Here is a 57671-nt window from a genome sequence, read left to right as displayed (position 1 = left end):
AGCGCGACCAGGTTCAGGCACGCGGTGAACGACAGGGCCGACTCCGGTTCGTCCAGCACATAGAAGCCCGGTTCGGCCAACATCGCACCGAACATGGTGAGAAAGCCCTCACCGTGGCTCATTTCGGCGGTGTTCTCGTCCCAGAAGCCCGGCATGCCGCCGAGGTTCTCGGCCATCTCGAATGCAGTCTCGGCGCGCAGGAAGAATCCCCGCTTCTGCTCGCGCGGACCCCGCAGCATGCGCGCGCCTCGTGGCGTGGTCTCGAGTTCGAGCACCTCGCCGAGGACGCTCGTCACCTCGTCCAGTCGACGAGACTTCTGCGCTGCTCGACCCCCGCGGGCGTCGATGCCGAAACGCTCTGCGATCGCCTCTACGAGAGTCGACTTACCGGAACCGTTGTCGCCCACCAGAATTGTGACCGGTGCGAGAAACTCGAGTCCCTCGCGCGCGAGGTCGGCGACAGCGGGAACGGTGAAGGGCCACTCCGATCCCACATCGTCGGCGTGGACAAAGGCGCGCTCTACGAACATGATTCAGGCGGTGACCAGGCGGTCGACGTAACCGGTCTCGTGGGCGGAGTCGGCGCTGCAGGTGTAGTAGACCCACTGAGCGGACTGGTCCGCGGAATCTCCGAAACGGTGGTCGACCTTCTGCGCGCACAATTTCCCCGCGCTGGTGTCATGGCAACGAAGACTGCTGGGTATGTACATCACCCCACTGTAGGCGTGATCGGGAGTGGACCCGACCGCTGTCGCGGCCGGTCGATCGTGCTGTGGTGCCCTCGGTGAGACTCGAACTCACACTGGACGGGTTTTGAATCCGTTTCCTCTGCCAATTGGGATACGAGGGCTGGCGTCTTTCAAGCAACGATTGACGAGTGTAGAAGATGCGCTTTCGGCCCCGTGCACCGGTACCCTTCAGTTGCTCGATGCCCCTGAGGGGCGACGACTGTCGAAGGAGACCGGTACAGATGAATGCTCCTGATACGCACGGTACTGGCAAGCCTGCGCTGCGGGTGGTGGTCGCGGAAGACGAATCCCTGATTCGTCTCGACCTGGTGGAGATGCTCCGCGAAGAGGGATACGACGTGGTCGGTGAGGCCGCGGACGGTCAGCAGGCTGTGGAACTGGCTGTCGAACTTCGACCGGATCTGGTGATCATGGACGTGAAGATGCCGCGTCGTGACGGCATCGACGCGGCCTCCGAGATCGCGGAGAAGCGGATCGCGCCGGTGGTGATTCTCACAGCGTTCAGTCAGCGAGAGCTCGTGGAGAAGGCGCGCGATGCGGGTGCCATGGCCTATCTGGTCAAACCGTTCACCAAGGCCGATCTGATGCCTGCAGTCGAGTTGGCCGCGAGCCGATTCGGCGAGATCTCTGCGCTCGAATCGGAGATCGCCGATCTTCAGGACCGACTCGAGACCCGCAAGCTGATCGAGAAGGCCAAGGGCGTCCTGATGGAGTCGCAATCGCTGACGGAACCGCAGGCGTTCAAGTGGATTCAGCGTGCCGCGATGGACCGACGCACGACGATGAAGGCGGTAGCCGAGGTCGTGATCGAAACACTCGGTACTCCGGCGAACAACCCTGTGGCAGAGAGCTGATCGGCCCGCGGAAAGCTACGGCCACGTAAAACTTCGACCTCTTAGGTCACAGTCAGGTCACGAGCGTCGTTCTAGGCCTTGCGAACCGGTTTCGAGCATTAGCGTCTGGTTCACACATGAGCCACATGTAACTCAGGTGAGCTTCAACGACGAGCAATTTCAAGGAGAACCTAGATGGCAATTCGGACCTATGTCCGCACGGCTGCAGTGCTGAGCGTCACCTCGCTCGCACTGTTCGGCTGTTCGTCGAGCGACGACTCGGGCTCGACCGACTCCACCAGTGCCAGCGGCGGCACGTCGGCCGCGGAAACGACCGTCTCCACCGACTGCACTCCTGAGCAGGCCACCGCCGGATCCACTCCCGACACGTCGCCGCTGGTGGTAGGAACCCTCCTTCCCGAGACCGGCACCCTGGCCTTCCTCGGACCACCCGAGGTCGCCGGTGTCCAGCTGGCCGTCAACGATGTCAACGGTGCGGGCGGCGTCCTCGACCAGCCCGTCACGCTCATCCCCGGTGACTCGGGCGACACCACCACCGACACCGCCAACACCACGGTCGACCGTCTGCTCGCCGGCGGCTCGAACGTCATCGTCGGTGCGGCGTCGTCCTCGGTGTCGCTCAAGGTCATCGACAAGATCGCCAGCGCGGGTGTCGTGCAGTTCTCGCCTGCCAACACCTCCGACCAGTTCGTCTGCTACCCGGACAAGGGCCAGTACTTCCGTACCGCGCCCACCGATGTGCTGCAGGCACAGGCACTCTCGCAGCTGATCGCCGAGGACGGCGCGCAGCGCGTGGCCATCCTGGCTCTCAACGACCCCTATGGAACGGGCCTGGCCAAGAACACCGCCGACAACCTCGAAGAGGCCGGCATCGCGGCAGACCAGATCCAGACCACGATCTACGACCCGAACGCACAGTCGTTCAACGCCGAGGTCGACGGCGTGAAGAACTTCAACCCGGATGCCGTCGCCATCATCGGCTTCGAGGAGTCCGCGAAGATCATCACCCGTATGCACGAGATCGGCATCGGACCGTCCGACGGCACGTTGGTCTACGGCGTCGACGGCAACATGGGCAACGCACTCGGTGAGTCGGTCGCTGCAGGCCTGCTCGACAAGATGCGCGGCACCACCCCGCTGACCGACGTCGGCACCGCGTTCCAGGACCGACTCAAGGGCGTGGATCCGGCATTGGTCGACTTCAACTACGCCGGTGAGTCCTACGACGCGGTCGTCATCTCGGCGCTGGCAGCCGAGCAGGCGAAGTCGACGGCAGGCACCGACATCGCTGCCAACATCAACAGCATCACCAAGGACGGCACGAAGTGCACGACCTTCGCCGAGTGCCTCCCACTCGTCAAGGCCGGCACCGATATCGACTACGACGGAGTCACCGGCGCGCTGAACTTCAGTGACGCAGGCGAGCCCGCCACCGGTTCCTACGGCAACCTGGTCTTCGGACCGGACAACAAGCTGACGACGGACGGATACATCGTCGTCGGTGAGTGATCTGTAGCTGCTGCACAGCCTCCGGGCCCGAGTCCTGACATCAGGACTCGGGCCCGGAGTCGTTCGAATACACCACGTTGGGTACCTATGGCGCAGGTACGAGAAAGCCCCGACTCGAACTATGTCGAGTCGGGGCTTCCTGCCGAGAAGGTCAGGCCTTCTTTTCTTTGCTTCCCGCGAGAGTGCCGAGGTAGAGCTCGATCACCTTGGGATCGTTCATCAACGCCGGCCCGGTATCGGTGTAGGCGTTGCGACCTTGATCGAGAACATAGCCGCGGTCGCAGATCTGCAGGCAGCGGCGGGCATTCTGCTCGACCATGATGATCGAGACGCCCGCCGCGTTGATCTTCTTGCAGCGGATGAAGACCTCGTCCTGGAACATCGGCGACAAGCCTGCCGACGGTTCGTCGAGCAGCAGCACCGACGGTTCCATCATCAGGGCCCGCCCCATCGCCACCATCTGGCGCTCACCGCCCGACAGTGCACCTGCCTTGACCTTCTTGCGTTCGCCGAGCAGTGGGAACAACTCGCTGACGAAGTCGAACCGCTCACCGAACTTCTTGGGCCGCAGATAGATTCCCATCTCGAGGTTTTCCTCGATCGTGAGCGATGGGAACACGTTCTGCGTCTGGGGCACGTATCCGACGCCCTTGGTCACCAGAACGTGCGCCTCGGCGGAGGTGATGTTGTCACCGCGCAGCTTCACACTGCCCTCGCGGACCGCCACGAGGCCGAACAACGTCTTGAGCAGAGTCGACTTACCGGCACCGTTGGGTCCGATGATGCCAACGATCTCACCGTCGTTCAGAAAGAAGTTGCACTCACTGAGGATGTTCACACCGGGGATGTACCCGGCAACCAGACCGTCGGCGCGCAGCAACGCTCCTTCGGCCAGACGCGCATGCTCGCCCGGCGTGGCCGCGAACTCGGCCGGCGTCAGAGTTTGTTCGCTCATCAGTTGTCCTCCTTGGCTCGGTGCGAGCCGCCCGCAGCAGTGTCGGTGGCTGCGGGGCTGACGAACTCCGGTTCCGAAAGATCGCCTCCTGCTTGCAGTTCCTCCACCTCGGCTTGCTTCAATGCCTCGGCCAGTTCGGCGGTCGCTCCGACGGGATTGCCGTCGGCATCGAATTCGAGTGCTTGATCGTGATGGCTACCGAGATAGGCATCGACGACGGCACCGTTGTTGGAGAGCTCTTCCGGGGTGGACTCGGCGATGATGCTGCCCTGAGCCATCACCACCACCCAGTCGCTGATGTCGCGGATGACATCCATGTCGTGTTCGACGAACACCACCGTCATGCCGTCGTCGCGCAGCGATTTGATGTGGCCCAGAAGCGATTGCGTCAGAGCGGGATTGACTCCGGCCATCGGCTCGTCGAGCATGACAACCGACGGATCGGTCATCAACGCTCGCGCCATCTCCAAGAGTTTGCGCTGACCACCGGACAACGAGCCGGCCAGATCGTCGGCTTTGGCGTCGAGTTTGAATCGCCCCAGCAGTTCGTAGGCGCGTTCGGTGATCTGACGCTCCTGTGCCTTCCACGTCCACGGCATGAACGTGTTGATCATGCGCTCGCCGCGTTGGCCCGTCGCGCCCAGTCGAACGTTGTCCAGCACAGTCAGTTTCGACAGTGCTTTCGTCAACTGGAAGGTGCGGACGACGCCTTTGCGTGCCACCTGATGAGGGTGCATCCGGCCGAGTTCCTGACCGTCCATCGACCACGTTCCGGTGTCGGGTCGGTCGAATCCGGTGAGCAGGTTGAACAGTGTGGTCTTACCCGCACCGTTCGGTCCGATCAGACCGGTGATGCATCCGCGCTGGATCTCGAGGTGCGCCACGTCGACGGCCTTGAGGCCGCCGAAGGTACGCGAGACCCCGTCGACCACCAATGTCGCGTCGGGCTTGGCTGCCCCGGGCTCGTTGGCGACGCCGGCGAACAGACTGGCACGCTGATCGCTCGACAGTGCTTTGGCCGCACGTGCTTCGAGTGTGCTGGCTTTCTTGCTCGGTGTCGCATCTGCGGCGGCACCGGTGCTCGGGTCAGGCATTGAGTTGAACCTCTCGCTTGTTGCCGAGAATGCCCTGGGGTCTGAACACCATCAGCACGGCGATCAGAATTCCCAGGAGTACGAATCGTGTGGCACCGACCTGGGCACCGGTGAGGTTGAGCACCGGATCGTCGCCCGAGATCAGTTGCCGCAGAATCGCGTCGGGAATGGACAGCAGGAACCAGAACAGCATTGCGCCGATCACGGGGCCGAACACCGTTGCGGCACCACCGAGAATGAGAGCGCCGAACGCGAAGAACGTCTGCGCGGTCGAATAGAAGTCTGGGTTGATCGACTGCGTCTGCAGTGCGTTGAACACCCCGCCCATACCGCCGATCACGCCGCCGAGAACGAGTGCCTGCATCTTGTAGACGAACACGTTCTTGCCCAGCGACCGGGCAGCGTCCTCGTCTTCACGAACCGCCTTGAGAACACGACCCCACGGGCTGTGTGTCAGCAGGTATACGACCCCGCACAGCAGCAGTACCAACGTCCAGCCGACGAGCATGGCCCACAGGTCGTTACCCAGGAACCGAACGCCGATGAAGCTGTACGTCTTTCCACCCTCGAACGGGCTGAGGTTGGTGAACGGAGCTGCGAATCCGGTGATGCCGTTGGTGGACTTGGTCACCGAATCGGTTGCCGTGGAGCGGAATACCAGTCGCAGGATTTCCGATGCGGCGATCGTCACGATGGCGAGATAATCCGCTCGCAATCGCAGGGTCGGAATGCCGAGCACCAGAGCCAGCAGGCCGGCCGCAGCGAGACCGACCAGAATGCCGAGCCACAGTGGCTGCTCGTAGGTGATCGTGGTGATGCCGACGCCGTAGCCGCCGAGCAGGGCGAAGCCGATCTGGCCGAAGTTGAGCAGACCGGCGTAGCCGAAGTGCAGGTTCAGGCCGATGGCGAGCAGTGCGTAGAAGATGGCCGACGGGCCGACCAGCTGAGCAAGAGAGATCTGAAGTGCGCCGATGATATCCATGTGCAGGTCACCCGATCCTTTGTCGCGAGCCGAGGATGCCCTGAGGACGGACGACGAGGATGAGAATCAAGACGAGCAACCCTCCGATGTATTTGAGGTCGGGATTGATGACCAACGTCGACCACTGCACGAGCAGACCCACGATGACGCAACCGAGGAATGCGCCGTAGGCCGTGCCGAGTCCTCCGAGCGTGATTCCGGCGAACATGAGCAGTAGGAGTTTGAAGCCCATCTCCCATTGCACGCGGCCGCCGAGTTCGGAGAGCCCGAACAGCACGCCGCCGAGGGCGGCCAGGCCGCCACCGAGGCACCAGACGAACGTCACGACGCGCTCGACGTTGATACCCGACGAGGCAGCCAGATCACGGTTGTCGGCCACCGCACGCATGGCTTTACCGATCTTGGTGCGCTGCAGCATCAGTGCGACGCCGATGAGGACGACGACGCTGATGACGATGCAGGCGAGGTTGACGTTGGTGATCGACAGTGGGCCCCAGTCGTTCTCGGTCTGAGCCTGGTAGTCGTCGAATGGCTCCGAGCGGTCGGAGAAGAAGATCAGGATGAGGTAGCGCAGCGCAATGGCGAGTCCGATCGTCACCACCAGCTGAGCGATCAGGCCGGTTCGACGTTTACGCAACGGCCGCCAGATCAGGGCGTTGTTGAGCCAGCCGATCGCGACTCCGACAATGATCGCCAGCACGGTGGCCGGAATCAGTTGTATCCCGAGGCTCACATTGAAGAACCATGCCGCGACGGCTCCGAGCGTCACGAGTTCGCCGTGTGCGAAGTTGGTCAAGCCCGTCGTTCCGAAGATCAAGCTCAGACCGACCGCCGCGAGCGCGATGACCAGACCGAAGCGGAAGCCGTCGACCGTGGTGCGCACGAACTTCTCGTAGAACGGGGTGCTGGTCGCGGTCCTGGCCTCACCGAAGGAGAAGATGACGGTGTTCGAGCGACCGGCCTGCACGTCGCGCTCGACCTCGCCCTGCACGCTCACCCCGTCGGGGAGCGTTTCCTGGACCACCTGGAATGTGTATGTGCCAGGCGACAATTCGAGAGTCCAGCGTCCGCCGGTCTCGCTGGTGGTGCGGGCCACTTCGCTGCCCGACGCGTCGAGCGCCGCAACATCGACCCCTTCGAGGCGTTCTCCACCGTTGTTGAGCGATCCCGCGACGCTGACGGCGTCTGCGGGCGGTGCCTGTTCGGCACTGGTTCCCGGCGCCGCCGGGGGAGAGGGGGTAGGTTCCTGCGCCAACGCAGGCGCACTGAACAGCAGCGCCGCAATGGAACTCAGGATGGCGAGTAGGAGTGTTCGCTGGAATACGCGAACTGCAGATCTTGCGCGCAACCTCGGTGGTTGCACCTTTCTGGTCCATCGAACATTTGGAGCCACGCACGTCCTCCGGACGGTTGTCGTTGAGTCACGGGATGGGGATTTACTGCAATTGTCGGACTCTATCCGTTGAAACGACGCAAAATCGGCAACTGAGATTTCCGGAAAGTATCGGTTGTGTTTCGCGCTGCGGGAGATCGGTGCCGCGGCGATTGCGTCGCGGTGCCCGCATCCGGCTACGTGATGTCGGACCCGCTACCTAGACTGGTCAACCGTGAGCCCAGTAACCGACAAAAGTGCAGCACCCGCAGCCCGGACCGATGCGAAGTCAGCCGAAGAGCGTCCGACGCTGCTCCTCATCGACGGTCACTCGATGGCCTTCCGTGCCTTCTTCGCGTTGCCGGCGGACAATTTCAAGACCACGAGCGGTCAGTCCACCAATGCCGTGTACGGGTTCACCTCGATGCTGATCAACCTGTTGCGAGACGAGAAGCCGACGCACATCGCCGCCGCCTTCGACGTGTCACGGCAAACGTTCCGAGCCGAGCGGTTCCCCGAATACAAGGCGAATCGGAGCAAGACGCCGGACGAGTTCGCGGGCCAGGTGGACATCACCAAGGACGTGCTCGGTGCCATGGGCATTCCCGTGATGGCCGAGGCAGGATTCGAAGCCGACGACATCATCGCCACTCTGGTCACACAGGCCGAGGCACTGGGCTATCGCGTCCTCGTGGTCACCGGCGATCGTGACGCACTGCAGCTGGTCACCGACAACGTCACAGTGCTCTATCCCCGCAAGGGTGTCTCGGACCTGACGCGATTCACTCCGGACGAGGTCGCCAACAAATACGGTCTGACGCCCTCTCAGTACCCGGACTTCGCAGCTCTGCGCGGAGATCCGAGCGACAACCTTCCCGGCATCCCCGGCGTCGGAGAGAAGACGGCGACCAAGTGGATCATCGAATACGGGTCGCTCACCGCACTCGTCGACAACGTCGACAAGGTGAAGGGCAAGGTGGGCGACGCATTGCGGGCCAACTTGTCGAGTGTGGTGCTCAACCGCGAGCTCACCGAGATGGTGCGCGACGTGCCGTTGCCCTTCACACCTGATCAACTCGAGCTGGCCCCGTGGGATCGCGAGAAGATCCACGCCCTGTTCGACGATCTGGAGTTTCGCATCCTGCGGGATCGACTGTTCGAGACACTCGCCTCGGTCGAGCCCGAGGCAGAAGAAGGGTTCGACGTTCGGGGCGGCGTCGTCGCGCCCGGGGAGTTGGCGGCGTGGCTGGACGAGCATGCGTCCGACGGTCGGCGTAGCGGGGTATCCATCCTCGGACCACGCAGGCCGTACGACAGCGACGCGACCTCGGTGGCCATCGCGGCAGCAGACGGCGAAGGTGCCTTCGTCACCACGACGGCTCTCGACGAATCCGACGAACGCGCTCTGGCCGCGTGGTTCGCCGATGCGGATCGACCCAAAGCTCTGCACGAGGCGAAGTGGGCACTGCACGCTGTTCGTGGTCGAGGATGGACGCTCGGTGGGTTGACGACCGATACCGCGCTCGCGGCGTATCTCGTCCGGCCCGGTCAGCGGTCGTTCAACCTCGACGACTTGTCGCTGCGCTACCTCAAGCGCGAACTACGCGTCGAAGACGCGGGCGAGGGGCAGATGTCACTTCTCGACGCCGAGGACACCGCTGACGCGGCATTCGCCGAGGGCGAAATTCTCAAGGCGCGGGCGGTCATCGATTTGGCCGACGCCCTGGACGCGGAACTCGCGGCAATCGAGTCGACCACTCTGCTCTCGGAGATGGAACTGCCGCTGCTGACAGTGCTTGCCGATATCGAAGCCACGGGCATCGCAGTGGACGGCGATCACCTGCGCTCGCTGCAATCGGGTTTTGCTGCGCAGGTCGACGAGGCCGCGAATTCTGCGTACGGCGTGATCGACAAGCAGATTAATCTCGGATCGCCCAAACAGCTGCAGGTGGTGCTGTTCGAGGAACTCGACATGCCCAAGACCAAGAAGACCAAGACCGGGTACACCACCGACGCCGATGCTCTTCAGGGGCTGTTCGAGAAGACCGAGCATCCGTTCCTGAAGTTCCTGCTCGACCACCGTGATGCCACACGAATGAAGGTGACGGTGGACGGCCTGCTCAAGTCCGTCGCCGAGGACGGCCGCATTCACACCACGTTCAATCAGACCGTCGCGGCCACCGGACGACTGTCGTCGACGGAACCGAATCTGCAGAACATTCCGGTGCGGAACGAGGCGGGTCGCCACATCCGCGACGGCTTTGTGGTCGGTGCGGGCTACGACACTCTGCTCACCGCCGATTACAGCCAGATCGAGATGCGCATCATGGCGCACGTATCCGGTGACGAGGGGCTGATCGAAGCGTTCAACACCGGTGAGGACTTGCACAGCTTCGTCGGTTCGCGCGCGTTCGGCGTACCGATCGACGAGGTCACCCCGGAACTACGCCGTCGAGTCAAGGCCATGTCGTACGGCCTCGCCTACGGACTCAGCGCGTTCGGCCTCGCCGCGCAGTTGAAGATCTCCACCGACGAAGCCAAGCAGCAGATGGAGGCGTACTTCGCTCGCTTCGGCGGCGTGCGCGACTACCTGCGCAACGCGGTCGAGGAAGCCCGAAAGGTGGGCTACACCTCGACGCTGTACGGCCGTCGTCGTTACCTGCCAGATCTCAACAGCGACAATCGTCAGCGTCGCGAGGTCGCCGAGCGTGCGGCACTCAACGCTCCGATCCAGGGCACTGCCGCAGACATCATCAAGGTAGCGATGATCGACGTGCACAAGTCTCTGGCGGAGTCGACCTTGAAGTCGCGCATGCTGTTGCAGGTGCACGACGAACTGGTACTCGAGGTCGTCGACTCCGAGCGCGAGGAAGTCGAGGCGTTGGTGCGTAACAAGATGTCGTCGGCCATCGAATTGTCGGTGCCCCTCGAGGTGTCGGTCGGTACCGGTCGCAGCTGGGATGCCGCAGCTCACTGAGTCGGGGCCGGCTCATGCATGACGAAGGGCCGCTCACCGGATTCGGTGAGCGGCCCTTCGTTTTGTGCTGTGAGGGAACTACTCCGCTGCGGGTGCCTGCTCGGCGATCTGCTGACGGACGACGTCCATGTCGAGTGCCTTGATCTGGCCGACGAGGTCTTCGAGCGCCGGAGCGGGCAATGCGCCGGGCTGGGCGTAGACCAGGATGCCCTCGCGGAAGGCCATGATCGTCGGGATCGACTGGATCTGCGCGGCAGCGGCCAAGCCCTGTTCGGCTTCGGTGTCGACCTTGGCGTGCACGATGTCCGGGTGCGCGTCGGAAGACTTCTCGAACGTCGGCGCGAACTGGCGGCACGGACCGCACCAGGAGGCCCAGAAGTCGACCAATACCACGTCGTTGCTGGTGACGATCTCGTCGAAATTCTGCTGAGTCAAAGTCTGAGTGGCCACGCGTACCCTTTCGATTGATTGCGCTTCTTGTTCGTCTCAACGCAGAGGTTCTCCGGAATCTTCCCGGACCCATTCCTCTCCGTGGTCTGTCACACGGGTTGCGGCGCGGCCCGGAACGTTCGGCGGTACGAGTTGGGCGTCGTGCAGCGAAGTCTGACGAAATGCTGGCGCAGGGCTGCGGCATTGCCGAAACCGACGACTTCGGCGATCGAATCCATGGGCAGGTCGGAGTTCTCGAGGAGCTGCTGCGCAGCCAGTACGCGTTGGTCGTTGAGCCACCGCGCGGGCGTCGTGCCGGTCTCGGCGGCGAACTTGCGGGCGAATGTACGAGCCGACATGTTCACCCGCGCAGCCAGTCGGCCGATCGTGAGTTCCGAATCGAGGTTCTCGGTCATCCAATCGAGCAACGGTGCCAACGTTTCGGTTCGGATCGCCGGTAGTGGACTGGTGACGAACTGCGCCTGGCCGCCGTCACGGTGTGGCGGAACGACCATTCTGCGCGCGATTCCGTTGGCCACGACACTGCCTTGGTATTTGCGGACGATGTGCAGGCACAGGTCGATACCGGCCGCGGTGCCCGCACTGGTCAGTACATTCCCGTCGTCCACGTAGAGAACGTTCGGATCGACCTGCGCCAACGGGTATTTCGCGGCCAGGGAGGCCGAGTGTCGCCAGTGGGTCGTACACCGCCTGCCGTCGAGCAGGCCCGCCGCGCCGAGTACGAACGCGCCGTTGCACAGGCTGGCGACCAGCGCGCCTCGGTCCACCGCCGCACGGAGTTTGTCGAGTAGTGGCTCGATCGAGGGGCTGTACTTACTGCCGCACACGTAGCTTCCGTCGTCGGCCGATTCGGTGCCGCCGGCCGGAACGATGATCAGATCGGCGCTGTCGAGCCGGTCGAGATCGTGGGGCACATCGATCGTGTAACCCACCCGGGTGCGAATCGTGTCGGGGACCCCGGCGATCAACGAGAAGTCGTAGGTGGGCAGTCCCTCGTCGGAGCGGTCGAATCCGAACACCTCGCAGGCCACGCCGAGCTCGAACTGCTCGGTCAACGGCAGCAGTACTGCGACCACCTTCTTCAGCATGACAGCAGTATGGCAGAAAATCGACGATACATGTCGTTACTGCCACTCGTGTTGAGTCGGCGCAGGTAGGACGCTGGTGGCATGACAATTGTACTGGTGGTTGTGTTGATGTTTCTCGCCCTCGATGCGTGGGTCGCTGTCGGCCGCACGCCGGATACACATGCGGAGGTGACCCAGTTCGGAGACTTCCGGTTCTGACAGGCCTGGCTGTCAGCCGATGCGCCATTCGCACTTGTTGTCGCCGTCCCACCGACGCAAGGCAACGGCAGAGCCGATCAGGTCGTCCAGGTGCGGGCACAGCAGGCGCGTCGCGGCACCGGCTTCGTCGGGTGTCAACCGCCGGGCCAGCGTCACGTGCGGCGTCCAATGCCCGATGGCGACATTGTCGAACGAGCCCGGGCCTACGGCGGCATGCATCCGAGCATGCAGGTCGAGCAGTTCGACGCTCGGCACGACCAGACGGGCCAGGGTGGCGGTCCGGCCACCGAATACGACGAGGCCGCCGAGACGAACATCGAACGGGTCGAAACGCACGGCCGTACCGGAATCGACGGACGCGGGCATGGACGACGCCACCGAGACGGTGATGTGCGGACGATTCGACTCGCCCCGATGACGGTTCTGGCTCGGCAGGCCGGCATCGGAGAGTGCCGCCCACTCGCGGCGAACCGTAGTATCGAGCCCCGAGTCGAGGAGGAGTTCGGCGGACTGCACCATGTAGTCATGATGGCGCAGACGGACGGACGAGATGCACCGACTCTACGAATTGGGGCCATGACCGGCGACGGTATCGGTCACGAGATCGTCCCTGCGACGATCCGGGTGGTGGACGCAGCTCTGGCCGCTGTGCACGGTCCCGTCGTCGACTGGCAGCACTTGCCGCTGGGGTTGGGTGCTCTCGACGAGCACGGAACGCCGATGCCCGAGCACACGTTGAACGAGCTCGGCAGGCTCGAGGCGTGGATTCTCGGGCCTCACGACAGCGCGTCGTACCCCGAGCCGTTCCGATCTCAGCTGACTCCGGGCGGACGAATTCGCAAGCATTTCGATCTGTTCGCCAACATCCGTCCGGCCAAGGCACTCCCTGGAGTGCGCGCGATGTCGCCGCAGATGGACCTGGTGGTGGTGCGGGAGAACACCGAGGGCTTCTACGCCGACCGCAACATGTTCGTCGGCAGTGGCGAGTTCATGCCCACGCCCGATGTAGCGCTCGCGGTGGGAGTGTTCACCCGTTCGGCGTGCGAACGCATCGCTCGTGAGGCCTTCTCGCTCGCAGACCGGCGGCGGAGGAAAGTGACGATCGTGCACAAGACCAACGTGCTGTCGATGACGACGGGATTGTTTCGCGATGCCTGCCGGTCCGTCGGCGAGGAGTTTCCGCAGGTAGACGTCACCGAAGAGCACGTGGACGCCCTCGCGGCGCATCTGGTTCGACGCGGTGAGGACTACGACGTCATCGTGGCCGAGAACATGTTCGGGGACATCCTCTCCGACCTGACCGGAGAGCTGTCCGGGTCACTCGGCACGGCACCGTCGATCAACTCTTCACGTACCCAGGCCATGGCGCAGGCCTCCCATGGATCCGCCCCGGATATCGCAGGCAAGAATCGCGCCAACCCGACGGCGCTGTTCCTGTCGGCCGCGATGCTGCTCGAGTGGCTCGCCGATCGGCACGGGGACGAACGGCTCGCCGCCGCAGCCGGCCGGATTCGGCACGCCGTAGACGACACCGTCGAATCCGGGGTCGCGACAGCAGACCTCGGCGGTCAGGCGTCGACCAGCGCCTTCACCGAGACCGTCGAAGCCAGGGTGCACCGGCGCTGATCGACTACGGACTCACCGCGGTTTTCGACTACTGAAGATCGCGGTGCCGGGAAACAGCTGGCCGCGCAGTGGGCTCCACTGACCCCACTCGCGGTCGAGCCACTCCGGCCAATCCGGCTCGACGATGTCGCGAACCTCGAGACCTGCGGCGACCAGCTCGCGCACGCGATCACCGATCGTGCGGTGATGCTCGACGTAGTTGGGGGTCCCGTCGGCGTCGTACTCGACGTACGGGGTTCGATCGAAGTACGGAATCGTCGCGGTCAGGCCGCCCACCCCGGGATCGTCGGGGAACACCCAGCGCATCGGATGGTTGACCGCGAACACCCAGATGCCGCCCGGCCGCAGTACCCGCGCCACTTCCTTCATCACGTTGGCGGAGTCCGCGACGAACGGAACCGCACCGAAGGCCGAGCACACGATGTCGAACCCCTCGTCGGCGAACGGTAGGGACTCGGCACTGGCCTGCACCAGCGGAACCGTCGACCCGCCCGCGGTCATCGCGTCGACGCCGCGCTGCAACATGCCCATCGAGATGTCGAGGCCGATGGCGCGCGCCCCCTGAGTCCCGAGCCAGCGGGCGCAGGGTGCGCTGCCGCAGCCCACCTCGAGAATGTCCTTGCCCGCGACGTCACCCAGCAGATGCACGTCGCCCTCGTGCAGTCCCTCCGGGCACCAGACGAACTCTCCGGATTCGGTCGACGCGCCCAGAAACGCGCCGTGCGTACGGTGATAATTGTCGGCATCCGAATCCCACCAGGTTCGACTCGCGCGGTCGCTCGCGACCGAATCGATTCGGCCGCGGCCGGGGGTGGACGACGGTGCGCAAGGATCGGTCACACGCCGACTCTAACCGGGTTTGTGCTGGTACTGCGGCATCGCGTACCCTGATCAACGCGAGTGTGTTCATGCTGCGCCCAGGTCGGGTTCGCCCGGCGTCGACGCGTGCGGAGCCGGAAACGGATCCGCGGAAGATGCTCGTGCTGCACACGTTTCACAAGTCCGACCGAACATCCATCAACCGATACCCAACCCGTCCGGAGCAACTCAACACATGCCCTCAACCACAACCTCACCGCAGGTAGCCGTCAACGATATCGGCTCCGCAGAGGATTTTCTCGCCGCCATCGACGCCACGATCAAGTACTTCAACGATGGTGACATCGTCGAGGGCACCATCGTCAAGGTCGATCGTGACGAGGTTCTACTCGACATCGGTTACAAGACCGAAGGCGTCATCCCTTCCCGCGAGCTCTCCATCAAGCACGATGTCGACCCCAACGAGGTCGTCTCCGTGGGAGATGAGATCGAAGCACTCGTCCTCACCAAGGAGGACAAGGAAGGCCGTCTGATCCTGTCCAAGAAGCGAGCTCAGTACGAGCGCGCTTGGGGCACGATCGAGGAGCTCAAGGAGAAGGACGAGGCCGTCAAGGGCACCGTCATCGAGGTCGTCAAGGGTGGACTCATCCTCGACATCGGTCTCCGTGGCTTCCTCCCCGCCTCGCTCGTCGAGATGCGTCGCGTCCGCGACCTCCAGCCGTACGTCGGCAAGGAGATCGAGGCCAAGATCATCGAGCTCGACAAGAACCGCAACAACGTGGTCCTGTCGCGTCGCGCATGGCTCGAGCAGACCCAGTCCGAGGTCCGCAGCGAGTTCCTGCACCAGCTGCAGAAGGGCCAGGTCCGCAAGGGCGTCGTGTCCTCCATCGTCAACTTCGGTGCCTTCGTGGACCTGGGTGGCGTCGACGGCCTGGTGCACGTCTCCGAGCTGTCCTGGAAGCACATCGATCACCCGTCCGAGGTTGTCGAGGTCGGCACCGAGGTCACCGTCGAGGTTCTCGACGTCGACCTGGACCGCGAGCGTGTGTCGCTGTCGCTCAAGGCAACGCAGGAAGATCCGTGGCGCCAGTTCGCTCGCACCCACGCGATCGGCCAGATCGTGCCCGGCAAGGTCACCAAGCTCGTTCCGTTCGGTGCGTTCGTGCGCGTCGAAGAGGGCATCGAGGGCCTCGTGCACATCTCCGAGTTGGCCGAGCGCCACGTGGAGGTTCCGGACCAGGTCGTGGGTGTCGGCGACGACGCACTCGTCAAGGTCATCGACATCGATCTCGAGCGTCGCCGGATTTCGTTGAGCCTCAAGCAGGCCAACGAGGACTACGCAGAAGAGTTCGATCCGTCCAAGTACGGCATGGCCGACTCGTACGACGAGGGTGGCAACTACATCTTCCCCGAGGGCTTCGACTCCGAGACCAACGAATGGCTCGAAGGTTACGAGAAGCAGCGTGAAGAGTGGGAAGGTCGCTACGCCGAGGCCGAGCGTCGCCACAAGATGCACACCGCTCAGATGGAGAAGACGGCCAAGGACGAAGCTGCCGAAGCCGCCAACACCAACTACTCCTCCGAGTCGGGTCAGGCTCCCGCCGATGCAGAAGGCGATGCTCCCGCAGCGTCGGCTCCCGCCTCGACCGGTGGATCGCTGGCCAGCGATGCGCAGCTCGCTGCACTTCGCGAGAAGCTGTCGGGCAACGCCTGATAGAAGTAGTCCACCCGTGAGGGTGTGACCTCGGCCCCGGTTCTCCCTGTGAGAACCGGGGCTTTCTCGTTCGAATACGCAGGTGCAACAGGAACGACAATGGACCCGGTTCTGCTGAACCGGGTCCAAGGTTGAGGGGGAGTGCGAACTACGCGGCGGTGGCTGGACTCCACTGGCCGACGCTCGCCGTGCGCTTACGCATTGTGGCGAAGCTGTGGCGGGCAGGGGTCAGGAGGTTGGTGAACCAGTTACGCCGGTGGTCGGCCAGCGCCGAGGCAACTTCTGGAATGAGAATGCAGTGAACGCCTGCATCCATGCCGAGGCGGTGCCGACCCGGTTGGATCTGATTGCTTTGCATGGGTGTCCTTTTCGCTGGCGGTGGGTCGGCACATCGAGGTCGCGCTCGTCGAAGATAACCGACAGGCTCGCAATACCGGTGCATTTGGGGCTGGTGGGCTTCGGCGTGTTCGAGTGTCAGACTGGACGCATGCTGAGACTGGGACTGACCGGCGGAATTGGTGCCGGCAAATCGACCGTGGCGAAAGTGCTGACCGAACTCGGGGGAGTGCTCGTCGACTCGGACGTACTTGCCCGCGAAGTGGTGGAGCCGGGAACGCCTGGGCTGCAACAACTGACGGACGCCTTCGGTACCGAGATACTGGCGCCCGACGGGTCACTCGATCGGCCGGCTTTGGCCGCCAAGGCTTTCGGCGACGAGGAGTCGCGAAAGAAGCTCAATGCCATCGTGCATCCGTTGGTCGGACAGCGCACTACCGAGATCATCGAGGGTGCGGCTGCGGATGCCGTGGTGGTGCAAGATATTCCACTTCTCGTCGAAGGCTCGATGGCTCCGTTCTTCCATCTGGTCGTCGTCGTCTGGGTCGACGCCGAGGAACGAGTACGTCGGCTGACCGGCCAACGAAACATGCCCGAGGCCGATGCCCGCGCGCGCATCGCCGCGCAGGCGACCGACGATGCGCGCCGAGCTGCGGCAGATGTGTGGATAGACAACACGGGTGCGCCCGGCAGCGTCGACGATCAGGTACGAAACTTGTGGAACGAGCGCGTGATTCCCTTCGAGCGCAACCTCAGAGAGGGCATTGTCGCCCGGACGCATCCGGAACTCGTGACTGCAGACCCGGCCTGGGAATCCCAGGCGCGGCGAATGATCGCGCGCCTTGCTCTCGCGTGTGGGGACAAGGCTGTTCGGATCGACCACGTCGGATCGACGGCGGTACCCGGACTCGATGCCAAGGACGTGCTCGACATCCAGATCACGGTGCGCTCGCTGGCCGACGCAGATTCGGTCGGCGAACAGTTGCGCGTCGCCGGGTTCCCCGGCGTCGAGTCCAGTGACTTCGACGATCCGAAGCCCGCGTACGGAGTGGGTGGTGAGGCCGATCCGGCCGTGTGGGGCAAGCGTTTTCACGGCAACGCAGACCCCGGGCGACCGGCCAACGTCCATGTTCGAGTCGACGGTTGGCCGAACCAGACGTTCGCGTTGTTGTTCCGCGACTGGCTCCGGGCGGACGCGGCTGTCGCGACGGAATACGCCGCTATCAAGCGGCGTGCGTCAGAAGCCGCCGCCGGAATCGCCGAATATCAACCGGCGATCGATGCCTACGTAGACGCGAAGGCACCGTGGTTCGACGTGGCGTATCGGCGGGCGTGGCAGTGGGCGGAGGAGACGAACTGGACTGCCTGAGGCAGAGCTGCGCGGTTCAGGCCGGTTTGCCGTTCCATTCCGTCGGCATGCCGACGGACGCGAGCCAGGCGTTCAGGTCGTAATCGTGCCGCGTCAGTCCTTCGATGGCCGCGATCGATCGGGACAGCGCCCGCTCGGCCGTCGGGGTGTCCAGATGCTGCGCCACGCGCGCGTCGAACAGCTCGTCGACGTCCAGCAGGTCGTAGTCGCGGCCGGTGCGAACACTGAGGTCGAGATAGTGATCGACCGAGGTCCATCGGCTGGCCCCGGCCGTGTACTCGCCGATGTCGACGTAGTAGTCCTGGTCTCTGGCGTGCGCGGGCAGATAATGGAACACCGAGGCCCGGAGCCCGAGAGCAGGCAGTAGCCAGGACTCCAGGTAGTCGAAGTGGGCATGGTCGGATGGCCGGGCCATGTACAGCCCCCACGGCTCGACGCGGTATTCGTCGACCACGCGAACGAACCCTTTGGGGTCGACGTTGGTCTTCGCGACCAGGTCGAACGTTTCGTGTTTCGGGGCATGAACGACGGTGTGCGCACCGGCTGACGTGTGAGCGACCATGCCTGTAGAAGCTACCGGGAACAGACCTCCGAGGTCTCTCCGACGGAACTTGTCGGTGGTCGCGTCTACGCTTGTGTAATGGCGTTTGCATCCGAACATCCCGTTGTCGCGCACTCCGAACACCGTCCGGTGGGAGCGATCGAGCGCACCGGACCGGCGTTCGAGGTCGTCAGCGAACACGTTCCGGCCGGTGATCAGCCGACCGCCATCGCCGAACTCGAACGTCGGATCAAGGCGGACGAGAAGGACGTCGTGCTTCTCGGTGCCACCGGTACCGGTAAATCGGCCACCACCGCCTGGCTGATCGAGAAACTGCAGCGCCCCACCCTGGTGATGGCACCGAACAAGACTCTCGCAGCGCAGTTGGCGAACGAGCTACGAGACATGTTGCCCAACAACGCAGTCGAGTACTTCGTGTCGTACTACGACTACTACCAGCCCGAGGCGTACATCGCGCAGACCGATACTTATATCGAAAAGGACTCGTCCATCAACGACGACGTCGAGCGTCTGCGGCACTCGGCGACGGCATCCCTGCTCTCTCGCCGAGACGTGGTCGTGGTGGCGTCGGTGTCGTGCATCTACGGTCTCGGTACCCCGCAGTCGTACGTCGATCGGTCGATCGAGCTCGAGGTCAACGTCGAGGTCCAGCGTGATGCGCTGCTCCGGCTTCTGGTCGACGTGCAGTACACGCGCAACGACATGGCGTTCACCCGCGGATCGTTCCGAGTCCGCGGCGATACCGTGGAGATCATTCCGTCGTACGAGGAGCTCGCTATTCGCATCGAGTTCTTCGGAGACGAGATCGAGGCGCTGTACTACCTGCATCCGCTGACGGGCGACATCGTTCGCCAAGTCGATTCGGTACGCATCTTCCCGGCCACCCATTACGTCGCCGGACCGGAGCGCATGGAACGGGCGGTCAAGGACATCGAGGCCGAGCTCGAGGCGCGCCTGGCGGAGCTCGAAGGCAAGGGAAAGCTGCTCGAGGCGCAGCGGCTTCGGATGCGCACGCAATACGACCTGGAAATGATCAAGCAGGTCGGCTTCTGCTCCGGCATCGAGAACTACTCGCGGCACATAGACGGTCGCGGGGCCGGCACCGCACCCGCGACCCTGATCGACTACTTCCCCGAGGACTTCCTACTCGTCATCGACGAATCCCACGTCACCGTCCCACAGATCGGCGCGATGTACGAAGGCGACATGTCGCGCAAGCGGAACCTGGTCGATTTCGGGTTCCGGTTGCCGTCTGCGACGGACAACCGGCCGCTGACGTGGGAAGAGTTCACACAGAGGATCGGCCAGACCGTCTACCTGTCCGCTACTCCCGGCAAGTACGAACTGGGGCAGACCGGCGGCGAATTCGTCGAGCAGGTCATCCGTCCTACCGGCCTCGTCGATCCGAAGGTCGTCATAAAACCGACCAAGGGGCAGATCGACGACCTCGTCCACCAAATTCGCGAGCGTGCCGAGAAGGACGAACGAGTTCTCGTCACCACATTGACCAAGAAGATGTCGGAGGACCTGACCGACTATCTGCTCGAGCTGGGCATCCGCGTCCGGTACCTGCACTCCGACATCGATACGTTGCGCCGAGTCGAGCTGCTGCGGCAGCTTCGGCTGGGTGAGTACGACGTCCTGGTCGGCATCAACCTCCTCCGGGAGGGCCTCGACCTTCCCGAGGTGTCATTGGTCGCCATTCTCGACGCGGACAAGGAGGGATTCCTCCGCAGCGGCACCAGCCTCATTCAGACGATCGGCCGCGCCGCTCGAAACGTGTCCGGTGAAGTGCACATGTACGCCGACAAGATGACCGACTCCATGACGTACGCGATCGAGGAGACCGAACGTCGGCGCGAGAAGCAGATCGCCTACAACAAGGAGCGGGGAGTCGATCCGCAACCGCTGCGCAAGAAGATCGCCGACATTCTCGATCAGGTGTATCAGGAAGCAGAGGACACCGACACGGCCGTCGAAGTGGGTGGCTCGGGTCGGAACGCCAGCCGTGGTCGGCGAGCGCAGGGCGAAGCAGGCAGGTCGGTCAGCTCCGGCGTGTACGAGGGGCAGGATGTCTCGTCGATGCCGCGCGCCGAGTTGGCGGACCTGATCAAGAACATGACCGATCAGATGATGAACGCTGCCCGCGAGTTGAAGTTCGAGCTGGCCGGTCGACTGCGCGACGAGATCCAGGACCTGAAGAAGGAGCTCCGGGGCATGGACGCGGCCGGCCTCAAGTAGGTCGCGCGGGTGGTGCGAGTTGAGCCTGCGGAACGATCCGAAATGGTTCGGTTACGGTTCAGTGATGGACGCAACCACCGCCGGCCGCACCTCTCGTGCACTCGAACTGATCCACTCGATGACCTACTTCCTGCCGGAAACGCAGGACGCTCTCGTTGCTGCTGGGTTACCGCCACGGGCCTGCTATTTCGCCGGTCGTGCAGCACCTCTCGGGCCGGTCGGTGCAGGTGTCGTGACAGCCACGTTCTACAACTTCAACCGCGATCTGATCAGCCCGCTGATTCCGGCAGCCTGGGCCATCGCCTCTCCCGACGAGATCATGGCAATCCGTTACGCCACACTCGACACCGCATTCGAGCGTCTGTTGGGCTCCGAGACGTTGGCGTCCCCGGATATGGCCGAAGCTGCCGACCTCGCATCGATCGCTGCGCGTGGAATCCCAGGAGACGACGGTCGGCCGCTGTACGCCGCCTACGCCGAACTCGACTGGCCGCAAGCGCCGCACCTCGTGTTGTGGCACGCTCTCACCCTGATCCGCGAATACCGCGGTGACGGCCACATTGCCGCGCTGCAGACGGCGGGGTTGAACGGCCTGGACGCGCTGATCACCCACACCGCCACCGGGTACGGCTTCGAGAAGGAATTCGCGCGCAAGCGTCGTGGATGGTCGACCGAGCAGTGGAACGGAGCCGTGGCGTCCTTGGCCGATCGTGAATTGTTGACGGCCGACGGCGCTTTGACGCAGGACGGGAAAGATCTCCGCACGTTGGTCGAGGACATCACCAACGACCTCGCCGTCGCGCCGTGGGCCGCCCTCGGCGAGGACGGTGCAGCTCGGCTGGTTTCGCTCGCGACGCCGTGGCGTGAGTCGATCGTCGGCCAGGGCACCATTCCCGAGGGCGTCTTCGGGCCAGCGATCAAAAAGAAGTAGGCCGCCTCAGCTGGTGATGTCCTTGGTGGCGAATCGTCTCCACGCGATCAGCCCGAAGACCGCCGCGTAGGTGATGGCCGAGAACGATCCGACCACCATGTCGTTCCAGTCGATGTTCGTGCCGAAGGCGTCGATCCACGAGTTCGCGTAGTGCCCGGGCAGATAGTTGCGCAGCGACCCCAATGCCGTGATCTGATCGAGGATCTGCATCAGAATCGACGTCATCACCGCGCCGCCGACGGCCCCGAGAGGGGCGTCGGTGAGCACCGACAGCAACATCGCCAGACCTGCCACCCACAGCAGATTGACGCCGATGTAGGCGACCGCAATCAGTAGTCGCACCAGGGAAGTGCCGTACGACAGTCCCTCACCCAGCGGCGTGACCAATGATTCGGCACCGTACATCACCGTCCCGATCAGTAGGGACACTCCGACCAGCACCAGAATGGCGGCGCTGGACAGCGTGGCCGAGACGAGTGCCTTCTGGGTCAACAGTCGGCTTCGAGGAACTGGGATGGCGAGCAGGTAGCGCAGGCTCGACCACGAGGCCTCGCTCGCAACGGAGTCGCCGAAGAACAGCGCCACCACGACGATGAGCAGAAATCCGACGGACATGAACAGTGCGAAGACGGTGAAGTTCATGCCGCCTCGCGTGCCGAGCTCGATGAGCCCGCCGGCGTCGGAGTCGGCGTTGGAGCTGCCCACGGTGAAGGCGACGACAAGGATCACCGGTAGCAGGGCAAGGAAACCGATTGCGAGCTGAGTGCGTCGCCGGCCCAACTGTCGACGCAGTTCGGTACGAAACGGCAGGGTGCGGCCGCCGCTGTAGCCCGCTGCGCGGCCGTCTGCGTGCGTTGTACTCATGAGCGATCCTCGCTGGAGTCGGTCTCGTGAACGACTGTGCCTGGGGTATCTCGATGAACGAGGTCGAGGAACACGTCCTCGAGTCGGGTGGACTGGGAGAAGCCGCGGACCGACACCCCCGCCGTAACGAGTTCTCTGATGACGACGGCGGAATCGGCGTCGGTCAGGTCGACGGTCACGGTGCCGTCGTCGACGATCACCGCGCCGTCATGGCCGGCGGCGTCGAGTACCGACTGGGCGCGGTCGGCGTCGTCGACCCTGATCTCAGTCTGCCCACCGGCCGCTGTCAGCTCGCGGACGGTGCCCGAGCTGATCACGGAGCCACGGTTCATGACCACGACGTGCGTGCACGTCTGTTCCACTTCGGCGAGGAGGTGGCTCGAGACCAACACGGTGCGCCCTGTCTTCGCGTAGTTGATCAGCACGTCACGCATGGTTCGGATCTGTGGCGGGTCGAGGCCGTTGGTCGGTTCGTCCAACACCATGAGATCGGGTAGACCCAGCATGGCCTGTGCAATGGCGAGGCGCTGACGCATGCCTTGGCTGTAGGACTTGACCTTGCGTTCGATCGCTGCGCCGAGGTCTGCGATCTCGAGTGCCTCGTCGAGGTGAGCGTCTTCGATCGGTCGCCCTGTCGCCTCCCAGTACAGCCGCAGGTTCTGGGTGCCGGTCAGATGCGGAAGGAACCCGGAACCCTCGACGAAGGAGCCGAGCCGCGACAACACCGGGGCACCGGGTGTGACCTTGTGACCGAAGACTCGGATGTCGCCACCGGTGGGGGTGATCAGGCCCATCAGCATGCGCAACGTGGTGGTCTTTCCGGCACCGTTCGGTCCGAGCAGTCCGAGTACCTGCCCCTGTTTCACCTCGAAGCTGACGCCGTCCACGGCACGGAACCCGTTCGAGTACGTCTTGGCCAGGTCGGTGATCACCAGGGGAGTGTCGACCAAAGCCTCGTCGACCTCGGCCACCGTGCGGCGTCTGGTTCGCACGATCGTCGCCACCACGATGCATCCGACGACCAGGACGACCACGCCGATTCCGATCAGTGGAGCGACGGGTACCGTGCTGTTCGCGCTCGCCACCGCGGGAACCGTCGGCAACGCGACGGACGTGTTCGCCATGGTCACGCTGAACTGTGCGGGCTCCAGCGGGACGGCGTAGGCCTGATCGGTGGTGGAGACGCTCAGTTCGAGACGATGACCTTGCTGGACGGTATAGCTGATTCCCGGGAGGGCGACGGTGACGTCGACGGGATCGATGCTCCCGGTGTCGGGCAGTCGGATGGCCGACACTGCGCCGCCGGGAAGGGTCCGTGTGCCGTTCGGGGCGACGTCGTACAGTTTCGCGAACAGCACAGCCTGGCCGGGCCCGGCGAGGGACGCCACCCGGAGATCGACTCTCGGCGCGCCGGTGATGGTCAGTGACGAGTCGACGGGCTCGCTGGTGAAAATCGCGGACTGGCCCGGAAGGTCCGCAGTCAGCGCTGCACCGGCTCCGGTCGATCCGAGTGTCGACAACACCGAACCCAGACCGGGGACCGTCGAGATGGCGGACGGTGACGCGCCGGGCGGACGAATGATCGTCCCGTCGTCCGAGGCGGGGGTGAAGGTCACTGTATTCGTCTGTGTGGGTTCGGAGTTCGGGGTCAGGCCTGGGTAGTCGGGAGCCGTCATCCGACGATTGCGTTCTCCTCCTCGCTCATCGGCTGCGCGCTGCGTCGAATACACGAACGGCGCGCTCTCGGAGGTCGCGGGATCGGGGGTGCCGCGCAGAGTCCGGTCGAAGAAGTCCGCGACGGCTCGATCCGACGCACCGTTCGTTCCACCGGCATCGTGCCCACCGTCGAACCACCGAACGGTCACGTCACCGCCTGCGGCTGCGATCTGCCGAGCCGTCGCGTCGGCCTGGTCGAGACCGAACAGAGTGTCCTGGGTGCCCTGTAGGAGAAGCGTCGGAGCCGTGATGTTCGACGCCACCGCGACGGGCGAGTGGGCAGTCAACAGATCGAGTAGTGGCTGGCTGGGAATGCCGGTCACTGCGGATTGTGCGTAGGCGTCGCAGAATTCCTGGGCGAATCTGCCGCACGCGGATGCGCCACCGCCACCGCCACGGTTACCGTCCCCGGCACTACCGGGCGCAGCGCTGGAGGCACCCGCTCCGAAGAAGACCCCGGCCCATCCACGTTTGAGGACGCCGGGTCCGCCGTATTCGGCACCGGCCGGGGAGTCGATGTTTCCGAGCGCTTCTCGACCTGCGGACGAGGTGACGCCGAAGTTGGGGAACAGGGCCTGGCCCAGGTCGTTCCAGGTGATGGCAGCGGCCACCGAGTCCACGCGGGGGTCTGTTCCGCCTGCGCTGAGGGCCAGTGCCCCGCCGTACGATCCGCCTGCCACGCCGACGTGGGGATCACCAGGAGCGTCGAGCTGTACTTCGGGCTGTTCGGCCAGCCAGTCGATCAGGCCGCGGGCATCGGCGACCTCGCGATCGGGGTCGTTGATGGAGATCGAACCCGTGCTGTCACCGAAGCCGCGTGCGGTGTAGGCGAGAACCACGTATCCGCGCGCGGCGAGATCACGAGCTTCGCCGTCGACCGAGTCCTTGCTGCCGCCGAAGCCGTGCGCGAGCAACACAGCCGGAGCGGGGGTGGACTCGGGAATGTAGAGCCGGGTGTCGAGGTCGACGGTCTCCGTCGAACCGGGGCTGTCCGGTAGCGTGATGCGCGCGTCACGCGTAGCAGTGTCGGCTTCGCGTCCCTGGGGGAGGAATGCGAATGCGAGGGCGGCCACGATCACGATCGAGATCGCGACGGCACCGAGAGCGAGGGCCCGTCTCGACAACGGCGGGCGGGGGATCGGCATGCAAACCAATGTATGTGAGTGGCGCGGATCGTGTTGTTCCCCAAGTTCACGTGCCGATCGTCGACTTCCGGCTACTGTCAGCGCATCAGTCCCCGGACCACGTCTTTCGGTCCTGTGACTTGCACCAATCCAGTTCGACCAGAAGTGTCACATCTGTGTGTGACCGACCAATGGAGGAATGAATGAGCGCCTACCGCACCGTCGTCGTCGGAACCGATGGCTCCGAATCGTCACTGCGGGCAGTGGAGAAGGCCGCGGCTCTGGCGGGAGATGCCGATGCCACCCTGGTGATCGCGTGTGCTTACTACCCGGCCGATCCGAAAGATACCTCTGCCGCCGCCGACGCACTCCGCGAGGACGCCTACCAGATCACCGGTTCGGCACCGACGCGCGAAATCCTGCGCACCGCCCGAGAGCACGCCACCAAGGCCGGCGCGAAGAACATCGAGGAGAAGCCGATCGTCGGAGCGCCCGTCGAGTCCCTCCTGGCACTCGTGGACGAGGTCAAGGGCGATCTACTCGTCGTCGGCAACCGTGGGCTGAACTCGCTGACCGGTCGCTTGCTCGGTTCGGTTCCGTCCGACGCGGCCCGCAAGTCGACCTGTGACGTGCTGATCGTCCATACCGTCCGCTGATTTTTTCGTAGTACGACAATCGGCCCGCCCCGTCGACGATGACGGGGCGGGCCGATTGTTCTCGTCGGACCGTTCTCGTCAGACCTCGGCGTCGGAGGGCTGCAGGGCCCCGAGCTCCTGGGGCAGAGGATCCACATGGACGACGCCGAGTCGCTGGGTTGCTCGGGTCAGGGCCACGTAGAGGTCGTTCATACCCTTGACGGACTCCGCAACGATCGCGCTCGGCTCGACGATGAGCACCGAGTCGAACTCGAGCCCTTTTGCGTCCTTGACCGTCGACACGGTCACCACATCCGACGCCAGGTGCTGCAGTTGGGAGACGAGTTCGGAGGGAACGAGCACTGCGCTCAGGCCGGGACGAGGGTGGTCGGCCACTCGCTTCTCGACCGTCGTCACCAGATCTGCTGCGGCTACGCGTTGAGCCCACGGCTCGACGCCGGTGCTGCGAATGGATCGCGGTTCGGACTGCTCCGGATCGATCGCCGCGAGCACGTCGTGCGCCACCGTCATGATCTCCGACGGCGTTCGGTAGTTGACCGTCAGTTCGGTGAGCTTCCAGCGTTGAGCCACATAAGGTTCGAGCACCGATCCCCAGGACGAGGTTCCGGCCGGATCACCGGTCTGCGCGGTGTCACCCACCAGTGTCATCCACCGATTGGGGATGCGCCGCATCACCATTCGCCATGCCATCGCCGACAGCTCTTGTGCCTCGTCCACGATCACGTGCCCGTAGGTCCAGGTACGGTCGCCGGCGGCGCGTTCGGCGGTGGTGAGTCGCTGACCCGAATTCTGGCGTCGCGCAAGCTGATCGGCGTCGATCAGGTCGTACGCCATCAGAATCTCCGGGTCCAGTTCGTCCTCGAGGTCCTGTGGAGCAGACCCGGTCAGGATGTCCAGTGCGCCCTGGGCATCGGCGATCTGGCCACGCCATTGACGCTGAGCCTGTTCACGTTCGGCAGCATCGTCGACGCCGAGCAGCTCGGCGAGCTCGTCGAGCAGCGGGGCATCCGCGGACGAGAAGCCGTGGCCGCGGCGCAGCAGCGACTCGCGCTCCGACTCGTCGAGCGCAGGTGCGGCCGATGCGATTTTCTCCGGCGATGCGAACAGGTCTCGAAGAACCTGCTGGGGCGACAGATCCGGCCACAACTCGTCTATCGCAGCCATCACGTCGTGGTCCTCGCGCATCTCGTCCCGCATGTCCGCAATGTCGTCGGCGCTGAGCAAGCTCGATCCGTCCACCACGTTCTGGCCGAGTTTCGCGGCCAGCTGATTGGCCAACTGGTCGATGACCGAGGACACGAACAGAGGCCGAGCCAAGTTGTGTGGTCGCCGGGAGGACCGGGCGCGGCCGCGGGCACGCGTGACTATCTTTCGATCGAGGGTGATGTCGTAGGTGTCGAATTTCAGCCGGCGCGGCTGTGCGGGCACCTCCTGGCGATCACGCACCGCCTGCGTCAGTACGTCGACCATCGACAGTCTGCCCTTGACCTCGGTGGCCAGAGCCGAATCCTCGCGCTGCGCACGGACTCCGGGGTACAGATCGCCGATCGTCGACAGCAGTACCCCGGTTTCGCCCAGCGACGGCAGCACCTGGCCGATGTAGTCGAGGAACGTGGCGTTGGGCCCGATGATCAGGACACCGCTCTTGCCGAGCTGTTGACGGTACGTGTACAGCAGATACGCTGCTCGGTGCAGTGCCACGGCCGTCTTGCCGGTGCCCGGTCCGCCCTGCACCACCAGCACACTGCGATGCTGTGAGCGGATGATCGCGTCCTGCTCGCTCTGGATCGTTTCGACGATGTCGTTCATCTGACCGGTTCGCGCCGCATCGAGCGCGGACAGCAGCGCACCCTCACTGGCGACGCCACCCGCGACAGCCGCATCGTTCGACGACTGCGCGGACTCGAGGTCCAGGAATTCGTCGGCGATGGCGGTCACCTTGCGTCCGCGGGTACGAATATGCCTGCGGCGCAACACGTTTTCGGGGGCTGCCGGTGTCGCCAGATAGAACGGACGGGCCATGGGGGCTCGCCAGTCCAGCAGTAGTGTCTCGTAATCGTTCTTGTCGTCGAGGATGCCGACACGGCCGATGTAACGCTCGGGGCGGTCGTCGACTTTCGGATCGAGGGTGTCCGGGTCGAGGTCGATGCGTCCGAAGCAGAGCCCGTTCTCGGCTGCGTCGTACTTGGCGATGTCCTCGGTGTACATCTGGTTGAAGGATTCGCGCTCGCTTCGGGCCTGCGGTGTTCCGCCGGTCTCGAGCAGCACGGCGCGAAGTCGGTTTGCTGCATACTCGCGCAGCGAATCGAGCTGCGTGTACAACCGCGTCAGGTGCGCCTGTTCGAGGTCTTCCTCGATGGGTGCACCGGGATCGTTCGATGTGTGGCCGTCGTCCGGCAAAGGTTCTCCTCGGGAGTTCGGCCGAGGCGACGATATCGCCTCGAAATCAGCCAGAGCAGTCTACGCCGCAGAACGGCCCTGCCGCAGAACCGCGAGTTCTGGGACAGGGCCGTGCGCGCGAACGACGCCGAGCGTCGTGGGTAGACCTACTTCGCGTACTGCTGGAGCTTCTTGTCCAAGTTCTTCTGCGCCTTGGCAACTCGCTTCTCGAGCTTGGCCCGAGCCTGCTCGGTTGCCTTCTCGAGTTCCTTGTTCTGCTTCTCGGCCCGCTTACGAGCGCGCTTGCCGAGCGTGTCTACCCGATCCGACGCGATGTCGGCCCACGTGGCACCGCGCTTCTGAGCCTCTTCGGCCAGAACGGATCCCTTCTCGGCAGCGAGATCGGCGAGCTTCGCTCCGCGCTTCTGTGCCACCTCGGCCAGTTCACTGCGACGGTCGGCAGCGACGTCGACCAACTTCGAGCCCCGCTTCTGAGCGAGTTCGGCCCAATCCGAGCTGCGGTGCGCGGCCTTGTCGGCGAGCTTCGAGCCACGCTTCTGCGCTTCTTCGGCCAGATCGCTTCCGCGGTCGGCAGCAAGCTCGGCCAGCTTCGAGCCACGCTTCTGGGCTTCTTCGGCCAGCTCCGAACCCTTGTCGGCGGCGATGTGAGCCCACCGGTTCAGAGCGGGCTGCGCGACCTCTGCCAGCTCCGAGCCCTTCTCGCCGGCGATGTCGGCGAACTTGGCCAGCTTCGGCTGTGCGGCGTCGGCGAGCTTGGCCAGCTTCGGTTGTGCGGCGTCGGCCAGATCGGCACCGCGGCTCGCTGCGATAGAGGCAATTTCCTTGACGCGTTCCCCGGTGTCGTGAGTGGTGTGACCGGGCAGCGCAGAGACCACAGATTCCTGTGCGCGGCGTGCCGCCCGCTTGCTGCGCCACGCGACGGAGGGCTTGCCCTCGGTGTCGACGGCCGCGATCAGCAGTCCGCCGAGGAGGCTGAGGTTCTTGAAGAAGTGGATGCGTTGCGCAGCCTTGGTCTCCGGGTCGGTTTCGTTCCAGAACGCGTGTCCGGCCAGCGTCGTCGGAACGAGGCTTCCAGCCAGAGCGAGCGATGCGATACGCGGTGCCTTGCCGGTGGCCAACAGAATGCCGCCGGCGACCTGGATTCCGCCGTTGATCCGAACCAACGTCTCGGGATCGGTCGGCACGTTCGCGGTGACCTCGTTGGGCAGAGCATCCTTGCTCTGCTCGATCAACGGAGCGGCTGCCTTCGCCCTGCCGGCGGGATTACGAAGTGCATCGACGCCCCCGGAGATGAAAATCGTAGACATCAGCGGACGGGCGATACGGCGGACCAGCATTGACAGCCTCCTGCGTAGTTTCTCGTGTCATGGCGGTTGTACGTGCGGACTCGCACCGAAAGTAGTTCGAAATCACCGGTGCGTGCACTTTTGTCACACTCTTCATACCCCGTGTTTCACGGTCTCAAGCACGTGCGGCGTCACCAGCCGCGTTCGCGCCACTCCGCCAGGTGCGGCCGCTCGTCACCGAGGGTGGTGTCCTTGCCGTGCCCGGGGTAGACGACGGTGTCGTCGGCGAAACGGTCGAACAATTTGGCGCTCACGTCGTCGAGCAGGTGGGTGAAGTCCTCGGGGCCGTTGGTTTTGCCGACGCCGCCGGGGAACAGGGAATCACCGGTGAAGAGGTGCGTCGTCTTGCCCTCGGCGTCGGTCAGCGCGAGTGCTATCGAGCCCGGAGTGTGACCGGTCAGATGCACCACATCGAACGTGAGCTCGCCCACCGACACCGTGTCGTGGTCGGCAAGAAGACGGTCCGGAGCTACCGGCAGCGGTTCTGCGTCCAGCTCGTGGGCCGCGGTGGGGGAGTCGGTGCCACCGGCGATATCGGCCAGCGCCTGCCAGTGGTCGGCATGCTGATGCGTGGTCACGATCAGAGACAGCGTCGGTGCGTTCTCGTCGAGAAGCAGTGAGATGCGGTCGGCCTCGTTGGCGGCGTCTATCAGCAGAGAATGGCCCGTTGCGGAACAGACGACCAGGTAGGTGTTGTTGTCCATGGGGCCGACCGACATCTTGGTGATCGTGGCTCCGGGGATCGTCCGCCGCTGCGGGGGTGAACCCTGTGCAACGACGCCGGTGTAATTGTCGTCGATGACCATGAGGTGCTCGTCCATTTCGAGGACGCTACCGTCGGCAGCAACGACGGGAGCGCCGGGGTCACGCTCGTGGAAAAGTGTGTCGGTACCTGGACCTACCATTGCTATGAGGTGAGGTTCGTCCCTCACCTCGACAGGTTTTCGACGTGGAGTCCTCGGCTACACGGCGTGTGATCGGTGCATCGGCACCACGCGTCATCATCGACTCGACGTCGGACAATGCTGCGTCGAGCAGCAACACGGCTCGACGTGCTCGTGAGAAAAGAAGGGAACACAGTGGCGGATCGCCTGATAGTGCGAGGTGCACGGGAGCACAACTTGAGGGGGGTCGATATCGACCTGCCCCGGGACGCGCTGATCGTGTTCACCGGTTTGTCCGGTTCGGGCAAGTCGTCTCTCGCCTTCGACACGATCTTCGCCGAAGGCCAGCGTCGTTACGTGGAGTCGCTGTCCGCATACGCACGGCAGTTCCTCGGGCAGATGGACAAGCCCGATGTCGACTTCATCGAAGGCCTGTCGCCCGCGGTCTCGATCGACCAGAAGTCGACCAACCGCAACCCACGCTCCACCGTGGGCACCATCACCGAGGTCTACGACTACCTACGGTTGCTCTACGCCAGGGCGGGCACTGCGCACTGCCCGGTGTGCGGCGAGCAGATCGCCAAGCAGACCCCACAGCAGATCGTCGATCAGGTTCTCGACATGGAGGAGGGCCTCAAATTCCAGGTCCTCGCGCCGGTGGTCCGAACCCGTAAGGGCGAGTTCGTCGACCTGTTCGACTCGCTCAACACTCAGGGCTACTCACGTGTGCGCGTCGACGGTGTCGTCCACCAGCTCAGCAGCCCGCCGGTGTTGAAGAAGCAGGAAAAGCACGACATCGAGGTCGTCGTCGACCGACTCACGGTCAAGTCCAGCTCGAAGCAGCGGCTCACCGACTCGGTGGAGACCGCACTGCGGCTCGCGGACGGCATCGTGGTTCTCGACTTCGTCGACCGTGAGGAGAACGCCCCCGATCGGGAGCGTCGTTTCTCGGAGAAGCTCGCGTGCCCCAACGGCCACCCGCTGTCCATCGACGACCTCGAACCGCGATCGTTCTCGTTCAACTCGCCTTACGGCGCCTGCCCCGACTGTGTCGGGCTCGGCGTGCGCAAGGAGGTCGATCCCGAGCTGGTGGTGCCCGACGGTGATCTGAGTCTGGCCGACGGTGCCATCGCGCCCTGGTCGATGGGCCAGACGTCGGAGTACTTCGGTCGCTTGCTGTCCGGACTCGCCGACGCCATGGGCTTCGATCTGCACGCTCCGTGGAACAAGCTGCCGGCGAAGGTCAAGCGAGCTGTCCTGGAGGGCAGCGACCACCAGGTGCACGTGAAGTACAAGAACCGGTACGGCCGCACCCGGTCGTACTACGCCGAGTTCGAGGGCGTCATGCCCTTCCTGCACCGCCGCCTCGAGCAGACCGAATCCGAACAGATGAAGGAACGCTACGACGGCTACATGCGCGACGTTCCGTGTCCTACCTGCAACGGAGCCAGGCTGCGTCCGGAAATTCTGTCGGTCACCATCGCGGCGGGTGATTTCGGGCCGAAGTCGATCGCCGAGGTGTGTGAACTGTCCATCGCCGACACGGCCGACTTCCTCAACAGCCTCACTCTGGGGCGACGCGAGGAAGCGATCGCGGGCCAGGTCCTCAAGGAGGTGCAGGCTCGACTCGGCTTCCTGCTGGACGTGGGTCTCGAATACCTGTCGTTGGCGCGCACCGCGGGCTCGCTGTCCGGCGGCGAGGCCCAACGTATCCGGCTCGCCACGCAGATCGGCTCCGGCCTCGTCGGCGTGCTCTACGTACTGGACGAGCCGTCCATCGGACTGCATCAACGGGACAACCGCCGGCTCATCGACACGCTGACGCGACTGCGCGATCTCGGCAACACGTTGATCGTCGTCGAGCACGACGAGGACACCATCCGTACCTCGGACTGGGTCGTCGATATCGGACCGCTGGCCGGTGAGCACGGCGGACGCGTCGTGCACAGCGGTTCCTACGCGGACCTGCTGACCAACGACGAATCGCTCACGGGTGCGTATCTGTCGGGTCGCATGGAGATCCCGTTGCCGGACACCCGCCGGGTGGTCGACAAGAAGCGACAGGTCACCGTCGTGGGTGCCCGTGAACACAACCTCCAGGGAATCGACGTCAGCTTCCCCCTCGGTGTTCTGACGTCGGTCACCGGTGTCTCCGGCTCGGGCAAGTCGACTCTGGTCAACGACATCCTTGCGACCGTGATGGCCAACAAGCTCAACGGTGCCCGGCAGGTTCCCGGTCGGCACACCCGGATCAACGGTCTCGACCAACTGGACAAGCTGGTTCGCGTCGACCAGTCACCGATCGGCCGCACGCCCCGGTCCAACGCCGCGACGTACACCGGGGTGTTCGACAAGATCCGTACGTTGTTCGCGGCCACCACCGAGGCCAAGGTTCGTGGGTATCAGCCCGGGCGATTCTCGTTCAACGTCAAGGGCGGTCGGTGCGAGGCATGCTCGGGAGACGGCACGTTGAAGATCGAGATGAACTTCCTGCCCGACGTCTACGTCCCCTGCGAGGTGTGCGAAGGCGCTCGCTACAACCGCGAGACGCTCGAAGTGCACTACAAGGGCAAGACCATCGCCGAGGTCCTGGACATGCCGATCGAGGAGGCTGCCGACTTCTTCGAGGCCATCACGTCGATTCACCGGTACCTCAAGACACTCGTCGAGGTCGGCCTCGGTTACGTCCGCCTGGGGCAACCGGCGACGACACTGTCCGGCGGCGAAGCTCAGCGTGTGAAACTCGCAGCCGAGTTGCAGAAGCGATCGACCGGCCGCACCGTCTACATTCTCGACGAGCCGACCACGGGCCTGCATTTCGAGGACATCCGGAAGTTGCTCGGAGTCGTGAACGGACTCGTCGACAAGGGGAACACCGTGATTGTCATCGAGCACAATCTCGATGTCATCAAGGTCTCCGACTGGGTCATCGACATGGGGCCCGAAGGTGGTTCGGGCGGCGGAACGGTTGTGGCGCAGGGTAATCCGGAAGCCGTAGCAGCGGTGCCCGAAAGCTACACCGGAAAATTCCTGCAGGAGGCGCTCTCCCGCGAGGTAGTGGCGTCCACGCCGAAGGCGGCCCCGAAGAAGCGTCGGGCTCGTAAGGTCGCTGCGGTCTGACGCGAACACGTCGACGACGAAGCCGCATCCGGCAATCCGGATGCGGCTTCGTCGTCTGTGGGTGGGGTGGGGTGCGCTCGTTCAGTGCACCGGGCCGGTGTACTTCTCACCGGGGCCGAGTCCTGGCTCGTCCGGGTGTGCCGAGGCTTCCCGGAACGCGCGTTGCAGTGCCTGGAGGCCGTCGCGAATCGGTCCAGCGTGGGGACCGAGGTACTCGACCGACGCGGTGACCAAGCCGGCGAGTGCGGTGATGACGCGTCGGGCCTCGTCGAGATCGAGGTAGGGGCTCTCCGCGGGATCGGGCTCGGACAGACCCAGCTTCTCGGCCGCGGAACTCATCAGCATCACCGCTGCACGGCTGATGACCTCGACCGCGGGAACCTCGGCGAGTTCCCGGACTTCTTGCTCGATACCGGTGGGGTCGGTGCCTGCGGGATCGGCGGGCGTGGATGAACTGGTCATACCTACGAGAATCCCACGCCGCGGGTGCCGTCGGTCGGATCGGGTGTCGACTCGGCTTCATCGACCGGTGCGATTGTCGGTTTCGGCATTCTGCTGGTAGTCTGACTCGACGACCGTCTTCGGCGTGCGCTCCTCGATGGAGTTCACCGCATGGAGGCAGCAAGTGGAGCCCGACTCCCACCGGTATGTGATCCGAATGGATCGCTTCCGGTCCGGTCGCACGAAGGTCTCCCAATCGGGATTCCCCAGTGCTTCCTCCTCGTGAGGAGACTGTACGACGCGCTATGTCGTACGGATCGACCGGTCGACATCGGGCCCTGCTGTCGGTACAGACCGGCTGCAGGGTTTTTTCGTTTTCGGTGTTGGTTCGCCGAGCGTGATGTCGAGGTTCGAGGGCGACGGGCTGTGTAAGTGGCAGGCGGTCGGGTTACACACCACACCGCACTACCTAGGAGGCCCCATCAGCACTGAGACCCGCATCAACGATCGCATCCGAGTTCCCGAGGTCCGTCTTGTCGGACCAGGCGGTGAACAGGTGGGGATCGTGCGTGTTGAAGATGCACTCCGCTTGGCTCTCGAAGCCGACCTCGATCTTGTCGAAGTAGCTCCCGACGCACGTCCGCCGGTCTGCAAGATCATGGACTACGGGAAGTTCAAGTACGAGGCTGCGCAGAAGGCGCGCGAATCGCGCAAGAACCAGACGCTCACCGTCATCAAGGAGCAGAAGCTCCGCCCCAAGATCGACGCGCACGACTACGAGACCAAGAAGCGCAACGTGGTTCGCTTCCTCGAAGCCGGCTCGAAGGTCAAGGTCACCATCATGTTCCGTGGTCGCGAGCAGTCGCGCCCCGAGCTGGGTTTCCGTTTGTTGCAGCGCCTGGGTGCCGACGTCGCGGAACTCGGTTTCGTGGAAACGTCGGCCAAGCAGGACGGCCGCAACATGACCATGGTCCTGGCTCCGCACAAGGGTGCCAAGACTCGCGTGAAGGCTCAGGAAAGCGCTGCCGCGCCGCCTGCGCAACGCGCACCGGCCCCCGCGCCGGAACAGCCCGCCGCAGCAGCTCCGGCTGCCGAGGCACCGGCCGCAGCAGCTCCGGCTACTCCGGCTCAGACCAACTGAGCTTCGCGCTCTACCAGTAAGACAGTCCCGCACCCGCCTCGGTGCGCAGTCCGTTCCGAGGCGCTGCGTGGCTGTGCCATGCACCACCGAAGAGCTAATACAGAACAGAGGATTTCATGCCCAAGCAGAAGACGCACAGTGGTGCCAAGAAGCGATTCAAGGTGTCCGGCAGCGGCAAGATCCTGCGCCAGAAGGCCGGCCGTCGCCACCTGCTCGAGCACAAGCCCACCAAGGTGACTCGTCGCCTCGATGGTGTCGCCGTTGTCAAGAAGGCCGACGTGCCTCGGATCAAGCGCCTGCTCGGCATCTGATCCGGCTCGCCGCCGACTGATTTCGGTCGGCTTCATCCCATTACCATTCGGGGTTTCACACGCCCCCAGATCGACAGGATTCACCAGTGGCACGCGTAAAAAGGGCCGTCAACGCCCAGAAGAAGCGCCGTTCGATTCTCGAAGCGTCCAAGGGCTACCGCGGACAGCGCTCACGTCTGTACACCAAGGCCAAGGAGCAGCAGCTCCACTCGCTCACCTACGCGTACCGGGACCGCCGCGCGCGCAAGGGTGACTTCCGCAAGCTGTGGATCACGCGTATCAACGCTGCAGCGCGGGCCAACGACATCACCTACAACCGCTTCGTCCAGGGCCTGAAGGCCGCGGGCGTCGAGGTGGACCGCAAGATCCTCGCCGAGCTCGCTGTGTCCGATGCCGAGGCATTCGCCGGCTTGGTCGCCATCGCCAAGGCTGCATTGCCTGCCGATGTCAACGCTCCTGCTGGAGAAGCAGCCTGAGCGAGTCGCCGCACGACGATTCAACTCCGAAACGACCCGTGGATTCGCTGACCGAGCGAACTCCGCGGGTCGTTTCGGCCGTCAAGCTCGCTCGCGCTGCAGAGCGCAAGAAGACGGGACTGTTCCTTGCCGAGGGCTTCAACGCTGTGTCCGAGGCTGCTCGGTTCGGTTCGGTCCGCGAGCTGTTCTTCACCGCGGATGCCCTCGACCGACACGAGAGCCTCATCGCCTCCATCGAGGCCGGTGGCGCACGGGTGTTTCCGATCACCGATCGTGCCGCGAAGGCATTGTCGGACACCGTCACCCCGCAGGGTCTGATCGCAGTCACCGAGTTGGTCGACGTCCCGATCGACCGTGCGTTGGCAGGAACACCGCGGCTGGTGGCCGTTCCGGTGCAAATGGCCGAGCCGGGTAATGCCGGCACGATCATTCGTGTTGCCGATGCCGCCGGGGCCGATTCGGTGGTCCTGCTCGGCGACTCCGTCGACCCGCACAACGGCAAATGCGTGCGGGCCTCGGCCGGCAGCGTCTTCCATCTTCCCATTGCGCGGGAGCGCTCGATCGAAGACGGTATCGACGCACTGCGCCGTGCCGGCCTGACGGTCGTGGCGACTGCCGCCGACGGCGAAGTCGACTTGGACGACGCAGACGAGCTGCTCCAGCAGCCGACTGCGTGGTTGTTCGGCAACGAGGCCCACGGTTTGTCCCTCCCCGTTGCCCAAGCTGCCGATCACCGGATCAGAATTCCCATCCACGGTCGGGCGGAGAGTCTGAACCTGGCGACCGCCGCGGCACTGTGCCTCTACGCGAGCGCCCGTGTTCGACGACGGTCGGCGAACCCGTGAATACGGTCGCCTAGGATCGTTACCACTCTGCTTCGTGCAGACCGACCATTATTCGAGGAGTGCATCTGTCGTGGCGAAGAAAGAGTCCGGGCCCGAGCCGGTAGATCCGAGCGTTCTCGAAGAGTCCGCACTCGACGCTGCGGTGGACTCGGCCGAGCAGGCGTTCGCCGACGCGTCGGACCTCGATGCGCTCACGAAGGTCAAAATCGATCACGTCGGTGGAAAGGCACCACTGGCGTTGGCTCAGCGCGCCCTCGGCGCTCTACCCGGTGACCAGAAGGCGGACGCGGGCAAGCGCGTCAAGGTGGCACGAGACCGGGTGCAGAAGTCCTTCGACGAGCGCCGCGCAGTGCTGTCGGCGGAGCGCGATGCAGCGATTCTCGTGGCCGAGACGATCGACGTGACGCTGCCGACCGACAGGACGCCCGTCGGAGCGCGCCATCCCATCACGATCATCTCGGAGCAGGTCGCCGATGTCTTCGTCGGTATGGGCTGGGAGGTCGAAGAGGGCCCCGAGGTGGAAACCGAGCACTTCAACTTCGACGCGTTGAACTTCCTGCCCGATCACCCGGCTCGCACGATGCAGGACACGTTCCACATCGCGCCGGAGGGCTCGCGGCAGGTACTGCGTACACACACGTCGCCGGTGCAGGTGCGGTCCATGCTCTCCCGCGACGTACCGATCTACGTCGTCTGCCCTGGCCGAACGTTCCGTACCGACGAGCTCGATACGACGCACACTCCGGTCTTTCATCAGGTCGAGGGGCTCGCGATCGACAAGGGCCTGACGATGGCGCATCTGCGCGGAACGTTGGACGCGTTCGCGCAGGCTCTGTTCGGCAGCGATACGCGCACTCGGATGCGGCCCAACTACTTTCCGTTCACCGAGCCCTCCGCCGAGGTCGATGTGTGGTTCCCGAAGAAGAAGGGTGGAGCCGGTTGGGTCGAATGGGGTGGCTGCGGAATGGTCAACCCGAAGGTGTTGCAGGCCAGCGGCATCGACCCGGAGGTGTACACCGGTTTCGCGTTCGGCATGGGTCTCGAGCGAACTCTGCAGTTCCGCAACGACATCCCGGACATGCGGGACATCGTCGAGGGAGATATCAGGTTCACTCTGCCCTTCGGTGTTCAGGCCTGACGCGGCCACTCTCCAGCCCCACTTCATCTCGGATACAAGAAAGAGCTGAGCACACGTGCGAGTCCCACATTCCTGGTTGACCGAGGTCCTGCACGCGGGTACTCCCGACTGGTCCGTCTCGCCCGACGAGCTCGACGCGGGTTTCGTACGCGTCGGTTTCGAGGTCGAGGAGCTGGTCTCGTTGGACAACGTGACGGGGCCCCTCGTGGTGGGTCGGGTCGAGTCGATCGAGGAACTGACCGAATTCAAGAAGCCCATTCGGTTCTGCCTCGTGAACGTGGGGGCCGACGAGCCGCAGGAGATCGTCTGCGGTGCACGCAATTTCGCCGAGGGGGACCTCATCGTCGCGGCGCTGCCCGGCAGCGTTCTGCCGGGCGGGTTCGCCATCGCGTCGCGCAAGACGTACGGCCGCAACTCCAACGGGATGATCTGCTCGACGCTCGAGCTCGGTCTCGGCCGGGACCACTCCGGCATCCTGGTGCTACCGGAAGGGACTGCGCAGCCCGGCGACGATGCCAAAGTCGTTCTGGGCCTCGATGATTCGGTGATCGAGCTGAACGTGACACCGGACCGCGGGTACGCCTTCTCGGTACGCGGCCTGGCTCGTGAGTTGGCGTGCAGCTTCGATCTTCCGTATGTGGATCCGGCGCGCACGATGCCCACCGAGGTCACCGGTGACGCCTGGCCCGTGACGGTCGAGCCCGAGTCCGGTACTTCTCGGTTCGCTCTGCGCAAGGTCGTGGGTATCGATCCCGCTGCCGTCACTCCCTGGTGGATGCAGCGGAGACTGCTGCTGGCCGGGGTGCGACCGATCTCGGCGGCCGTGGACGTGACCAACTACGTGCTCCACGAACTCGGACAGCCGTTGCATGCTTTCGACGCAAGCAAGCTCGACGGTCATCTCGTCGTGCGGCGCGCGAATGCGGGGGAGACGCTCACGACGCTCGACGGCGTCGAGCGGTCGCTCGATGCGGAAGACGTGGTCATCGCCGACGGAACGGGAGCCATCTCGTTGGCCGGCGTCATGGGCGGGGCGTCCACCGAGGTCGACGACTCGACCAGCGATGTCGTTCTCGAAGCAGCATCGTTCGATCCGCTCGCGGTGTTCCGAACCGGCCGTCGCCACAAGCTGTCGAGCGAGGCGAGCAAGCGTTTTGAGCGGACTGTGGATTCGGCGCTCCCGGTTGCGGCGCTCGATCGGGCCGCACAGTTGCTCGTCGAGATCGCCGGTGGACGTATCGAACCGGTGCTGACCGACATCGGCGAGGCTGCCCGGTTCCCGTCGGTGACGATGGACTTCGACCTGCCCGATCGGATCGCGGGTGTGCAGTACCCCGACGGGACCGCTGCTCGACGGCTCACTCAGATCGGATGCACCGTCGAGGTGGATGTCGACGGTGGCGGCCACGGACAACTGGTCGTCGATCCTCCCTCGTGGCGACCCGACTTGGTGCAGCGCGCCGATCTGGTCGAAGAGGTGCTGCGGCTCGAAGGGCTCGAGAAGATCCCGTCGATTCTGCCGTCCGCTCCCGGTGGGCGCGGCCTCACCGCCGAGCAGAAGCGTCGGCGGGCAGTCGGCAAGGCCCTTGCGTTCGCCGGCTATGTCGAAGTTCTTCCGCCGGTGTTCCTGCCCAAGGGAATCTTCGACACGTGGGGCCTCGACGCGGACGACCCGCGCCGAGCGACGACGTCGGTGTTGAACCCGCTCGAGGCCGACCGCCCCGAGCTTGCGACGACCGTGCTTCCCGGTCTGCTCGAAATGCTGAGCAGGAACATCGCGCGCGGTCAGCGGGACGTGTCGTTGTTCGGAATCGCCCAGGTCGTTCTCCGGCACGACGCGACCGCTGCGGTGGACGCGTTGCCGGTCGATCGGCGACCGACCGACGATCAGATCGCGATGCTCCGTGGGTCCCTCCCCGCACAGCCGGTACACGTGGGCGTGGTGCTCGCCGGTCAGCGTGAGCCGTCCGGGCCCTGGGGACCGGGCCGAGCAGCCGAGGCCGCAGACGCGTTCGCCGCTGTGCGCACGGTTGCCGCGGCTTCCGGCGTGCACGTCGATCTTCGTGCAGCACACCACCTTCCCTGGCATCCGGGCCGGTGCGCCGAGGTTCTTCTCGACGGTGAGGTCGTCGGGCACGCAGGCGAACTGCATCCGGCTGTGCTCGAGCGAGCCGGTTTGCCGCCGCGTACGTGTGCGGTGGAGCTGAGTTTGAGTGCTCTGCCCGTCGTCGAATCGCTTCCGGCCCCCGAGGTATCCCCATACCCGGCCGTGTTGCAGGACGTCGCTGTCGTGGTCGACGCGTCCGTGCCCGCTGCGTCCGTCGAGGCTGCGCTGACGATCGGCGGTGGAGAACTGCTCGAGTCCATCCGACTGTTCGACGTCTACGAGGGTGAGCAGGTCGGCGAGGGGCGTAAGTCGTTGGCGTTCGCCCTCCGGTTCCGCGGTTCGGACGGAACCCTGACCGAGGATCAGGCGACGGCGGCTCGCGACGCAGCCGTGGCGGCGGCATCCACAGCGGTCGGTGCCCAGCTGCGTAGCTGAACCGTCGACGGCGCGGCCGGTGTTGTGCGTAGCGTGGTGTCATGACGGGCACGACGACGGGAGCAGCCGATGAGTGAATCCGACACGCAGGCCACGGCCTCGGATCTGCAGGTGTTGAACGAGGTTCTCGCGGCGGTGGCCGGCCGACCTCGGTTGGCTCCGGTGGCAGCGGCGGCATCCGCTCTGGCGGCCGAGTTGGGGGCGGCGGAACCCGAGCCCGCCGGTCCGGATCGCGGCGTCCCGCCGGGAATCGTTCCCGATGTGGATGTTCCGCAGGTGACGAAACCTCGTATCGACCAGCCGCTCGGCGATCCACCACCGGGAGCTCCGTTGGGCGGAACGGTGCCGGGCGTCATCGATGCGGAATTGGTAGACGACCTTCCCGTCGGCGGGGGTGGGGGTTATGTCGGCGGTGCGACTACGGGCGAGTTCACCGACTCCGGGGTGCCGACCTGGGATGGGGTGCGAGAGAAGGTGGAGCATCGCTCGGGTACGGCTGTCGGGGCGGAGGAGCTGGACCGGGAATCGAGAGCCGGTCAGGACCTGGACAAACAGTGGAACGATCGGCAGGAAGCCGGCCGAAAGAAGCTCGACGAAATTCGTAGATCGATGGGTAGCAGCTAGCGTTTCCGGCCCGCCGATGAATGAGCTTGCATGATGCTGCATAATAAACCGCATGACTATTTCGGAGGCAACGCCGAAGCGCATCGCGGTGGCGGGTGCCAGTGGCTACGCCGGTGGTGAGATCCTTCGCCTGCTGCTCGGCCACCCAGCTGTTCGCGACGGCTCGTTGGTCATCGGAGCGCTGACTGCGGGTGGCAATGCAGGCGCGACACTGGGTGAGTTCCATCCCCACCTGTTGCCGCTTGCCGACCGTGTGCTCGGCCCCACGACGGTCGACGAACTCGCCGGACACGACGTGATCTTCCTCGGGTTGCCGCACGGTAAATCCGCCGAACTCGCGCTCCAGTTGCCCGAATCCGTGGTGATCATCGACTGCGGTGCCGATTTCCGCCTCAACGACTCGGCAGCCTGGGAGAAGTACTACAAGTCCCCACATGCGGGGACTTGGCCGTACGGTCTCCCAGAGCTACCGGGGCGCCGCGAGCTCCTGGTCGGGGCAACGCGTATCGCCGTGCCCGGGTGCTACCCGACGGTGTCGAGTCTTGCCCTGGCCCCGGCAGTTGCCGCCGGAATCATCGAGCCACGGGTCAACATCGTTGCGGTCACCGGCACGTCCGGTGCGGGCCGGGCACCCAAGGCCGACCTGCTGGGCTCCGAGGTGATGGGCTCGGTTCGCGCATACGCGGTAGCAGGCGCGCACCGGCACACTCCCGAGATCGTGCAGAACCTGTCGGCTGTGGCCGGTACCGACGTGTCGGTGTCGTTCACTCCGGTACTCGCGCCGATGCCGCGTGGCATTCTGGCCACCTGTACGGCCGTGACCACCGCTACCGAGGCTCAGGCCGTCGAGGTGTACGAGAAGGCCTATGCCGCGGAGCCTTTCGTTCATGTTCTTCCGGCCGGGCGGCTGCCGCAGACCGGTTCGGTCATCGGATCGAACGCCGTGCAGATGAGTGTGTCCGTCGATGCAGACGCCGGCTTGCTGGTGGTCATCGCGGCCATCGACAACCTGGCCAAGGGAACAGCCGGTGCAGCAGTGCAATCGATGAATCTGGCGTTGGGAATCGACGAGACCGACGGTCTCTCTACCGTAGGAGTTGCTCCATGACCGGCCTGAAGAGCGAGACGGATACGGTCGCCTCGATCGCGGGGAAGCTCGTGCGTTCCCAGGGCGTGACGTCTCCCGCCGGATTCCGTGCGGCCGGGATTCCCGCGGGTATCAAGGCAAGTGGCAGGTCCGATCTGGCTCTGGTGTTCAACGAGGGCCCGGACTTCACGGCAGCGGGCGTCTTCACCCGCAACAAGGTCAAGGCCGCGCCGGTGCTGTGGTCGCAGCAGGTACTCACCACCGGTCGGCTTCGCGCGGTGGTGTTGAACTCGGGCGGTGCCAACGCCTGTACCGGTGCACCCGGTTTCCAGGACGCGCATCGGACGGCCGAGGAGGTCGCGTCCGTGTTGAGCAACTGGGGTTCGGAAACAGGGGCCATCGAGGTTGCCGTGTGCTCGACAGGTCTCATCGGCGATCGGTTGCCGATGGACAAGCTGTTGCCGGGGGTGACCGAGGTGGTGCACGAACTGGCCGGCGGTATCTCCGGTGGCACCGATGCCGCTTACGCGATCATGACCACCGATACCGTTCCGAAGCAGGCCGCGATTCATCACGCAGACAAGTGGAATGTCGGTGGCATGGCCAAGGGCGCGGGCATGCTCGCACCCTCGCTGGCCACGATGCTCAGTGTCATCACCACCGACGCCGTCGCGACCGCGGAGCAGCTCGACACCGCGCTTCGTGCGGCCACCCGGTTGTCCTACGACCGACTCGACGTCGACGGCGCATCCTCCACGAACGACACGGTACTGCTGCTCTCCTCCGGGGCGAGCGGTGTGAGCCCGTCGCAGGAGGACCTCGACGCTGCTGTTCTGGCGGTATGCGACGACCTCGCCGATCAGATGATGGCCGATGCCGAGGGCGTCACCAAGCGAGTGAAGATCACCGTCTCCGGTGCAGTATCCGAGGACGAGGCTCTCGTCGGTGCGAGGACGGTCGCCAGGGACAGTCTCACCAAGACGGCCCTATTCGGTTCGGACCCCAACTGGGGCCGTGTACTCGCGGCGATCGGTATTGCTCCGATCGAACTCGATCCGGATCGGATTGCTGTGTCGTTCAACGGCAATCCGGTGTGCATCGACGGCGTCGGCGCTCCGGGTGCGCGCGAGGTCGACCTGTCGGGAGTTGATATCGCCGTGACCATCGACCTCGGACTCGGGTCCGGTACGGCCACGATCAGAACGACGGATCTCTCCCACGCCTACGTCGAAGAGAACTCGGCGTACTCGTCATGACTGCTGCTGCAACGCAATTGACGGCAGCGCAGAAGGCGTTCACGCTCGCCGAGGCACTGCCCTGGCTCCAGCGCTTCTCGGGCAAGATCGTCGTGGTGAAGTACGGCGGGAACGCCATGATCGACGACGATCTCAAACTAGCGTTCGCCGCCGACATGGTGTTTCTACGCACCGTCGGAATTCACCCCGTCGTCGTGCACGGCGGAGGCCCGCAGATTTCGGCCATGCTCACCAGGCTGGGCCTGACGGGTGAGTTCCGCGGCGGATTTCGGGTCACCACACCGGAAGTCATGGACATCGTTCGGATGGTGCTGTTCGGGCAGGTCGGCCGTGAACTCGTCGGCTTGATAAACAGTCACGGGCCGTATGCCGTCGGAATCTCGGGGGAGGACGCGCACCTGTTCACCGCGACGCGTCGTTCGGTCCTGGTCGACGGCGTCGATACCGATATCGGTCTGGTGGGCGACGTCACCTCGGTAGATCCGAAGGCGATCTTCGATCTGATTGCCGCAGGCCGCATTCCGGTGGTCTCCACCATCGCACCCGACAGTGACGGCGTGGTGCACAACATCAACGCCGATACCGCTGCTGCTGCTCTCGCCAGTGCGATCGGGGCAGAGAAGTTGGTCGTGCTCACCGATGTCGAGGGTCTCTACACGGCGTGGCCCGATCGCAGTTCCCTGACCTCTCGAATCGACGCGTCGGAACTCGACGCATTGCTGCCCACGCTCGATGCGGGAATGGTTCCGAAGATGGAAGCGTGCCTGCGGGCCGTTCGTGCCGGTGTGCCGTCGGCGCACGTCATCGACGGTCGCGTCGAACATTCGGTTCTGGTGGAGCTGTTCACCGGAGAGGGGATCGGCACCATGGTCACCCCCGATCACTCGTCTACGTCAGGAGTCACGTCATGACCGGCACGCAGTCCACGGTCGATCTACAGCAGCGGTGGTCCACGTCGCTGATGGACAACTACGGTGTGCCGCGCGTAGCGCTCGTCCGAGGCGAAGGCGCTGTGGTGACCGACGCCGACGGCAAGCAGTACCTCGACCTGCTGGCCGGTATCGCCGTCAATATCCTGGGCCACGCTCATCCTGCGGTGATCGAGGCGGTCACTGCTCAGCTCTCCACTCTGGGTCATACGTCGAATCTGTATGCGACGGAACCGGGTATCGAACTGGCCGAGCAATTGCTCGCACATCTGGGTGCGGGTGCGACGGGACGAGTGTTCTTCTGCAACTCGGGTACCGAGGCCAACGAGGCGGCGTTCAAGATCGCGCGTCTGACCGGTCGTCCCCACATCATTGCCGCCGAGAAGGCCTTTCACGGACGGACGATGGGTGCACTGGCGCTCACCGGACAAGCCGACAAGCGAATTCCGTTCGAACCCATGCCTGCCGGTGTCCAGCACGTGCCCTACGGAGACATCGCCGCGCTCGAGGCAGCCGTCGATACCGACACCGCCGCAGTGTTTCTCGAACCCATCATGGGGGAGGGTGGCGTGGTCGTTCCTCCCGACGGGTATCTCGTTGCCGCACGTGAGATCACGGCGAAGCACGGCGCGCTGTTGGTCCTCGACGAGGTGCAGACCGGTATCGGCCGCACGGGCTGGTTCTACGCCCACCAGTCGGTCGGCATCGTGCCCGACGTGATCACCTTGGCCAAAGGACTGGGCGGGGGTCTGCCCATCGGAGCCTGCATCGGTATCGGGGCGGCGGGGGAGTTGTTGCATCCGGGCAAGCACGGCACCACCTTCGGCGGCAACCCGGTCTGCGCCGCTGCTGCGTTGGCTGTGTTGCGGACCATTGCCGCCGACGACCTCGTTTCGCACGCCGACAGTCTCGGCAAGACCATCGCTCATTCCATCGAGGCTCTCGAACACCCTCTCGTCAGCCATGTTCGGGGCTCCGGGCTTCTGCTCGGAGTGGTGCTCACGGCCGCAGTTGCGCCTGCGGCCGAGGCGGCGGCCCGTGACGCAGGCTTCCTGATCAATGCAGCGCAACCAGACGTATTGCGGCTCGCACCGCCGCTGATCATCACCGAAGAGCAGGCCGCGTCGTTCGTCTCGGCACTACCGGCAATTCTCGACGCAGCACAGGAGGCACACCAGCCATGACCGTTCAGCACTTCCTTCGCGACGACGACATCACCCCGCAGCAGCAGGGAGAAATCCTGGCGCTCGCGGCCGAGATCAAGCGGGCTCCGTTCTCCAAGCGGCCGCTCGAGGGGCCGAAGGGCGTCGGTGTGATCTTCGAGAAGAATTCCACCAGAACTCGGTTCTCGTTCGAGTTGGGCATTGCGCAGTTGGGCGGCCACGCCGTTGTGGTCACCGGAAGCGACACTCAACTGGGACGCGAGGAGACTCTGCAGGACACCGGCCGCGTGCTGTCCCGCTACGTCGAGGCGGTCGTCTGGCGTACGTTCGGCCAGAAGCGACTGGAGCAGATGGCAACGGGTGCAACGATTCCCATCGTCAATGCGCTGTCCAACGAATTCCATCCCTGCCAGGTCCTCGCCGATCTGCAGACGCTGATCGAGCACAAGGGAAACCTGACCGGGAGGACGCTGGCGTACTTCGGCGACGGTGCCAACAACATGGCACATTCGCTTCTCATCGGCGGAGTGACCGCGGGACTCGATGTCAGGATCGCCGCTCCGAAGGAATTCTCACCACTCGGTTACGTCCTCGATGCCGCACGTGCGCGCGCCGAGGAGACCGGAGCGTCCATCACGGTGACCGAAGACCCCGACGAGGCCGCCGACGGTGCCGACGCTCTCGTCACCGATACCTGGACATCGATGGGTCAGGAGAACGACGGACTCGATCGAGTCGCTCCGTTCCGGCCCTACCGCATCGACTCCGAGCTGCTGTCGAAGGCGAAATCCGATGCGGTCGTGCTGCATTGCCTTCCTGCCCACCGCGGCGAGGAAATCACCGACGAGGTGCTCGACGGTCCGCACAGTGTCGTCTGGGACGAGGCCGAGAACCGTCTGCACGCGCAGAAAGCACTGCTGGTCTGGCTCCTCGAGCAGGCTCGGCGACCGTGAGTGACGACGTCACTGCGGTTCCGCTGACCGCGTCGACCCGCGCGGGCAGACAGGCGCGGATCATCGCGTTGCTGGCCACGCATCAGGTGCGCAGTCAACCGCAGCTGGCGTCGTTGCTCGCCGCCGAGGGGATCGACACCACCCAGGCGACGCTGTCGCGTGACCTCGAAGAGTTGGGTGCGGTGAAGTTGCGCGCTCCTGACGGCGGCGTCGGGGTGTACGTGGTCCCCGAGGACGGCAGCCCGGTGCGCGGGGTGTCGGGCGGAACCGACCGTCTCCTGCGGCTGTTGGGGGAGCTGTTGGTGTCCACCGATCACAGCGGAAACCAGGCAGTTCTGCGGACACCGCCCGGAGCTGCGCATTACCTGGCCAGCGCCCTCGATCGTGCTGCATTGCCGGAAGTCGTGGGAACGATCGCCGGGGACGACACGATCCTGCTCATCGCCCGTGAACCGACCACCGGCGGCGAGATCGCCGACAAGATAGAAAAGCTCGCTCGACGCGGAAACTGAGATCCGGTCACTCCGCACTGCACCACACGAACCACGAAGGAGCGTCATCACCATGGCCGAACGCGTCATCCTCGCCTACTCCGGCGGACTCGACACCTCTGTCGCCATCAGCTGGATCGGACGGGAGACCGGCAAGGAGGTCGTCGCTGTTGCCATCGACCTCGGCCAGGGCGGTGAGGACATGAATGTCGTCCGCCAGCGCGCATTGGACTGCGGCGCAGTCGAATCGGTCGTCGTCGACGCCAGGGACGAGTTCGCCGACGAGTACTGCCTGCCGACGGTGCAATCCAACGCGCTGTACATGGATCGGTATCCGTTGGTTTCGGCCATCAGCCGCCCGCTGATCGTCAAGCATCTGGTGGAGAACGCACGTGCGCACGGCGGAACCGTCGTCGCCCACGGATGCACGGGCAAGGGCAACGATCAGGTCCGGTTCGAGGTCGGTTTCAACACGCTCGCTCCGGAGCTCGAAGTGCTGGCACCGGTACGCGATTACGCGTGGACCCGGGAGAAGGCGATCGCGTTCGCCGAGGAGAACGACATTCCGATCAACGTCACCACCAAGTCACCGTTCTCCATCGACCAGAACGTGTGGGGACGAGCAGTGGAGACCGGCTTCCTGGAAGATCTGTGGAACGCGCCGACGAAGGATGTGTACGACTACACCGAGGATCCGACGGTCAACTTCCAGGCACCCGACGAACTGATCCTCACGTTCGACAAGGGTCGCCCGGTCGCCATCGACGGCCGTCCGGTGTCGGTGCTCGGTGCGATCCAAGAACTCAACACCCGTGCGGGCGCTCAGGGTGTCGGCCGATTGGACGTCGTCGAGGATCGGCTCGTCGGCATCAAGAGCCGTGAAATCTACGAGGCTCCCGGTGCGATGGTCCTGATCCGTGCGCACGAAGAACTCGAGCACGTGACCCTCGAGCGCGAACTCGGCCGCTACAAGCGTCATACCGACCAGAAGTGGGCCGAGCTGGTCTACGACGGCCTGTGGTACTCGCCGCTCAAGGGTGCACTCGACACGTTCGTTCAGCACACGCAGGAACACGTCTCGGGCGACATCCGCTTGGTGCTGCACGCGGGCGGAATCATCGTCAACGGCCGTCGCAGCGGGGAGTCGTTGTACGACTTCAACCTCGCTACCTACGACGAGGGCGACACGTTCGACCAGTCGGCGGCCAAGGGATTCGTGCAGCTGCACGGGCTCTCCTCCAAGATCGCAGCGAAGCGGGACCTGGGCCTGTGACCACTTCGAGCAACGCACACGGAACCAACGAAGGCTCGCTGTGGGGCGGGCGCTTCGCCTCCGGCCCGGCGGCTGCCATGGCTGCCCTGAGCAAATCGACACACTTCGACTGGGTTCTCGCGCCCTACGACATCCGTGCGTCCATGGCGCACGCTCGGGTTCTGAACGGTGCCGGACTGCTGACCCCGCAGGACCTCGAGACCATGCTCGACGGTTTGCAGCGGCTGGCCGACGACGTGGCGTCCGGTGAGTTCGTCGCGGCCGAGTCGGACGAGGACGTGCACGGCGCCCTCGAACGCGGTTTGATCGACCGGGTCGGACCCGAGGTGGGTGGTCGCCTGCGCGCCGGCCGCTCACGCAACGATCAGGTCGCGACCCTGTTCCGGATGTGGTTGCGCGACGCCGTCCGTCGGGTGGCGGTCGGTGTTCTCGACGTCGTGGACGCATTGGCAACTCAGGCTGCGGCTCACCCCACCGCGGTCATGCCCGGCAAGACTCATTCACAGGCGGCGCAGCCGGTGTTGTTGGCGCATCATCTGCTCGCACATACCCATCCGCTGCTGCGTGATGTCCAGCGGTTCGCGGATTTCGACAGGCGAGCGGCGGTGTCGCCCTACGGTTCCGGCGCTCTGGCCGGCTCCTCGCTCGGTCTGAGCCCCGAGAAGATCGCCGCCGAACTCGGGTTCGATTCGTCCGCCGAGAACTCGATCGACGCCACGTCCTCGCGTGATTTCGCGGCGGAAGCCGCGTTCGTATTGGCGATGACGGCGGTGGACCTGTCTCGGTTCGCCGAGGAGGTCATCTCGTGGAGCACACCCGAATACGGTTACGTGACTCTTGCAGATGCATGGTCGACGGGCAGTTCGATCATGCCGCAGAAGAAGAATCCCGACGTCGCGGAGTTGACTCGTGGCAAGACGGGCCGCCTGATCGGAAATCTGACCGGCCTGTTGGCCACCCTCAAGGCACAACCCTTGGCGTACAACCGAGATCTTCAGGAAGACAAGGAGCCGGTCTTCGATTCGGTGGCTCAGCTGGAGTTGCTGCTCCCGGCACTCACCGGTTTGACGGCGACATTGGAGTTCCACACCGATCGCATGGCCGAACTCGCGCCGGCCGGGTTCACGCTCGCCACCGACATCGCCGAATGGATGGTGCGGCAAGGGATTGCGTTCCGGGTAGCTCACGAGGCAGCGGGAGCCTGCGTGCGCGCGGCGGAAGCGCGGGGCGTCGGGCTGGTGGATCTGACCGACGACGAGCTCGCGTCGATCGATCCGGCGCTCACTCCGGCGGTGCGCGAGGTGCTCACCGTGGAGGGTTCCATTTCCGCGCGTGATGCTCGCGGCGGCACCGCGGCGGTTCAGGTGGCGCACCAGCTCGGTGGTGTGCGGGCGACTGCGTCGACGTTGCGCGCGTGGGCCGAGGTGCCGGTGTTGCGGCACTAGTCGACATCCTCGCCGTATTCCACGAGTGTGATGTGAGAAGCTTTCGTCACGCGAAGACCGATGTCGGTCGTTCCGTCGGGGCCGAACGCAGGAGTGTATTTGTGGGACTGAATGCAGACGCGGTACGTGGTCCACTGCGGCGTGCTATCGCAACGGCCCAGAACGGCCTCGAGGTCATCCGGCTGGGTGGTCTCGAGACCGAGGTCGATCCGTCGCCTTTCCGGGTGATGGACCGCGAGCCGATGTATCGGTTGCGGCGTTACTTCCCCGACGACGTTCCCGTGGACAGTCCTCCGGTGGTGCTGATTCCGCCGATGATGGTCTCCGCGGACGTGTACGACGTCACCACCGATCAAGGTGCGGCCGGAATTCTGCACGGCATGGGCATGGACCCGTGGGTGGTCGATTTCGGTTCGCCCGATACCGAAGAGGGCGGATGGAGCCGTACTCTGGCCGATCACGTCGTCGCCATCAGCGAGGTCGTGGACAAGGTGCACGAGCACACCGGCCGCGACGTTCACCTCGGAGGGTATTCGCAGGGCGGCATGTTCTGCTACCAGGCTGCCGCCTATCGAGGTGGACGAAACCTGGCCAGCCTCATCACGTTCGGGGCTCCGGTGGACACCTTGGCCGGCTTGCCGCTGGGTATCCCGGCCGGTGTCGCCACTCGGGGCGCGGAGTTTCTCGCCGACCACGTATTCACGCGCTTGGCCGTGTCGGGGTGGATGGCGCGGACAGGATTTCAGCTGCTCGACCCGGCGAAGACCGTGCGGTCTCGTTTGGATTTCCTGCGACAGTTGCACGACCGGGAAGCACTGTTGCCTCGGGAGCCGCAGCGCCGCTTCCTGGCGATGGACGGCTGGGTGGCGTGGTCCGGGCCCGCCGTGGCCGAGTTGCTCAAGCAGTTCGTCGTGCACAACCGCATGATGACCGGCGGTTTCGTCATCAAGGACAGGTTGTTGACGCTTGCCGAGTTGACGGTGCCGGTCTTGGCGTTCGTCGGCGAGGTGGACGACATCGGACAGCCGTTGGCGGTGCGCGGAATCCGGCGTGCCGCACCGCGTGCTCAGGTATTCGAAACGACCTTGCGTGCAGGCCATTTCGGTCTCGTGGTGGGTAGCACGGCAGCTGCGCAGACGTGGCCGACCACCGGAAACTGGATTCGGTGGCGCGAGAACCTCGGACCGAAGCCCGAGGCCGTGCGCGTGATGGAACACGAGGAGCACTCGGACAGCGACAGCGGAGTGTCGATCACCAACAGGCTGATTCATACCGCTGCCTCCATCGCCGAAGTGGGAGTCGGTGTAGGACGCGGATTGGCGTCGGCCGCGACCGGTGCCGTGCGCGGCACTCGTGAGATCTCGACCGAGGCCGTGCGCACCCTTCCGCGGCTGGCACGGCTGGGGCAGATGCAGCCGCACAGTCGGGTCTCGTTGGGCCGCTTGATCGCTGAGCAGGGAAGAAAGTCCCCGCTCGGCGAGTGCTTCCTCTTCGACGACCGTGTGCACACCTACGACGCCGTCAACGTGCGTATCGACAACGTGGTTCGAGGTCTGATCAGTGTCGGTGTACGGCCGGCGTCGCGCATCGGTGTGCTGATGGAGACCAGGCCGAGTGCCCTCGCCGCCATCGCAGCTCTCTCGCGCATCGGCGCTGTTCCGGTGTTGCTGCAGCCGGGTAGCGACCTCACTGCCGCGTTACGCACCGTGGACGTCGACACCGTGATCGCCGATCCGGAAAATGCCGCGGCGGCCGTTCCGGTCGCGCCCAACGTACTGGTGCTCGGCGGCGGCGAGACGCGGAGGCTCGATGTTCCGGACGGCTACGAAGTGATCGACCTCGAAGCCATCGACCCCGACGCCGTCCGGCTACCGGCCTGGTTCGAGCCGGATCCCGGTCGCGCTCGCGAACTGGCAATGATTCTGTTCACCACCACCGACCGTGGTCTCGAACCGCGATACATCACCAACCATCGCTGGGCACTGTCCGCATTCGGTACCGCGACGACGGCCGCTCTCGGTCCCGGCGATACTGTGTATTGCCTTGCACCGCTCCATCATTCGGCGGGCATACTCGTGACCATCGGCGGCGCGCTTGCCGGCGGATCGAGGATCGCGCTCTCCCGTGGTCTCGATCCCGAGCGCTTCAGGGAAGAGGTGTACCGCTACGGCGTCACTGTCGTCAGCTACACCTGGACGATGATGCAGCAGATCGTCGACGACGGGCGCTTCCCGGTCGACACCGGTCACCCGGTTCGGCTGTTCATCGGCTCCGGTATGCCGGTGGGATTGTGGCGTCGCACCCTGGCGAAGTTCACCCCGGCGCGAGTGCTCGAGTTCTATGCCTCCACCGAGAACGACGTCATTCTGGCCAATGTCGCTGGGACGAAGATCGGCTCGAAGGGACGCCCTCTGCCCGGCAGTGCGCGGGTGGCTCTGGCGGCGTACGACCCGATCACCGGCCGACTCGAAGAGGACGACGACGGATTCGTGCGGCAGTGCCGCGACGACGAGATCGGGCTGCTCCTGGGCCGCCCGAGCGGTGACGGTGAAGCGACCAGCCATGTCATGCGTGGGGTCTTCGAGCCCACCGACGCGTGGATACCCACCGAGAACCTGTTCCGGCGTGATTCGGACGGCGATTACTGGCTCATCGATCGTAAGGACACCGTTGTTCGCTCGGCGCGGGGTCCGGTGTACACCCAGCCGATCGTCGACGCCGTCGGCGATCTCGACCAGGTCGGTTCGGCCGTGGTCTACGGGGTTCGTGTTGCCGTCGACGGGCCACGGTCGATCCGCATGGAAGCGTCGGCCACCGAGGTTGCCGTGTGTGCTGTCTCCCTGCAGCCGGAAGCGGTGATCACCGCTCGCGCTCTCACCGATGCCCTGGGAGTCCTGCTTCCGGACGAGCGCCCGGCGATCGTCCACGTTGTGTCCGACATCCCGGTCGGTCGCGCCTATCGACCCAACGCGTCTGCATTGAAGCAGGCAGGAATTCCTACTCCGAGCGCACGATCGTGGTACTACGATCCGGAGTCGAACAGCTACCGACGACTGACGAAAGCTGTTGTGGCAGAACGCTTCGTGGGACGTCAGGCCACCGCCGAGAAGTCTTCCTGACATGAAGGTACGGCCGGCGGCCCCGACGACGGAAACAATCGGCGTTCGGTAGCGTGAACGAAGACCATCACTCCGACTCGGTCGGAGCAGACAGAAGGACACCTGTGGCAATCGACTCGACTCTGCTCTCCATCCTCGCGTGCCCTGTGGACAAGGGCCCGCTCCTGCTCGTCGAGGACGAATTGCTCTACAACCCGCGACTGCGTCGCGCATATCCGATAGAAAATGGCATTCCGGTGTTGCTCGCCGACGATGCGCGCGATGTCGACGACGCCGAGCACGAGTCGATTCTGGCGCGCGCCACGTCCTAGATCACTTCGTTCATGGTGTCCGCCGACGCAATGTCGCTGCCGCACCGGTCAGCGCTGCCACGGTGAACATCACGACCACGGCGATGTCGGCCCCCATGCGCCTGGTTGCATCGGGGTGGACGGATATTTCCTGCAGGGCGTCCACCAGGTAGCTCAGCGGCAGAAGGTTGCTGACTGCACCGAGCCAACTCGGCATCTGATCGCGGGCCACCAGGAGCCCGCAGAGGAAGAGCTGCGGGATCACGACGACCGGCATGAACTGGACCGCTTGAAATTCGGTACGTGCGAAAGCGCTGCACAACAGCCCGATCGCCACTCCGAGCATCGCCCCGAGTACCGCGATCACCAGAACCCACCCGATCGAGCCTTCGATGTCGAGCCCGAGCAATCCGAATGCGAGTGCGCACGCGAGCAGCGCCTGCCCTACAGCGGCGAGCGAGAACGCCGAGCCGTAACTCGCAAGCAGGTCCATCTTGGACATCGGTGTGGTCAGCAGGCGTTCGAGTGTTCCCGTGCTGCGTTCACGCTGCATCGAGATCGACGTGAGCAGAAACATGACGACGAACGGCAGAATGCCGAGCATCGTGATCGCAATTCGATCGAACGACGATTGTTGGTTCGGCGGAGCCGGGACGTCTCGGTACAGGAAATACAGCAACACCATCAGTAGAGACGGCACGAGCAGGACCATGGCCACCGATCGGTGATCGGCTCTGAGCTGGCGCAGGATTCGACCCGTACCCGCTGCGTAGATTCGTGCGTTCACGATGTCTGTTCCGTGGATCTGATGAGCGAGAGGAATGCGCGGTCGAGGTTCGTTTCCTTCGTCCGCGCCAGTAGCGCTTCGGGGCTCGATCGGTCCAGGACGGCACCGTCGCGCATCAGTACGAGCTGGCTGCAGTGTTCTGCCTCCTCCATCACGTGGCTCGAGACCAGCACTGTCGTACCTACCGCTGCGATTGCGGCGAATCGTGACCACAGTTCCGAGCGAAGGACGGGATCCAACCCGACCGTCGGCTCGTCGAGGACGATGAGTTCGGGTTCGGCGACCAGCGCGCTGGCCAGGGAGACCCGGCTCAGTTGGCCACCGGAGAGCTCACCCGCCCGCGACGCCGCATGGTCGGTGAGTCCGACAGCCGCGATGGCGGACGCCACCTCGGAGTGGCGGCGACCGTAGAGCGACCCGAAGTACTGCACGTTCTCGCGAACGGTGAGGTCTCGGTACACGCTCGGTGCCTGCGTCACGTACCCGACGGTGCGGCGCAGGGAGGTGGAGCCGGCTGGGCATCCGAGCACTGTCACGGTTCCGCCGGCAACGATCTGCGTGCCGACGATGGCGCGCATCAGCGTGGTCTTTCCGCAGCCCGATGGGCCGAGGAGGCCGGTGATGGCAGCCCGCGGAATCGTCAGGGACAGATTGTGCAGCACCGTTCGGTTGCCGCGGCGAACCGTCAACCCTGTGATCTCGACGGCATGTTGCCCGGTGAACGCCATGTCGGCCTCCAGACTCTCATCGATCGATGCAGTCATAGCCCCGTCGATGCCTCGAGGTCAAGGGTTCAGCATCATGGGACGGGTGAACGCTGCTGACTTGGAAATCGGAGAGCCGGACGACGCAGCCCGACGTATCCTCGGGGCCACCGTCCATGCAGGCGCGGTGTCGGTACGCATCGTGGAGGTCGAGGCATACGGCGGTCCGGTCGACGGTCCGTGGCCCGATCCCGCTGCGCATTCTTTCCGTGGTCCGACACCCCGAAATGCCGTGATGTTCGGTCCGGCGGGTCGGCTGTACGTCTATCTGAGTTACGGCATGCACCTGTGCATGAACGTCAGTTGCGGGCCGGACGGGACGGCTGCTGCCGTCCTGCTTCGAGCCGGGCAGGTAATTGCAGGTCACGATTTCGTCGACGGCAGGCGCGGTGGCGGAAAGTCGCGAACAGCGCGGGTCGAGGCCGGGTGGGCTCGAGGGCCCGGCAATCTCGGACGAGCACTCGGAGTGGGACTTGCCGACAACGGGACCGATCTGTTCGACGCGTCGTCACCGATCACCCTCGAGCTGCTCGAACATCCGCTGGGCGACGAGGCGTTGAAAGTCGGTCCACGCGTGGGTGTGAGCGTGGCAGCAGACAGACCGTGGCGTTTCTGGCTACCGGCCTCGCCTGCAGTGTCGAACTACCGGCGCAGTCCCCGGGCTCCCCAGCCCGGCTTGCGTGAGGGCTGAACGAGGCGGCGGCAAGTGCATGCGGGAAGATCGACGTCGTGAGCGAGAACATCATCGACGAATTGACCTGGCGCGGACTGATCGCGCAGTCCACCGACGTGGAAGCACTGAAGAAGGCCACCTCGGACGGGCCGATCACGTTGTACTCCGGTTTCGACCCGACCGGACCCTCGCTCCACGCCGGCCACCTCGTTCCGCTGCTCGCCTTGAAGCGGTTCCAGCGGGCCGGTCATCGGCCGATCATTCTGGCGGGCGGCGCAACCGGACTGATCGGTGATCCTCGCGATGTGGGGGAGCGGACCATGAACTCCCGTGAGGTGGTCACCGAATGGGCGTCGCGTATCCGGGGGCAGCTCGAACGGTTCGTAGACCTGGACGACGGCCCTACCGGTGGCGTGGTGGTCAACAACCTGTCCTGGACAGGGGAGCTGTCCACCATCGACTTCCTCCGAGACGTCGGCAAACACTTCTCGATCAACGTCATGCTCGCGCGGGAGACGGTCAAGACTCGGCTCGAGGGCGACGGCATGTCGTACACCGAGTTCAGCTACATGCTGTTGCAGGCCAACGACTACGTCCAGCTGCGCCGGGAGTACGGCTGCAGTCTGCAGATCGGTGGCTCGGATCAGTGGGGCAACATCATCGCCGGCGTGGAACTGAACCGTCGGCAGGACGCCGAACAGGTTCACGCGCTGACCGTTCCCCTGGTCACGTCGTCGGACGGCAAGAAGTTCGGTAAGTCCACCGGTGGTGGCAGTCTTTGGTTGGACCCCGAGATGACCAGCCCGTACGCCTGGTACCAGTACTTCGTGAACACCGGTGACGCCGATGTGGTCAAGTACCTGCGCTGGTTCACCTTCCTGTCCCAGGACGAACTGGCCGAATTGGAGACAGCAACCGAGGAGCGACCGCACGCGCGAGAAGCTCAGAAGCGACTGGCAGCAGAGATGACGACTCTGGTTCACGGCGAAGAGGCGACTCGCTCGGTCGAACTCGCCAGCCAAGCACTGTTCGGGCGGGCCGAGCTCACCGACCTCGACGAGAGCACTCTGGCAGCGGCGTTGCACGAGGCATCTGTGGCCGACATCGAGGTGGGTGCTCCGAACACGATCGTCGACCTCCTTGTCGCGACAGGGTTGAGCGAGAGCAAGGGTGCTGCGCGACGGGCGGTCAAAGAGGGCGGGGCAGCGGTGAACAACGTCAAGATCGCCGACGAGAACTGGACACCGTCGAGCGACGACCTCTTGCACGGACAATGGTTGGTGGTCCGGCGCGGGAAGCGGAACTTTGCGGGAGCACGCGTGGCTCGCTGAATCCAGGATCGGCCAGTGGCCGGAGTCACATTGATGTAATTTGGTTTGGACATCCGCTCGAGGGGCAATCCATCGAGCGCGACCAGGCTGTTCACACCAATTGTGTCCGAACGACCTGGGGATTTGACGCGTTGTTATCCGGGGCGTAACTTTGTCCAAGTCAGAGCGACACGGACGCCAGCCCAGACCGCAAGGCCTGAGCGAAGCGGACGCGCTCTACACAATCTGGTTCGGATACTACTTCGGTTGTGTCTTAACCGCGGATCGAAGGCCAGTTTGACTGAGCCTGAACATCCGATCTAAGCTGGAACGGTTGCCCCGGACACCGACGAGATCATCTCGGACGTGAATGGTGTGTGCGTGTTCTTTGAGAACTCAACAGTGTGTCGATGAATGTCAGTGCCGAATTTTATTTGGTGAATGCATTCGATGTATCAGCCATCCGCTTGTGGTGGTTGTTGTCGGGTGTTGTTTTGAAAATGCTAGTTGAGTTTTTTTTGCTAGTGATTTGACTTGATGTCTTTGACTGATTCGTGGTCTTTCGGGACTGTTGTTTCGCAGGTCTTTTACGGAGAGTTTGATCCTGGCTCAGGACGAACGCTGGCGGCGTGCTTAACACATGCAAGTCGAGCGGTAAGGCCTTTCGGGGTACACGA

General features: G+C 64.4%; 49 protein-coding genes, 1 tRNA gene and 1 rRNA gene (1 of these 51 running past the window's edge). 30 read left to right on the top strand and 21 right to left on the bottom strand.

Annotated features, from left to right (window positions below; translation table 11 throughout):
* From J2X62_RS11100 to J2X62_RS11090, 3 genes are all read right to left on the bottom strand, one after another.
* On the bottom strand, nt 1–530 hold the 5' portion of the coding sequence (locus tag J2X62_RS11100; RefSeq protein ID WP_032400010.1) for an AAA family ATPase. It extends 202 nt beyond the left edge of the window; 530 of the gene's 732 nt are visible here — the first part of the coding sequence; it begins with the start codon at nt 528–530; its stop codon lies beyond the left edge, outside the window.
* A gap of 3 nt (nt 531–533) precedes the next feature.
* Complete coding sequence (locus J2X62_RS11095; protein WP_165430221.1) at nt 534–710, bottom strand: hypothetical protein; 177 nt, start codon at nt 708–710, stop codon at nt 534–536.
* Between the two features lie 63 nt (nt 711–773).
* A tRNA-Leu gene (locus J2X62_RS11090) sits at nt 774–850 on the bottom strand.
* A 120-nt stretch (nt 851–970) separates the two neighbouring features.
* On the opposite strand from J2X62_RS11090, the gene J2X62_RS11085 reads away from it, so the two are divergent.
* Nucleotides 971–1603 (top strand): ANTAR domain-containing response regulator, encoded by a 633-nt coding sequence (locus J2X62_RS11085; protein WP_027497267.1) that lies wholly within the window; start codon nt 971–973, stop codon nt 1601–1603.
* Nucleotides 1604–1777: 174 nt separating this feature from the next.
* Nucleotides 1778–3112 (top strand): ABC transporter substrate-binding protein, encoded by a 1335-nt coding sequence (locus tag J2X62_RS11080; RefSeq protein WP_032374321.1) that lies wholly within the window; start codon nt 1778–1780, stop codon nt 3110–3112.
* A 151-nt stretch (nt 3113–3263) separates the two neighbouring features.
* On the opposite strand, the gene J2X62_RS11075 is transcribed toward J2X62_RS11080, so the two are convergent.
* Genes J2X62_RS11075 through J2X62_RS11060 form a run of 4 tightly spaced genes read right to left on the bottom strand, consistent with a single transcriptional unit; the run spans nt 3264 to nt 7491 of the window.
* Nucleotides 3264–4067, bottom strand: coding sequence for an ABC transporter ATP-binding protein (locus J2X62_RS11075; RefSeq protein ID WP_027497265.1), 804 nt, complete (start codon nt 4065–4067; stop codon nt 3264–3266).
* Nucleotides 4067–5161: an ABC transporter ATP-binding protein gene (locus J2X62_RS11070; RefSeq protein WP_027497264.1), complete on the bottom strand. Its 1095-nt coding sequence runs from the start codon at nt 5159–5161 to the stop codon at nt 4067–4069. The genes J2X62_RS11075 and J2X62_RS11070 overlap by 1 nt, the downstream gene beginning before the upstream one ends.
* Nucleotides 5154–6143 carry a branched-chain amino acid ABC transporter permease gene (locus J2X62_RS11065; RefSeq protein ID WP_027497263.1) on the bottom strand — a complete coding sequence of 330 codons (990 nt, stop codon included), beginning with the start codon at nt 6141–6143 and terminating at the stop codon, nt 5154–5156. The genes J2X62_RS11070 and J2X62_RS11065 overlap by 8 nt, the downstream gene beginning before the upstream one ends.
* 7 nt (nt 6144–6150) lie before the next feature.
* Nucleotides 6151–7491, bottom strand: a complete 1341-nt coding sequence (locus J2X62_RS11060) for a branched-chain amino acid ABC transporter permease (RefSeq protein WP_283550181.1) — start codon at nt 7489–7491, stop codon at nt 6151–6153.
* A gap of 259 nt (nt 7492–7750) precedes the next feature.
* Here J2X62_RS11060 and polA point away from each other — a divergent pair, with 259 nt between their 5' ends.
* Entirely contained in the window at nt 7751–10492 is a 2742-nt protein-coding gene (polA, locus tag J2X62_RS11055; protein ID WP_032391040.1) for a DNA polymerase I, read from the top strand.
* 78 nt (nt 10493–10570) lie between these two features.
* On the opposite strand, the gene trxA is transcribed toward polA, so the two are convergent.
* The 3 genes from trxA to J2X62_RS11040 all read right to left on the bottom strand — a co-directional run bounded on the left by trxA (nt 10571) and on the right by J2X62_RS11040 (nt 12747).
* On the bottom strand, nt 10571–10942 hold the full coding sequence (trxA, locus tag J2X62_RS11050) for a thioredoxin (protein WP_027497260.1): 372 nt from the start codon (nt 10940–10942) through the stop codon (nt 10571–10573).
* An 89-nt stretch (nt 10943–11031) separates the two neighbouring features.
* Complete coding sequence (locus J2X62_RS11045; RefSeq protein ID WP_032365530.1) at nt 11032–12030, bottom strand: helix-turn-helix domain-containing protein; 999 nt, start codon at nt 12028–12030, stop codon at nt 11032–11034.
* A gap of 210 nt (nt 12031–12240) precedes the next feature.
* Nucleotides 12241–12747, bottom strand: a complete 507-nt coding sequence (locus J2X62_RS11040) for a 2'-5' RNA ligase family protein (RefSeq protein WP_032365529.1) — start codon at nt 12745–12747, stop codon at nt 12241–12243.
* 9 nt (nt 12748–12756) lie between these two features.
* Here J2X62_RS11040 and J2X62_RS11035 point away from each other — a divergent pair, with 9 nt between their 5' ends.
* A complete protein-coding gene (locus J2X62_RS11035; RefSeq protein WP_230074716.1) occupies nt 12757–13854 on the top strand; it encodes an isocitrate/isopropylmalate dehydrogenase family protein in 1098 nt (365 codons plus the stop codon).
* Nucleotides 13855–13866: 12 nt separating this feature from the next.
* On the opposite strand, the gene J2X62_RS11030 is transcribed toward J2X62_RS11035, so the two are convergent.
* Nucleotides 13867–14694, bottom strand: coding sequence for a class I SAM-dependent methyltransferase (locus J2X62_RS11030; protein ID WP_310180482.1), 828 nt, complete (start codon nt 14692–14694; stop codon nt 13867–13869).
* Between the two features lie 214 nt (nt 14695–14908).
* Here J2X62_RS11030 and rpsA point away from each other — a divergent pair, with 214 nt between their 5' ends.
* Nucleotides 14909–16387 carry a 30S ribosomal protein S1 gene (gene rpsA, locus J2X62_RS11025; protein ID WP_027497255.1) on the top strand — a complete coding sequence of 493 codons (1479 nt, stop codon included), beginning with the start codon at nt 14909–14911 and terminating at the stop codon, nt 16385–16387.
* Between the two features lie 148 nt (nt 16388–16535).
* Here rpsA and J2X62_RS11020 read toward each other — a convergent pair whose 3' ends face one another.
* On the bottom strand, nt 16536–16745 hold the full coding sequence (locus J2X62_RS11020; RefSeq protein WP_027497254.1) for a hypothetical protein: 210 nt from the start codon (nt 16743–16745) through the stop codon (nt 16536–16538).
* A gap of 129 nt (nt 16746–16874) precedes the next feature.
* Between J2X62_RS11020 and coaE the strand changes: the two genes are divergently transcribed.
* Nucleotides 16875–18092 (top strand): dephospho-CoA kinase, encoded by a 1218-nt coding sequence (coaE, locus tag J2X62_RS11015; protein WP_032365535.1) that lies wholly within the window; start codon nt 16875–16877, stop codon nt 18090–18092.
* Between the two features lie 16 nt (nt 18093–18108).
* Here coaE and J2X62_RS11010 read toward each other — a convergent pair whose 3' ends face one another.
* Nucleotides 18109–18654 (bottom strand): DUF402 domain-containing protein, encoded by a 546-nt coding sequence (locus J2X62_RS11010; RefSeq protein WP_032365527.1) that lies wholly within the window; start codon nt 18652–18654, stop codon nt 18109–18111.
* Nucleotides 18655–18732: 78 nt separating this feature from the next.
* Here J2X62_RS11010 and uvrB point away from each other — a divergent pair, with 78 nt between their 5' ends.
* Both uvrB and J2X62_RS11000 read left to right on the top strand, forming a co-directional pair.
* Nucleotides 18733–20895: an excinuclease ABC subunit UvrB gene (gene uvrB, locus J2X62_RS11005; protein WP_027497251.1), complete on the top strand. Its 2163-nt coding sequence runs from the start codon at nt 18733–18735 to the stop codon at nt 20893–20895.
* Nucleotides 20896–20959: 64 nt separating this feature from the next.
* Nucleotides 20960–21826, top strand: coding sequence for an SCO6745 family protein (locus J2X62_RS11000; RefSeq protein ID WP_032365526.1), 867 nt, complete (start codon nt 20960–20962; stop codon nt 21824–21826).
* Nucleotides 21827–21832: 6 nt separating this feature from the next.
* Here the strand turns inward: J2X62_RS11000 and J2X62_RS10995 are convergent, their stop codons facing one another.
* Together J2X62_RS10995 and J2X62_RS10990 are read right to left on the bottom strand one after the other, a co-directional pair.
* Nucleotides 21833–22690, bottom strand: a complete 858-nt coding sequence (locus J2X62_RS10995; RefSeq protein ID WP_032391043.1) for an ABC transporter permease — start codon at nt 22688–22690, stop codon at nt 21833–21835.
* Nucleotides 22687–25551 carry an alpha/beta fold hydrolase gene (locus J2X62_RS10990; RefSeq protein ID WP_222099413.1) on the bottom strand — a complete coding sequence of 955 codons (2865 nt, stop codon included), beginning with the start codon at nt 25549–25551 and terminating at the stop codon, nt 22687–22689. Before J2X62_RS10990 ends, J2X62_RS10995 begins: the two co-directional genes overlap by 4 nt.
* A 182-nt stretch (nt 25552–25733) precedes the next feature.
* On the opposite strand from J2X62_RS10990, the gene J2X62_RS10985 reads away from it, so the two are divergent.
* Nucleotides 25734–26186: a universal stress protein gene (locus J2X62_RS10985; protein WP_008715916.1), complete on the top strand. Its 453-nt coding sequence runs from the start codon at nt 25734–25736 to the stop codon at nt 26184–26186.
* Between the two features lie 78 nt (nt 26187–26264).
* On the opposite strand, the gene J2X62_RS10980 is transcribed toward J2X62_RS10985, so the two are convergent.
* The 3 genes from J2X62_RS10980 to J2X62_RS10970 all read right to left on the bottom strand — a co-directional run bounded on the left by J2X62_RS10980 (nt 26265) and on the right by J2X62_RS10970 (nt 30753).
* Entirely contained in the window at nt 26265–28586 is a 2322-nt protein-coding gene (locus J2X62_RS10980) for an ATP-binding domain-containing protein (protein WP_032365522.1), read from the bottom strand.
* 146 nt (nt 28587–28732) lie between these two features.
* Nucleotides 28733–29923 (bottom strand): DoxX family protein, encoded by a 1191-nt coding sequence (locus tag J2X62_RS10975; RefSeq protein ID WP_027497246.1) that lies wholly within the window; start codon nt 29921–29923, stop codon nt 28733–28735.
* 140 nt (nt 29924–30063) lie between these two features.
* Nucleotides 30064–30753 (bottom strand): MBL fold metallo-hydrolase, encoded by a 690-nt coding sequence (locus J2X62_RS10970; protein WP_032391115.1) that lies wholly within the window; start codon nt 30751–30753, stop codon nt 30064–30066.
* A gap of 258 nt (nt 30754–31011) precedes the next feature.
* On the opposite strand from J2X62_RS10970, the gene uvrA reads away from it, so the two are divergent.
* Nucleotides 31012–33936, top strand: a complete 2925-nt coding sequence (gene uvrA / locus J2X62_RS10965) for an excinuclease ABC subunit UvrA (RefSeq protein ID WP_032374518.1) — start codon at nt 31012–31014, stop codon at nt 33934–33936.
* A gap of 81 nt (nt 33937–34017) precedes the next feature.
* Here uvrA and J2X62_RS10960 read toward each other — a convergent pair whose 3' ends face one another.
* On the bottom strand, nt 34018–34398 hold the full coding sequence (locus J2X62_RS10960; protein ID WP_027497243.1) for a DUF1844 domain-containing protein: 381 nt from the start codon (nt 34396–34398) through the stop codon (nt 34018–34020).
* A gap of 379 nt (nt 34399–34777) precedes the next feature.
* Between J2X62_RS10960 and infC the strand changes: the two genes are divergently transcribed.
* The 17 genes from infC to J2X62_RS10875 all read left to right on the top strand — a co-directional run bounded on the left by infC (nt 34778) and on the right by J2X62_RS10875 (nt 53481).
* A complete protein-coding gene (gene infC, locus J2X62_RS10955) occupies nt 34778–35518 on the top strand; it encodes a translation initiation factor IF-3 (protein ID WP_045841242.1) in 741 nt (246 codons plus the stop codon).
* A gap of 116 nt (nt 35519–35634) precedes the next feature.
* Entirely contained in the window at nt 35635–35829 is a 195-nt protein-coding gene (rpmI, locus tag J2X62_RS10950) for a 50S ribosomal protein L35 (protein WP_008715923.1), read from the top strand.
* An 86-nt stretch (nt 35830–35915) separates the two neighbouring features.
* Nucleotides 35916–36305 (top strand): 50S ribosomal protein L20, encoded by a 390-nt coding sequence (gene rplT, locus J2X62_RS10945; RefSeq protein WP_008715924.1) that lies wholly within the window; start codon nt 35916–35918, stop codon nt 36303–36305.
* Between the two features lie 38 nt (nt 36306–36343).
* A complete protein-coding gene (locus J2X62_RS10940; protein ID WP_027497241.1) occupies nt 36344–37150 on the top strand; it encodes an RNA methyltransferase in 807 nt (268 codons plus the stop codon).
* A 70-nt stretch (nt 37151–37220) separates the two neighbouring features.
* The gene (gene pheS, locus J2X62_RS10935; RefSeq protein WP_032374315.1) at nt 37221–38288 is read left to right on the top strand and encodes a phenylalanine--tRNA ligase subunit alpha; all 1068 of its coding nucleotides are present in this window, start codon (nt 37221–37223) and stop codon (nt 38286–38288) included.
* Nucleotides 38289–38343: 55 nt separating this feature from the next.
* Complete coding sequence (gene pheT, locus J2X62_RS10930) at nt 38344–40830, top strand: phenylalanine--tRNA ligase subunit beta (RefSeq protein ID WP_283549412.1); 2487 nt, start codon at nt 38344–38346, stop codon at nt 40828–40830.
* A 69-nt stretch (nt 40831–40899) separates the two neighbouring features.
* Nucleotides 40900–41454 carry a hypothetical protein gene (locus J2X62_RS10925; RefSeq protein ID WP_032391048.1) on the top strand — a complete coding sequence of 185 codons (555 nt, stop codon included), beginning with the start codon at nt 40900–40902 and terminating at the stop codon, nt 41452–41454.
* 52 nt (nt 41455–41506) lie between these two features.
* Nucleotides 41507–42562, top strand: coding sequence for an N-acetyl-gamma-glutamyl-phosphate reductase (argC, locus tag J2X62_RS10920; RefSeq protein WP_032391049.1), 1056 nt, complete (start codon nt 41507–41509; stop codon nt 42560–42562).
* Entirely contained in the window at nt 42559–43797 is a 1239-nt protein-coding gene (gene argJ, locus J2X62_RS10915) for a bifunctional glutamate N-acetyltransferase/amino-acid acetyltransferase ArgJ (RefSeq protein ID WP_048318716.1), read from the top strand. The genes argC and argJ overlap by 4 nt, the downstream gene beginning before the upstream one ends.
* On the top strand, nt 43794–44708 hold the full coding sequence (gene argB / locus J2X62_RS10910) for an acetylglutamate kinase (RefSeq protein ID WP_032391050.1): 915 nt from the start codon (nt 43794–43796) through the stop codon (nt 44706–44708). The genes argJ and argB overlap by 4 nt, the downstream gene beginning before the upstream one ends.
* Nucleotides 44705–45910 carry an acetylornithine transaminase gene (locus tag J2X62_RS10905; protein ID WP_310180422.1) on the top strand — a complete coding sequence of 402 codons (1206 nt, stop codon included), beginning with the start codon at nt 44705–44707 and terminating at the stop codon, nt 45908–45910. The genes argB and J2X62_RS10905 overlap by 4 nt, the downstream gene beginning before the upstream one ends.
* Nucleotides 45907–46842: an ornithine carbamoyltransferase gene (gene argF / locus J2X62_RS10900; protein ID WP_032391052.1), complete on the top strand. Its 936-nt coding sequence runs from the start codon at nt 45907–45909 to the stop codon at nt 46840–46842. The genes J2X62_RS10905 and argF overlap by 4 nt, the downstream gene beginning before the upstream one ends.
* Entirely contained in the window at nt 46839–47354 is a 516-nt protein-coding gene (locus J2X62_RS10895; RefSeq protein WP_032365512.1) for an arginine repressor, read from the top strand. Before argF ends, J2X62_RS10895 begins: the two co-directional genes overlap by 4 nt.
* 52 nt (nt 47355–47406) lie before the next feature.
* Entirely contained in the window at nt 47407–48606 is a 1200-nt protein-coding gene (locus tag J2X62_RS10890) for an argininosuccinate synthase (protein ID WP_032370344.1), read from the top strand.
* On the top strand, nt 48603–50051 hold the full coding sequence (gene argH / locus J2X62_RS10885) for an argininosuccinate lyase (protein WP_310180420.1): 1449 nt from the start codon (nt 48603–48605) through the stop codon (nt 50049–50051). The genes J2X62_RS10890 and argH overlap by 4 nt, the downstream gene beginning before the upstream one ends.
* Before the next feature lie 101 nt (nt 50052–50152).
* Nucleotides 50153–53170 carry an AMP-binding protein gene (locus tag J2X62_RS10880; RefSeq protein ID WP_027497229.1) on the top strand — a complete coding sequence of 1006 codons (3018 nt, stop codon included), beginning with the start codon at nt 50153–50155 and terminating at the stop codon, nt 53168–53170.
* 104 nt (nt 53171–53274) lie between these two features.
* Nucleotides 53275–53481 (top strand): Trm112 family protein, encoded by a 207-nt coding sequence (locus J2X62_RS10875; protein WP_027497228.1) that lies wholly within the window; start codon nt 53275–53277, stop codon nt 53479–53481.
* Between the two features lie 10 nt (nt 53482–53491).
* On the opposite strand, the gene J2X62_RS10870 is transcribed toward J2X62_RS10875, so the two are convergent.
* Complete coding sequence (locus J2X62_RS10870) at nt 53492–54247, bottom strand: ABC transporter permease (RefSeq protein WP_032400024.1); 756 nt, start codon at nt 54245–54247, stop codon at nt 53492–53494.
* Nucleotides 54244–54975 carry an ABC transporter ATP-binding protein gene (locus J2X62_RS10865; protein WP_027497226.1) on the bottom strand — a complete coding sequence of 244 codons (732 nt, stop codon included), beginning with the start codon at nt 54973–54975 and terminating at the stop codon, nt 54244–54246. Before J2X62_RS10865 ends, J2X62_RS10870 begins: the two co-directional genes overlap by 4 nt.
* Nucleotides 54976–55048: 73 nt before the next feature.
* Here J2X62_RS10865 and J2X62_RS10860 point away from each other — a divergent pair, with 73 nt between their 5' ends.
* The 3 genes from J2X62_RS10860 to J2X62_RS10850 all read left to right on the top strand — a co-directional run.
* Complete coding sequence (locus tag J2X62_RS10860) at nt 55049–55702, top strand: DNA-3-methyladenine glycosylase (protein WP_310180415.1); 654 nt, start codon at nt 55049–55051, stop codon at nt 55700–55702.
* Nucleotides 55703–55740: 38 nt separating this feature from the next.
* Nucleotides 55741–57015, top strand: coding sequence for a tyrosine--tRNA ligase (gene tyrS, locus J2X62_RS10855; protein ID WP_027497224.1), 1275 nt, complete (start codon nt 55741–55743; stop codon nt 57013–57015).
* 565 nt (nt 57016–57580) lie between these two features.
* A 16S ribosomal RNA gene (locus J2X62_RS10850) occupies nt 57581–57671 on the top strand; the annotation flags it as partial.

It is taken from the genome of Rhodococcus sp. 3258 (genome assembly GCF_031456475.1).
In the GTDB taxonomy this organism is placed as follows: Bacteria; Actinomycetota; Actinomycetes; order Mycobacteriales; family Mycobacteriaceae; genus Rhodococcoides; species Rhodococcoides fascians.
The sequence above is the reverse complement of the archived record's forward strand: the minus strand, read 5'-3'. Positions and strand labels throughout refer to the sequence as shown.

Bases quoted from the DNA above. Each gene is read 5' to 3' on its own strand.
- J2X62_RS10970 (WP_032391115.1), bottom strand. From the start codon at position 30,753: ATGGACGAGCACCTCATGGTCATCGACGACAATTACACCGGCGTCGTT.
- argB (WP_032391050.1), top strand. From the start codon at position 43,794: ATGACTGCTGCTGCAACGCAATTGACGGCAGCGCAGAAGGCGTTCACG.
- J2X62_RS11045 (WP_032365530.1), bottom strand. From the start codon at position 12,030: ATGCTGAAGAAGGTGGTCGCAGTACTGCTGCCGTTGACCGAGCAGTTC.
- J2X62_RS10995 (WP_032391043.1), bottom strand. From the start codon at position 22,690: ATGAGTACAACGCACGCAGACGGCCGCGCAGCGGGCTACAGCGGCGGC.
- J2X62_RS11035 (WP_230074716.1), top strand. From the start codon at position 12,757: ATGGCGCAGACGGACGGACGAGATGCACCGACTCTACGAATTGGGGCC.
- J2X62_RS10975 (WP_027497246.1), bottom strand. From the start codon at position 29,923: ATGCTGGTCCGCCGTATCGCCCGTCCGCTGATGTCTACGATTTTCATC.
- J2X62_RS11075 (WP_027497265.1), bottom strand. From the start codon at position 4,067: ATGAGCGAACAAACTCTGACGCCGGCCGAGTTCGCGGCCACGCCGGGC.
- J2X62_RS11040 (WP_032365529.1), bottom strand. From the start codon at position 12,747: ATGGTGCAGTCCGCCGAACTCCTCCTCGACTCGGGGCTCGATACTACG.
- uvrB (WP_027497251.1), top strand. From the start codon at position 18,733: ATGGCGTTTGCATCCGAACATCCCGTTGTCGCGCACTCCGAACACCGT.
- J2X62_RS10960 (WP_027497243.1), bottom strand. From the start codon at position 34,398: ATGACCAGTTCATCCACGCCCGCCGATCCCGCAGGCACCGACCCCACC.
- coaE (WP_032365535.1), top strand. From the start codon at position 16,875: ATGCTGAGACTGGGACTGACCGGCGGAATTGGTGCCGGCAAATCGACC.
- J2X62_RS10865 (WP_027497226.1), bottom strand. From the start codon at position 54,975: ATGGCGTTCACCGGGCAACATGCCGTCGAGATCACAGGGTTGACGGTT.
- J2X62_RS10990 (WP_222099413.1), bottom strand. From the start codon at position 25,551: ATGCCGATCCCCCGCCCGCCGTTGTCGAGACGGGCCCTCGCTCTCGGT.
- J2X62_RS10905 (WP_310180422.1), top strand. From the start codon at position 44,705: ATGACCGGCACGCAGTCCACGGTCGATCTACAGCAGCGGTGGTCCACG.
- J2X62_RS11095 (WP_165430221.1), bottom strand. From the start codon at position 710: ATGTACATACCCAGCAGTCTTCGTTGCCATGACACCAGCGCGGGGAAA.
- J2X62_RS11070 (WP_027497264.1), bottom strand. From the start codon at position 5,161: ATGCCTGACCCGAGCACCGGTGCCGCCGCAGATGCGACACCGAGCAAG.
- argJ (WP_048318716.1), top strand. From the start codon at position 42,559: ATGACCGGCCTGAAGAGCGAGACGGATACGGTCGCCTCGATCGCGGGG.
- argF (WP_032391052.1), top strand. From the start codon at position 45,907: ATGACCGTTCAGCACTTCCTTCGCGACGACGACATCACCCCGCAGCAG.
- rpmI (WP_008715923.1), top strand. From the start codon at position 35,635: ATGCCCAAGCAGAAGACGCACAGTGGTGCCAAGAAGCGATTCAAGGTG.
- J2X62_RS10985 (WP_008715916.1), top strand. From the start codon at position 25,734: ATGAGCGCCTACCGCACCGTCGTCGTCGGAACCGATGGCTCCGAATCG.
- J2X62_RS10890 (WP_032370344.1), top strand. From the start codon at position 47,407: ATGGCCGAACGCGTCATCCTCGCCTACTCCGGCGGACTCGACACCTCT.
- J2X62_RS11065 (WP_027497263.1), bottom strand. From the start codon at position 6,143: ATGGATATCATCGGCGCACTTCAGATCTCTCTTGCTCAGCTGGTCGGC.
- J2X62_RS10860 (WP_310180415.1), top strand. From the start codon at position 55,049: ATGGGACGGGTGAACGCTGCTGACTTGGAAATCGGAGAGCCGGACGAC.
- J2X62_RS11080 (WP_032374321.1), top strand. From the start codon at position 1,778: ATGGCAATTCGGACCTATGTCCGCACGGCTGCAGTGCTGAGCGTCACC.
- J2X62_RS10925 (WP_032391048.1), top strand. From the start codon at position 40,900: ATGAGTGAATCCGACACGCAGGCCACGGCCTCGGATCTGCAGGTGTTG.
- J2X62_RS11020 (WP_027497254.1), bottom strand. From the start codon at position 16,745: ATGCAAAGCAATCAGATCCAACCGGGTCGGCACCGCCTCGGCATGGAT.
- J2X62_RS11010 (WP_032365527.1), bottom strand. From the start codon at position 18,654: ATGGTCGCTCACACGTCAGCCGGTGCGCACACCGTCGTTCATGCCCCG.
- J2X62_RS11000 (WP_032365526.1), top strand. From the start codon at position 20,960: ATGGACGCAACCACCGCCGGCCGCACCTCTCGTGCACTCGAACTGATC.
- argC (WP_032391049.1), top strand. From the start codon at position 41,507: ATGACTATTTCGGAGGCAACGCCGAAGCGCATCGCGGTGGCGGGTGCC.
- infC (WP_045841242.1), top strand. From the start codon at position 34,778: ATGTCGAGGTTCGAGGGCGACGGGCTGTGTAAGTGGCAGGCGGTCGGG.
- rpsA (WP_027497255.1), top strand. From the start codon at position 14,909: ATGCCCTCAACCACAACCTCACCGCAGGTAGCCGTCAACGATATCGGC.
- J2X62_RS11085 (WP_027497267.1), top strand. From the start codon at position 971: ATGAATGCTCCTGATACGCACGGTACTGGCAAGCCTGCGCTGCGGGTG.